We start from the raw sequence: 57,671 nt of genomic DNA, 5'->3' as shown, positions 1-57,671 counted from the left end.
CGCGCTGGCGGGCTTCAACCTCTATATGGGGCTGGTCTTTACCGCGCTTTCTGGCATAGGTCTGCTGGCCAACTTTATGAAGATCGCCATCTACGGCGTGCCGCTCGGCGGGGATGATTTTGGCAACCTGCTCGCGCTGCTGCGGATCCTGCTCGACCAGCACCCCATCCTGCCCATCTTCACCGTGTTGCTGGCACTGTTTCTCTGCTGGCGCTTTGCCCTGTCGCGCTGGGTGCTGCGCACAGCCGCTGCCACCGTCGCCTTCTTTGCCCTCTGCGTCTTTGCCACCCAGACCGGCAACAAGCTGCTGGGAGCCAACATTCGCTACGTGGATCGTGCGGTCAACTACCACAGGGACATCATCCGCTCCGGCCCCGGCCTCTATCTGTTCAATCTGGTGGACGAGATGCTGCAAAGCGGCAGCGTGTTTCGCTACCCCTTGCAGATCAACGAGCTGGCCCCGCAGCTGAGTTATCCGCCCCAGGGCATTGCGCCGCGCTGGGATCTGGTGATCGTGCTGCAATATGAGTCGCTCTGGCTCGACTGGAAGGGGCGGATCTGCGCCCCGGCTCCCACCCTCTCCCTGCCCGCCAGCGTGCAGCAGTGGCAAAAAACCATCCACTCCCCCACCACCGGCGGCATGACGGTGCTGGCGGAGTTCGAGATGAACACCGGCCTGCCGGTGGGCTTGCTCAAGCAGGGGGTGGTGCCCTACTACTACCTCTCGCAGCAGGTGCCGGGGCTGGCCCAGAGCGCAAGAAAGAGTGGCTACCAGACCCTGTTCGCCCACCCCTATGTGGAAAAATTCTGGGGCCGCGCCAAAGCGATCCCGGCGCTCGGCTATGAGGAGCGCTGGTTCGACACCCGCTTCACCACCCTCGAGCACAAGGGACTCTATATCTCCGATGATGCCCTCATCGACCACCTGCTCAAGCGCAGCGAACAGGATGACAAACCGCTGTTTGCCTATGCGGTCACCATGCAGGGGCACGGCCCCTTCGATGGCCCCCGCTATCAGGGGCAGGAGCGCAGCGGCGCCTGCCCGAACCAGAGCGAGAGCGACACCCAGCTGCTCAACACCTACTACACAGGGGTGGTGGATGCCATGGCCTCGCTGGAGCGGCTGCTCAAGACCCTCGACCAGTCGGGCAAGCGCTATCTGGTGGTGGCCTTTGGCGATCACCAGCCGTTTTTGATGTCCGCCGGCAAGGGGATTCACGGTGACAAGCCGGCCCGCGATGCCACCTACCAGATCCCCATGATGGCCTTTGCCCGCGCCGATGATCCCCTCAATCTGGCGACCCAGTTTGCGCCGGTGCGCCAGCTCTACCAGATGGGTCAGGCCACCCGCCAGCTGCTGGCGGGGGATATCACCCCCATCGAGGACAAGCCTCTGCTCCATCCGGTGCTGGGAGAAGAGAAAGGGTTCGACCCTTCAAGCCTGGTGCCGCAGATCCGCGCCAGCTTCCGGCCCGATGCCCTGCCCTGATCACGCCCCACAAAAACAGACAAGGCCGCTAAGCGGCCTTGTTTTTTGACATTCATTTCGCCCTCATTCTGCTCGCCACCAGGGCTCAAGTAGCGTGAGCTGCTGGCGGTCGAGATCAAGCGCCACCTCGATACCCAGCGGCAGCGTCAGCATGGGGTGGGTATGGGCGCAGTCAAACTCCGCCAGAATGGGGAAGTTCGGCTCCCCCACTACCTCCAGCAGGATATCGAGGGGGCGCTTGCCGCTACCCTGATCGTTGAACAACTCGTGCTTGCCGAGGATAAGCCCACCGATCCGATCAAAGACCCCGCACAGCTTGAGGTGGGCAAAGGAGCGCTCCAGCGTCTCGGCAGATTTCAGGCTGTCCTCCAGCAGCAGAATGTCGCCGCGTTCGATGGGCGGCATATAGGGGGAGCCCCAGATGCCCGCCATGGTGTTGAGGTTGCCGCCAATCAGCCGTCCCTCAACCCGACCTGAACCCACCGAGATCAGCCGATTGGGCTGGCAGCGCTTGGCCCGGGTCTGATTCTCCCAGTCCAACCGTTCATCGCTCCACTGCGCTGGCGTAGGCAGCGTGCAGGGGACGCCAGCTTCGTCGGCCAAGTCGGCCAACGTAATCTGTAAAAAACTGGCCAGCGTCTCATCCACCAGCGGCGGCGACTCGCCAAAGGAGGCCACCAGCGCCGGGCCATAAAAGGTAACCAGGCCAGTTTGGGCGTGGATGCCGAGCAGCAGGGCCGTCACATCGGAGTAGCCAACGATGATCTTGGGGTCGCGCCTCAGCGCCTCAAAATCGAGGTAGGGCAGCAGGGAGTTGGAGTTGTTGCCGCCAATCACCGACATGATGCAGCGCACTTCTGGGTCGCGAATAAGGGCGTTGAGCTCCTCAGCCCGCGCGGCGATGGAGCCGGAGCGCCAGTGATCCTGCTGGCCGGTGAGGCTGCCCGCCTTGAGCCTAAAGCCCTGCCCCTCAAGAAAGGCTTTTGCGCGGGCAAAACGGTTGGGTGCCCAGGCGGTCGCCGCGCTGGAGGGGGAGAAAAAAGCGATGGTATCGCCACGTTGGAGCAGCGGGGGAACCAATAACGTCATGACACACTCATCCTTGCCAATATCCAGCCATCACAGAGTCGTTGAGACTCCTACACAACTCCTTTGATCACAACGGGTTTATCAGTGTCGTTTAGAAATACAAAACACTTGATTCATTATTAACAGATATTCTAAACACCATCCCCTTCCTAGAATGACCTCATTGCGATGGCCAACCCCGGTTGGTTGTCAGAATGGTCGGCCTGACAGCCCGAACGTTCTCTTTCCCACTTTTTCTCTCTGACTTATCAATGAGGTGCCTGTCATGAACAAAAACGCATCCCCCAGCGCATTGGTTGTAGAAGGCGGCGCCATGCGCGGCATATTTGCCAGCGGCGTGCTGGATGCGTTTATCGAGCATGACTATCGCCCCTTTGACTTCGCCATCGGCGTCTCGGCGGGGGCCACCAACTTGCTGGCTTATCTCGCCAGCCAGCATGGCCGCAGCCACGAGATCCTGACCAAACTGGCGTGCAGCCAGCAGTTTATGGATCCCCTGCGCTTTGCCAAGGGGGGCAATCTGGTGGATATCCACTGGCTGTGGAACACCAGCTGCCGCAAGTATCCCCTCGACATTCACGCCTACCGGGAGACCGGCATCCCCTTCTATGCGGTGGTGACCAATACCCTGACCGGCAAGGCGGAGTACATCCGGGTCAAGCCGGAGAACATGAACGAGGTGCTGCCCGCCAGCTGCGCCATTCCCCTCGCCTCCCACGAATACCCGGAGGTGCACGGGGTACCGATGACAGATGGGGGGGTGGCCGACTCCATCCCGGTGATCGAGGCCTACCGCCGCGGTGCCCGTCACCTGACGGTGATCCTCTCCGAGCCCCTTGGCTATCGGCTCAAGCCGATGCCTTTCCCCTGGATGATCCGCACCCTGCTCAAGACCCGCCCCGCGCTGGCACAGGCGCTGGAGCAGCGGGATCGCAGCTACAACGAGGCGCTCGATTTTATCGCCAATCCGCCGGAGGACTGCCAGATCGAGGTGATCGCCCCGGCCGACTACTTCCCCGTTTCCCGTTTCACCCGCGATATCAACAAGCTGGAGATGGGATACGTGATGGGCAAGTGCGCAGGCTATCAGGCCGCCCTGCTCAATTGATAAGGGTTTTACAGGCATGACCCGACCTGCCGCGACGCACGCGCCGCCAACACAATAGCAATCGGGTCAGTTGAGCAACATGAGTCATAAAAACAGACCGTGGCGAGGCAAGCGCGGCCAGAACCGGTGCCAGACACTCTTAGCGGCTTGCGCCTCATCCCTATGCCAGGGCATCTCACCCTCATACAAGGTGTTTATTTATGTCGTTTCTTCTCACCCATCCCGCGCTGGCGCAGCTGTTCGAGCGGCTGCTGCCCAATTACCGGATCATGGCGCCCGCGGCCGAATATCGGGGCGGCCGCTTCTCCGACACCGACAACGTCACCTACCACAGCATCCGCCATCCGGCCGAGCTGGTGTGGCAGGAGAAGTCCCACTTCTCCCCGAAAGAGGTGGTGCTCCCCATAACCCAGACCCTGTTCCACTTCGACAATCTGGAGCTGCGCGAATCAAAGGTGGAGGCCAAGCCCACCCTGCTGTTCTTGCGCAGCTGTGATATCCACGCCCTGCGCAGGCTGGATCAGGTCTACCTGAAAAACGGCCAGAACAGCGACGTCTACTACGCCCGGCTGCGCAGCAAGCTCAAGCTGGTACTGCTGGAGTGCCGCGAGAGCTTCGAGAACTGCTTCTGCGTCTCCATGGGCAGCAACGAGACCCAGGACTACGCCGCCGCCATTCGTCTGAGCGATGAGGGTGCCCGTATCGAGGTGAAGGATCCCGAGCTGCTCGGCTACTTTGCCGAACTCGGTGAATCCGATGACTTCACCCCGGAATTTGTCCAGAGCAACCCGGTCAAGGTACGCACCCCGGACAGCGTCTGTGACGACCCCCAGCGGATCCGCCAGATCCTCACCGCCCATCCGGTCTGGGCCGAGTACGACAGCCGCTGCATCGGTTGCGGCCGCTGTACCACCTCCTGCCCGACCTGCAGCTGCTACAGCGTGCACGACCTCACCTATGCGGAGAACCCCCAGCAAGGTGAGCGCCGTCGCCAGTGGGCCAGCTGCATGGTGGATGGCTTCAGCGACATGGCCGGTGGCCACGGTTTTCGCGCCAAACATGGCGAGCGCCTGCGTTATCGCGCCCTGCACAAGGTCAACGACTACAAGGCCCGTCAGGGGGAGGAGCACATGTGCGTCGGCTGTGGCCGCTGCGACGATCGCTGCCCTCACTACATCTCCTTTAGCAACATCATCAACAAGATGACCGATGTGGTCGAACAGACCATCGCAGCCGACAACGCGCAGGGGGCGAACTGATATGTGCCAGTGCCAGCAAACCGCAACAGCAGAACCGCAGCAGGACGTGGTCGAAAACCGCCTGCTGCCCAAGGCCTACACCATTCTGGCCATCGAGCGCCACACCGAGCTGGAGTGGAACTTTCGAGTATCACGCGACTTTGATGTCCACTACGGCCAGTTTGTGGAGATCTCCCTGCCCACCGTCGGCGAGGCGCCCATCTCGGTCTCCGACTATGGCGATGGCTATGTGGATCTGTTGATCCGCAAGGTCGGCAAGGTGACCGATGCGCTGTTTGCCCTCGATGTGGGCGACAAGGTGTGGATGCGCGGCGTCCACGGCAACGGCTACCCGCTGGAGACCTACCGCAACCAGCACCTCATCGTGGTGGCGGGCGGTACCGGCGTCGCGCCGGTCAAGGGGCTGCTGCGCCGCTTCAGCAAACATCCGGAAGAGGTGAAGTCACTCGACATGATCCTCGGCTTCAAGAACGAGCAGGCGGTGCTCTATCGCCACGAGATGCCGCTCTGGGCCGAGCAGCAGAACCTCATCGTCACCCTGGACGAGGGCAAGGAGAGCGAGCAGTTTCGCATCGGCCGGGTCACCGACTACATCGACCAGCTGGATCTCGCTGACAAGGAGGATATCCAGGTGATCGTGGTCGGCCCCCCCATCATGATCCGCTTCGTGGTGCTCGCCTTCCTCGAACGGGGCATCCCCAAGGATCGCATCTGGGTCGACTACGAACGCCGCATGGCCTGCGCCGTGGGCAAGTGTGGCCACTGCCGGATGGGCGACACCTATATCTGCGTGGATGGACCGGTCTTTCGTTTTGACCAGGCCCAGCATCTGATCGACTGAGGGAGAACACCATGAGTCTCGATATCGACATCATCAAGGCCCGCGCCAAGAACGAATACCGCCTCTCCAAGGTGCGCGGCGAAGCGATGATCAGCGTACGCATTCCCGGCGGGCTCATGCCCGCCCACCTGCTGGCGGTGGCCCAGCAGATCGCCGAACAGTACGGCAACGGCCTGATCCACCTCACCACCCGCCAGAAGCTGGCGATGCCCGGCATCAAGTATCAGGACATGGACAAGGTCAACGCCGCCCTCGAACCCTTTATCAAGGAGATCGAGGTGGAGACCTGCGGCATCGAGGTAGAGGACACAACAGCCGGTTACCAGACCATCGGCGGGCGCAATATCGTCGCCTGTCAGGGCAACACCATCTGCCAGAAGGGCAATATCGACTGCACCGGGCTGGCCCAGCGGATGGAGAAGCACCTCTACCCCAACCCCTATCACCTCAAGATGGTGATCGCCGGCTGTCCCAACGACTGCGCCAAGGCCAACATGGCCGACTTCGGCATCCTCGGCATCGCCAAGATCCACTTCAATGCCGAGCGCTGCATCGGCTGCGGCGCCTGCGTCAAGGCATGCAGCCACCACGCGGTGGATTGCCTCGCCATCAAGCATGGCAAGGCGGTCAAAGAGGAGAGCAAGTGCATCGGCTGTGGCGAGTGCGTGCTGGCCTGCCCGACCCTGGCCTGGCAGCGGGATCCCAAGCAGCTCTACATGGTCAAGCTGGGGGGACGCACCAGCAAGAAGACTCCCCGTACCGGCAAGCTTTTCCTCAACTGGGTCACCGAAGAGGTGCTGCACGCGGTGATCAAGAACCTGTTCGAGTTCGAGGCCGAGATGCTGGATGGCAAACCCATCTATCTGCACATGGGTCACCTTATCGACCGGGCCGGTTATCACAAGTTCAAGGAGCGGGTGCTGCGCGGCGTCACCCTCAACCCGGAAGCCATGGTCGCTGACCGCATCTTCTGGGCCGAAGATCAGTACGTCGCCAACATGCACGTCAAAGCGGTGCAATAGGAAAAACCTCGTTTGGGGAAGCGTGATCAAGTGGCCGACACCGGTGGGGATCTGTCGTTGGCCCGGGCGTAGATCACCCTTCCCCTTTTTTATTCCCGTCGGGGGATCTTTCCCCCGACCATCCGGGGTGCGTCACGGCGCGCCCTGCTATCTCGCCCGGCGCGGCATTGCGAGCGGGCCAGCATCCGGAGCCTGTTATGGACTTTCTCCCTCTCTTCTGTCAGCTGCAAAACAAGCCGGTCCTGATCGTCGGCGGCGGTGAGGTGGCGGTGCGCAAGGCGCGCCTGCTGCTCGATGCCAAGGCGAAGATCACCATCAATGCCCCGCATCTGGAACCCCAGCTGATGAGCTGGGCCGAGCAGGGTCGCCTGACCGTCTGCGCCGCCAGCTTTCATCCCGAACTGCTCGATAGCAAGTGGTTGGTGATCGCCGCCACCAACCAGCAAGAGGTCAACCAGCAGGTCTTTCATGAGGCGAACCTGCGCCAGATCTTCTGCAATGTGGTGGACTCTCCTGCCCACTGCAGCGCCATCATGCCCGCCATCATTGACCGCTCGCCGCTGATGGTGGCCATCTCCAGCGCAGGCGCGGCGCCGGTTCTAAGCCGTCAGCTGCGGGAAAAATTCGAAGCCATGCTGCCGCAACACCTCGGCCAGCTCGCGGCGCTGGCGGGCAAGCTGCGCGAGCAGGTCAAACTCATTCCGGACAAGCTGGCCCGCCGCCGCTTCTGGGAGCGACTCTTTAGCCACGAGCGCCTCGCACGCCAACTGGCCCGCGGCCAGCAACAGGCCGCCGAGCAGAGCGTCGCTGAACTATTAAATGAGCCGCTACAGAGCAAGGGAAGCGTAACCCTGGTGGGCGCAGGCCCCGGCGATGCGGGGCTGCTCACCTTAAGCGGCTTGCAGCAGCTGCAACAGGCAGATGTAGTGGTCTATGACCGGCTGGTGTCGCAGGAGGTATTGGCGCTTGTTCGCCGTGATGCCGAGCGGATCTTTGTTGGCAAGGAGGCGGGCCGCCACTGTGTTCCCCAGCAGGCGATCAACCAGTTGTTGCTGAAACAAGCGCAGCTGGGCAAACAGGTGGTGCGGCTCAAGGGGGGCGATCCCTTTATCTTTGGCCGGGGTGGCGAGGAGCTGGAAACCCTGGCCGAGGCGGGCATCCCCTTCTCGGTGGTACCGGGCATCACGGCAGCCTCAGGCTGCGCCGCCTACAGCGGCATTCCCCTCACCCACCGTGATCACGCCCAACGGGTGCAGTTCATCACCGGTCACGACAAGGAGGGCAATATCGCCCAGGAGTGGTCGGCGCTGGCGGCCCCCCGCCAGACCCTGGTGTTCTACATGGGGCTGGCCCACGCCGCCCGCATTCAGGATGCGCTGCAAACCCACGGTATGCCCGGTCACACCCCGGTGGCGCTGGTGGAGCAAGGCACCCAGCTCAGTCAGCGGGTGGTTCGCGGCGAGCTGCAGCAGCTGGCCGAACTGGCCCGTCAGGTGAAGAGCCCGAGTCTCATCATCATCGGCTCGGTGGTCACTCTGGCCGACAAGCTGGACTGGTATGGGGAAGCCAACGCCATCCACGGCATCTAACCCCGCACGGCTATCACCCAATAGAGACAACAAAACAGAGAGCGGCCATGCCGCTCTCTGTTTTTTGCATCAATGACCCAGCCGTGGCACGGCGTGTCTGTTACTCGAGCCGGATGGGGCCGGTATTCTGAACATCGCTGTCATTCCAGTCGCTCTCATCGCGAATACGCGGATCCCCCTGCAAGGTGTAGAGGATGGTGCCCTGACGAAACTGCAGCGCACCATCGGCCCGTTTCGCCTTCACCTTGACCCCGTTAACCCACACCTGCTCCTTGCCATCCACCTGAATATTGGCCACCGTGGCACCTGTCTCGCGGTTTTTGGCTACCCACTTGCCCTGATAGGGCGAGTCCCCCTTGGCCATCGGCAGTGCGGCGGCCTTGCCCGCCGACCAGGCGTGCACGGTGCAAAAGCCGTGGGCCCGGCGATCATGCTTGATGACGTAATCCAGGGTGGGTTCGCTGGCGGGCAGATCGAAGGTGATCCCGATGACCACTTTGCCGCTCGTGGCCGAATAGGCTGCGGGCGCCAGCGTTTTCAGGGTCGCCTTCTTGCCATTGATAAAGACGTTGCCCCCTTGCGACTTGACCCGGATATCGGTGGGGCAAGTGGCGCTGAAGTTGGGCAGCGCCGCGAGGGCACTGCCGGCATGAGCGGTCATGGCCAACACGACAAGGGTCAGCAGAGCAGGTTTTTGATTCATAGTGATACGCCTTCAAGAGAAGAGAACCTCATCCGTGAGCGGTGTCGTTCCTGATGGCGGCACTCTAGCTTGACCCTCTCGGGCTACCCAGTGAAAAAAAATAAAACCGGTCAGTGGAATTATTAATAAATATAAATATTTAAAATCAATGACTTGAGTGATAACCCTGCCAGCCGCCACATATCAGCCAGCAATAAAAAAGCCGATAACCCGGTTATCGGCTCATTGCCCATGCAGAGGCGGGTGCCCGATCAGACCACCACGGCGGTGCCACTGATGCTGACCATCAGCATGCTGCCATTTTGCCCCACCACCTCGTAGTCGATATCGATGCCGACCACCGCATTGGCACCAAGGGCCGCTGCGCGCTCTTTCAGCTCATCGAAGGCGATCTCGCGGGCACGGGCCAGCTCTTTTTCATAGGCCCCGGAGCGGCCGCCGATGATGTCACGGATCCCGGCAAAGAGATCCTTGAAAATGTTGGCGCCGAGAATGGCTTCGCCAACCACGATGCCGCGGTATTCACGAATGGTTTTGCCTTCCAGCGTGGGGGTCGTCGAGAGGATCATCTTGAACTCCTGTGAGTAGCAGAAGGGCTCAGACTACCCCAACTGCCCGAAAATCCCAACCGGGGGGTGACCTGTACGACGCAGTCCTTAAAAATCACGACGGCCAGATAAAAAAACACCGCGCACGGGGCGCGGTGTTTGTTTCAAAGAGCCATTACACCGTTACGGGTTGTAAGAGACTACCGAGCCACTGAGGCCGGTCATCTGGGAGATCCGCCCCTGCATCCCTTGCAGTTTGGCCTTGGAGACATCCGGTCCGATAAAGACCCGGTTGAGCTGACCCTGCACCGGTGTGCGCGGCGAGGTGTGGGCAGAGTAGCCCGCCGCTCGCAGCTTGCTCACCAGCGCGTTGACGCTGTCGACGTTCTTGAAGGCGCCAAGCTGGAGGATCCAGCTACCCTGTGCCGGTGCCGCAGCAGGCGCGGGTGTGGTCGGCTGGGTCATCTTGCTTTCAATCAGATCGTCGAGGGACTTGATCTGACCCGCCTGCGGCTTGGCCGGTGCGGGCGCCTTGGCCACTTCAACCGGTTTGGCTGGCGTCGGCTTGGGTGCTGGCTTGGGCGGTTCGACCGGTTTTTTGGCCACAACTTCCGGCTTGGGCTGTGGCTTGGGTTGGGCATTCTGTTGCGGCTGAACCGGCGCCGGTGCGGCAGGGGTTGTCGCCGGTTGCGCACCGTTGCCCTGACCGGCGAGGGTCATGGAGTCAGCCACCTCTTCCACTTGCCACTGTTGGGCCGCAGAGGCCTGTTGCTGGCTGGCCAGATGATCGGCGGGCAGGCTGCTGGCTGCCGAGACCTGCAGCGCAGGCTTGGCAGGCTCCAGCTCGGGGCGTAGCGGGATCTTGGCAAAGGCCTCCTCCTTTTGTGCCAGCTTGTGACCATCCAGCAAGTCCGGCAGGAAAATAACAACCAGGGCCACCAGGATGACGGTGCCCACCAGACGGTTTTGAAACTTCGAGGCCAAGTTGAATCCTACCTTTACGTAACTCAATATGCGATTTGGCTCCCCGCCCGAAGGCCGGGGAGCCGGGGTGTGGCCTAGACGGCGACACCCGCCAGAATGTCGGCGACAGTGTAAAACGAACCAAACACAATGACCATATCGTCCGGACTCGATGCGGCCAACGCTGCCTGATAAGCGGCGCTGACATCATCAAACTCCCTGGCAGGGCCCTTGCCCTCTCCCAACGCCGCAGCCAGTTGCGCAGCGGTGGCGGCGCGCGGGCCGGTGAGGCTGGCCAGATACCACTCGCCGATCAGACCATCGAGTTCGGCAAGGGATCCCGCCATGTCCTTGTCTTTGAGCATGCCGACCACGGCACGGCGTACACCCGCGCAGGGCATCTTGCGCAATTGCGCTGCCAGATAGGCTGCCGAATGGGGGTTATGGGCCACATCGACGATCACCAGCGGCGCACTTTGCAGCTGCTGCATCCGGCCAGCCAGCCGGGCATTGGCCAGCCCGTCACGAATGGCGGACTCCGGCAGCGGCAAGCCGAGGGATTCCAGCGCCGCCAGCACGGTTACAGCGTTCATCAGCGGCAGCGCCGGTTTTGGCAGATCCCGCCACTGGTTGAGGCCGTGATAATCCCAACCGCTCTCGTGCTCATCGCCACGAAAATCGATACCGACCTGACGCAGGTTGGCGCCGAGGCGCAGCGCTTCGCTCGCGATAGTCGCGGGCGGATTAGGCTCGCCACTGATGGCGGGTTTACCGGCACGATAGACCCCAGCCTTCTCCACCGCCACAGCTTCGCGGGTATCCCCCAGCCAGTCGCAATGATCGAGGGCAATGGAGGTGATCATCGCCACATCGGACTCCACCACGTTGGTGGCGTCGAGCCGGCCACCCAGCCCCACTTCCAGCAGCAGCACATCGGGGGCGGCGCGGCAGAAGAGCCACAAGCCAGCCAGGGTGGCGAACTCGAAGAAGGTAAGGGCAATCTCGCCGCGGGCCGTTTCCACCTCGGCAAAGGCGGCGCAGTGATCGCTGTCGGCCAGCTCTTGCCCGTTGACACGCACCCGCTCGGTAAAGCGCAGCAGATGGGGCGAGGAGTAGACGCCGACCTTGTAGCCTGCGGCCATCAGAATGCTGGCCGCCATGGCGCAGCTGGAGCCCTTGCCGTTGGTGCCCGCCACCGTGATCACCTTGAACGGCAGCTGGGTAAGCCCCATACGCCGGGCAACGGCACCGACCCGATCCAGCCCCATGTCGATATTAACCGGATGGATCTGCTCCAAATAAGAAAGCCAGTCGACAAGCGACCGGCTTTGGGATTGTTGCATGTTTGAACTCATCTTCACTCTTCGATGACGTGAGTATTCAGCATTTTGGCGAGCAGGCTGGCCAGACGGTTACGCATTTCACGGCGATCGATGATGATATCGATGGCACCCTTTTCCAGCAGGAACTCGGAGCGCTGGAAGCCTTCCGGCAGTTTCTCGCGCACGGTCTGCTCGATAACGCGCGGGCCGGCAAAGCCGATCAGCGCCTTGGGCTCGCCCACGTTGATGTCACCCAGCATCGCCAGACTGGCAGAGACGCCACCCATGGTGGGGTCGGTCAGCACGGAGATATAGGGCAGGCCCGCCTTGGTGAGTCGGTCCAGCGCAGCACTGGTCTTGGCCATCTGCATCAGGGAGAAGAGGGCTTCCTGCATGCGAGCACCACCAGAGGCGGAGAAGCAGACCAGGCCACGGCCTTCCTTGATGCACTCCTCGACGGCGCGCACGAAGCGGGCACCGACCACGGAGGCCATGGAGCCACCCATGAAGGAGAATTCGAACGAACAGGCAACAACCGGTACCCCTTTGAGGGTCCCTTTCATCACCACCAGCGCATCTTTCTCCGCCGTCTCTTTCTGAGCGGCAGACAAACGATCCTTGTAGCGCTTGGAATCCTTGAATTTCAGTACATCCTGCGGCTCCAGCTCGGCACCGATCTCGGTACGACCCTGCTCATCGAGGAAGCTCTCGAGACGGGCGCGGGCGCTGATGCGCATATGATGATCACACTTGGGGCACACTTCGAGGTTGCGCTCCAACTCTGCCCGGTAGAGCACCTGTTCACAAGCACTGCACTTGGTCCACACCCCTTCCGGAATGTTGTGACGACGGGGCGCAGTGATCTTGCTCTTGGGAAGAATCTTCTCAAGCCAGCTCATGGAATTCCTTAATGCTTTTGTGCCTGACAAAACGCATCGAGCCTAGATTGTTCAATGACTTAATAGCTCGATGGCAACAAATGACGGGTCATTAAACCACAATTTTTCGGGCGCAGTTACTAAAAACTGGTCGTACCCGGTGCCGAGTCCGGCAGCCACAGCGGGCCGAGCGGCAACTGCGGCAGAGCAAACTCGGCCGGGTAATCCACATCGACCAGATAGAGGCCACCGGCCTTAGCGGTCGGCCCGGCCAGATTGCGATCCTTGGCAGCCAGCACCTCGGCAATCCACTCCACCGGTTTGAGCCCCTGCCCCACCAGCAGCAGGGAGCCTGTGATGTTGCGCACCATATGGTGCAGGAAGGCGTTGGCCTTGATGTCGAGCACGATGTAGGGGCCGGAGCGGCTGACACACAGATGGGTCACATTGCGCCACGGGGTGTTGGATTGGCAGGCGACGGCACGGAAGGTGCTGAAGTCGTGCTCCCCCAGCAGGCTCTGGCCCGCCTGGTGCATCAACTCCGCATCGATGGTCTCGTGGTAGTGGCTGACGCCACTACCGAGGATCGCCGGCCGGTAGTTGTGGTTGTAGATGACATAGCGGTAGCGACGGGCGGTGGCGCTGAAGCGGGCGTGGAAGCTCTCGTCCACCTGCTTGACCCAGCGCACGGCGATATCCGGCGGCAGGTTGGAATTGAGCCCCAGGGTCCAGGCCCCTTCGGCACGGTTCGCCTCGGTATCGAAGTGGATCACCTGACCGGTCGCATGGACACCGGCATCGGTGCGTCCGGCACACTGGATGGAGACAGGGTGGTTGGCGATCCGGCTCAGCGCCGTCTCCAGTTCAGCCTGCACGCTGATCACTTCACGCTGACGCTGCCAGCCGAAATACCGGCTGCCGTCATATTCAATACCTAGGGCAATTCGCATGGATAAACTTGTCTTGTTGTGAAAAAGCAGTGAAAGAAACGGGGCGGATTATACGCGCTCAGCCCGAAAAGTCCCACCACACGCCGCAATTGGCCTGGATGGTCAGCCTGCGCGGCCATGACCCCCCATCGCAAATCGCCAAAAGAAGAGGGCAGCCTGCTGGCTGCCCCCGTTTTGCTGATCCCGTGATGGGAGATGCTTTAGCCCAACCGCTTGAGCAACTTCTCGGCTTCGGCGCGCTGGTGATCGCTACCCTGTTCCGCTGCCTCTTGCAGCAGCTCGCGGGCGCTATCCTTGTCGTCAATCTCGAGGTAGGCACGGGCCAGATCCAGCTTGGCACCCACACCGCCGTCGTCGGCATCCACATCAAATCCGGTGGATTCCGGCAGCACCTCGGGGAAGCCATCGAGCCCCACATCCAGCGAGAAGCCCTGATACGGCTCCTGCTCCGGCGCGGTGGCATCCGCTTCGGCCAGCAGCTTGTCGATCTCGACGTAGCCGCTCTCCTGCGCTTGCTCACGGGGCTGCACATCGGCCGGATGAGACTCCACCTCGGCGAACGCGTCTTCGAAATCGGAGAGCGCCAGCTCGTTGGGGTCCCACTCCAGATCCAGCTCGGCTTCCTTCGCCTTGACAGGCTCAAGACCGAGCTCGGCCAGCATGGCATCCGCACTCTCGTCGGCGTCCTCTGCGGCACTGAGATCAATGGCGTTGTCATCTTTCCCTGTGGCGGGCTCGTCGAGGGCACTGTCGAAATCGCCGAGATCGAAGCTCGCCAGATCGTCATCAGCGGCGCCGACTTCGTCGATGGAGCTCAAATCTGGCTCGAGGTCGGCGGAGAGATCCGCATCCAGCTCGGCAAACAGGGCTGCCTGCAGCTCCTCTTCGCTCATGATCTCGTCAGCAGCCTTAGGCTTGGGGTTGAACTCACTGGCCAGATCCATGGCGGGCTCGTTGGCCAGCGCGATGGGCTCATCCAGCGAGAGATCGAGATCCGGCACCAGATCCGGGTCACGACTGGCTGGCTGGGCCGCCATCCGCTCGGGCTCAAAGCCCTGCAGCTCCATCTCGCCCTCGTCGCTGAACACCAGATCGACATCCGGCTTGGCAGCCGGCTCGTCAGGCTCCATCGGCATAAAGCCATCCGGGGTGTTGAGATCCGGCACCGGGCGCACCGGCTCGTTGTCGGTCACATCGACGCTCAGCAGATCATCAAACTCGCTCTGCTCCTGATCCATCATCATGGCGGTGGATTCGGAGAGACTCTTCTCCTGCTCTTCCAGTTCGCGGCGAGCACGGGCACGCAGCCACAGAGTCACCAGCGCCAATACCAGCAGCACCGGCAGCAGGATGATCATGGCGAGGTTGAGCGGTGAGGAGAGCAGATCCATCAACCAGTTTTTCTCAGGCTCAGGCTCGGCTGCCACTGGCGGGACCGGTTGGGCCTTGAGCTCGGCAATCTCTTTTTGCAGCGCGGTCTGATCCTGCAGCTGGGCCTTGAGGGTCTCCACCTCTTCGGTCAGGGATTGCAGACGCAGCTTGAGCCTGTGGTTCATCTCGGTCACCTGGCCGAGCTGGGCATTGGCATCTTCCAGTGCCAGCGCCATCTCGGTAGCCGGTTTGCCCACCGGTTTATCCAGATCGGAAGGCAGAGGCGCCGGTGTGGTGCCTTCTGCAGCGCTCGGAGCAGGTGCTACCGCCTCTTTCGGCGAAGGCTCGCTCACCTTGGCCACTTCTTTGGTTTCAGCCGCCGGTTGCGGTGCCACCACCGGGGCGGGAATGGGGGCGGCTTTCGCCACTGGCAGCGGCGCAGGCGCAGCCTTCACCGGCTCGGTCTTGGCGGCTTCAACCTTCGCGGGTTTGGCGGCAGCCGGCTTGGGGGTATGGGCCTGCTTGTCAGCCAGATATTTGGGGCTTAACCCCTTCCAGCTGGCGTTGTCGCTGCGGAACTTGGCGCGGGCCTGTGCATCAGTGATGACGCTCGCCTCGGCCGCGGTCGGCAGCAGAATGCGGGAACCCACCAGAATGTGGTTGATATTGCCATCGGCAAAACTGCGGGGGTTTTTCTCGTAAATCGCCACCATGGTCTGGTAGACGCTGACCCGATTGGAGGGGCGATATTTGCTCGCCAGGCTCCAGAGGGTATCGGTCGGACGAACAGGGCCATAGCTACCGGCATTGGCAGTGACCTGACGCACCACCGGCTGGGCGGTTGCACGCACCGGTTGCGCCACGGGTCTGGCGACCGGCTGCGCCAGCGGCTGGGAATTGACGGCGGGAGGTGCGGGTTCGTCAGGGCCTTTTAGCTCGACAAAAAAAGGCTCCCGCGCCGAGTCTTCAGCCTGGACGGTGCCCAGCAGACCCAATGCGAGTAGCGTTGCCAATGTTATGCGGGAATGTCCCATATTCGTTCCTTCGTATGACGGCCCTATCACATTGAAAAATCTGGATAGTTACCCCAAAACAGTCGGTTCAATATAAATCAGGCTCGCCTGGCAAGCCAGCAGTCCGACACATTTAGCACCCAACTTGACCCTGAGTGTAGGAAAAAACTTAATCAGTTGATATCGCAACAGAATCTTGAAGTGACGGAGTGCGGCATGGGTCACACCCCGGTTTGATCACAGGCCGGATGCGCAGCACTCCCTGCTGCGCATCTGTGGCATCTGACCAGCCTTACAGATAGTCGCGAACCAGCAGCTCGGCAATCTGTACACTGTTGGTTGCCGCGCCCTTACGAACGTTATCGGCCACGATCCACATATTGATACCACTTGGATGAGAAATATCCTGGCGCACCCGACCCACCAGCACCTCATCCTTGCCGGTTGCGTCACGCACCGGGGTCGGATAGTCCCCTTCGTCATCAAACAGGGTTACACCCGGCGCATTGCGCAGCAGGTCCTTGACCTGTTCGGCATCGAGCGGCTGGTGCAGTTCGACGTGTACCGCCTCGGCGTGGCCGTAGAAGACCGGCACCCGCACGCAGGTGGGGTTCACGGCAATGCTGGCATCCCCTAGGATCTTCTGGGTTTCCCATACCATCTTCATCTCTTCACGGGTGTAGCCGTTGTCAGTGAAGCTGTCGATCTGCGGGATCAGGTTAAAGGCGATCTGTTGCGGATAGAGGGTCGGTTCCACCGGACGACCGTTGAGCAGATGAGCAGTCTGGCCAGCCAGCTCGCTGACCCCCTCTTTGCCGGAGCCTGACACGGATTGATAGGTGGCCACGTTGATGCGGGCAATGCCCACTTCGTCGTGCAGTGGCTTCAGGGCCACCAGCATCTGGATGGTGGAGCAGTTGGGGTTGGCGATGATGTTGCGATTGCGAAAATCGGCCAGCGCATCCGGGTTCACTTCCGGGATCACCAGCGGGATATCTTCGTCGTAACGGAAGCAGGAGGTGTTGTCGATGACGATACAACCGTGCTCGGCAGCAATCGGCGCCCACTTGGCCGAGACCTCGGCTCCGGCGGAGAACAGTGCGATCTGCACCTGGCTCCAGTCAAACTCCTCCACATCGAGGATCTCGAGGTTCTTACCGCCAAAACGCACGGTATCACCGGCACTGCGGCTGGAAGCCAGCGGATAGAGGGTCGCTACCGGAAATTCGCGCTCTTCCAGGATCTCGATCATCGCCTGACCCACGGCGCCGCTGGCACCCAATACCGCTACATTAAACTGCTGGCTCATTCTGTTCTCCTCTGATAATGCTGCAATGGCGCCGGGTGGCGCCATGGTCGGCAGGCTCCCGCGCTGCGAGATGACGCTGCCAGATATGGCTGAGCCGGCGCAGTAGCATCTGCTCCACCTCAGTAAAAAAATGGGGGCGAAGTAGCCAGTACGGCTCACCCCTGCCGGTTGTCTTCCAACTCCTAGTCCCCGATTCAGGGGCGTGACAGCACAAATCCCAGCTCGCCCAGCGCCTGGTCGGCAAACGCCCCCTCGATCTGCAGGGAGGATAGTTCACGGCGCTCGGGGTAGTGTTTGCGCTGCTCATCAAAGCTGCCTGGCAAGCCGAGTCGGGTCCGGAAACGGGCATCATCGCGGCGCACGTCATAAACCAGATGCACCAGCTGCTTGATCAGCGCCTGATCCGGCGCGCGGCCCGGCACCACCGCCTGCACATCGGGGGCGGGCAACAGCCGACTCAAATCCTGACGAGGCTGGCGTCCCAGCTGCTGGCAGAGCGCCTGGTAGAGCATCCAGGTACCGCGGGCCTTCCCCTCCAGGCTGTAACCGGCGATATGGGGGGTGGCAATCTCGGTATGGGGCACCAGCGCAGCCAGTGGCTCGGGCTCGTTCTCCCACACATCCATCACCAGTCGCAACGGCTTATCGCTCAGCTGGCGTGCCAGCAGGGCCCGGTTATCCCACACCTCGCCACGGGAAGCATTGATCAGGATCTGCCCTGCCGGGCGCGCGGCAATCTGTTCGGCATCGAGCAGATGGTAGGTGGCATCCAGCCCTTCACGGGTGATAGGCACGTGGAAGCTGACGATATCGGCACCAAGAGCGGCCTGGTAATCGACAAAGCCCGCATCGGGGGTATTACGCGCCTTGGGTGGATCGCAGCGCAGTACCCGCATGCCGAGCGCTTGGGCCTTGGTCGCCACGCACTCGCCGGTATTGCCCGCGCCAATCACCGCCAACGTCATGGCCGAGAGGTCGAGTTCATAACGCTCCGCCAGCACCAGCAGGGCGGAGAGCACATAATCCCCCACCGAATACTTGTTGCAACCGGGGGCGCTGAAGAAGGGAATATTGCGGCTTGCCAGCAGCGCCTTGTCCACATGGTCTGTGCCTATGGTGGCGGTGCCGACAAACCCGAGTTTGGGGCTGGTCGCCAGCAAATCGCCGTTGACGCGGGTGACCGAACGCACCAGCAGCACATCGGCATCCAGCAGATCGCAGGCCTGCATCTGCCGTCCGGGCAAGGCGATCACCTCGCCAAATTCGGCAAACAGCTCCACGGCATGGGGCATATTCTCATCAACGACTATCTTCATCGGGCTCTCTTTGGTCACAACCGCCACGGGGGCGCCATTCTAGCGCAAAGCCGCCCGAGATTTCAGCCTGTGATGCAATCCGGCGCAAAAGGGGACCAGATTGCGCGGCAGGCGCTCCATCCGCCCGCTCAAACAGAGGATGTCGCCACAAATGTGTAAGCAGAAGTAACAAACGTGCTGCTCGGCTTTGTCCGGGCATATCACGGTGGCACAATGCCCCTCTTTTTTCGCGATCGCCCATACCCACCATGCCGCCACACGCTTCGTCGCTCCCAACGTCAACCGCCTCACTCACCCGCAGCCAGGTACTTGGCTTCACAGCCCTGTTAATCCTGCCCCTGCTGCTGCTCGCCACATTGCCCTGGCAGCCTTTTCTGACCGGCTCCCTGCAATCAGGCTGGTTATGGTGGTCATACGCCCTTACCCGCATGGTCGATATTCCCGGGATCGGGGTCAGTGGCGCCCTCTTGCTGCTGCTGACCCGCTACAAACTGAGACTGGAGTGGGCCTCCTTCATTGCGCTGGGGTGTGCACTGGCAGCCCTGCTCGCCAGCGACTGGGTGCTCAAAAGCCTGATCAAACACCTGACCGAAGAGCCCAGACCCTATCTGCTCTGGCTTGAGAGTCAGGCGCTGATCCCGGCCATCAAGCACTTCTACGCCAGTAGCATCGATGTGCGCAGTGAACAGGTTCACGCCGCCAGCCAGTTGCTGGCCCTGCCAGAGTGGCTCGGCCACCACTGGCAGGCCGAGGTGAACTATGCCTTCCCCTCCGGCCACAGCATCGCCGCCATCAGCCTGGCTCAATTTTTTGGTCTGATCTGGCTGGCCCGCGCTCCCACGGGCGTCTGGCTGCTGCCACTGTGGGCATTGGGAATTGGTCTGTCGCGCATGGTAATGGGGATGCACTGGCCGGTGGATGTGCTGGCCAGCGCCCTGCTGGGGTCGCTCACGGCGCTGATTGCCGCCCGCTGGTGGCTGCACAGATATTGAATCCTGCGCCATCTTGCCGCGGCCGACTGCGTGGGATGGGAGGACAAGCCAGCGCTTTTTTGCCATAATGCCGCCTCATTTTATCCCGACCGAGATCCCATGACCGACGCAGTTCATACCCTCAAGGGCCGTTTCCGTGGTTTTTACCCCGTCGTCATCGATGTTGAAACAGCCGGGTTCAACGCCAAGACCGATGCCCTGCTCGAAATCGCGGCCTACACCCTGAAAATGGATGAGCAGGGCTGGCTCGTTCCCGATCAGGTATTCCACTTTCATGTCGAACCCTTCGAAGGGGCCAACCTGGAAAAGGCTGCGCTGGAGTTCACCGGCATCGACCCCTACAACCCGTTGCGTGGCGCTGTCTCGGAAAAAGAGGCGCTGACCGAGATCTTCAAGGGGATCCGCAAGGGGATGAAGGAGCAGGATTGCGGCCGCGCCATCATAGTGGCCCACAACGCCACCTTTGATCACGGCTTCGTGATGGCAGCCGCCGAGCGCGCTGGCCTCAAGCGCAATCCGTTCCACCCGTTTGCCACCTTCGACACCGCAGCTCTCTCCGGATTGGCGCTGGGTCAGACCGTGCTGGCCAAAGCGTGCCAGAGCGCCCGCATCCCGTTTGACAATAAAGAGGCGCACTCTGCCCTCTATGACACCGAACGCACCACAGAGCTGTTCTGTCATATCGTTAACCGCTGGAAGAGCATGGGGGGTTGGCCGCCAGCGCATCCGGATGATGACACAACCGATGCTCCTGCCGACGATGAGGGGCAAGAATAAACGGACGAAGGCTGCCACTGGCAGCCTTCGCTTTTTGGGGAAGTGATTGATTGCACGGCGCATCGGAAATCGCTATCAACGTCACTATCCACCGCTGCGCACGGGATGCATGGAGACAAACAGGTCACAAACCCTCATGTTGAGCAACCTTGTGCCACATGCTGCTGCGATATGAGGGGTTTGACTGATTTTTTTCTCGACATTTGTCACATTTTTCGCAAACTAACTCCCCTTCACATGACAGACAGCAATAACAAACTATAAGGAAATCAAATGAATCCAGTTGTTATCGCAGTCGGGCTGATGCTGGTGCTCAGTCTGCTGCGGATCAATGTGGTGGTCTCGCTGGCGCTGGGGGCCATTGCTGGCGGCCTGGTCGGTGGGCTGTCGTTGACCGATACCCTCACCACCTTCAGCGGTGGCCTGGGCGGTGGCGCCGAGATTGCTCTCTCCTACGCCATGCTGGGCGCCTTTGCGGTTGCCATCTCCCGCTCCGGGATCACCGACCTGCTGGCCCGCAAGGTGATCAACCAGCTGGGCAAGGATGCCAGCTCGACCCGCATCATGTGGGTCAAAACCCTGCTGCTCTCTTCCGTGCTGGCCGTGGCGATCTCCTCCCAGAACCTGATCCCGGTTCACATCGCCTTTATTCCCATCCTGATCCCGCCGCTGCTGCATGTGATGGCGCAGATGCAGATCGACCGTCGTCAGGTGGCCTGTGTCATCACTTTTGGTCTGACCGCCACCTATATGGTGCTGCCGGTCGGCTTTGGTGGCATCTTCCTGAACAACATTCTGGCCAAGAACCTGATCGATAACGGCGTGCCCATCACCACCAGCCAGATCCCGCTGGCGATGGCCATTCCGGTCGCCGGTATGGTACTGGGCCTGCTGATTGCGGTATTCATCAGCTATCGCAAACCGCGCCAGTACGATCTGGCCAAGATCCTGGATGCCGAGCCCGAAGCGGTCGAGCTCAACCTTACCCACATCTGGGTGGCTCTGCTGGCCATTGGCGTGGCGCTGGGGCTGCAACTGATGACCAACAGCATCGTACTGGGTGCACTGGCCGGTTTTGTCATCTTCACCTGCGGCGGCGTCATCAAGTTTCGCGAAAGCCAGGATGCCTTCACTCAGGGGGTGCGGATGATGTCGCTGATCGGCTTCATCATGATCTCCGCCGCCGGTTTTGCCGCCGTGATGAAGGCAACTCACGGGGTCGACTCTCTGGTTCAGGTGGTCGCCTCCGGCATCGGTCAGCACAAGGGGATCGCCGCCTTCCTGATGCTGCTAGTGGGTCTGCTCATCACCATGGGGATCGGTTCTTCCTTCTCCACCGTGCCCATCATCGCCACCATCTATGTGCCGCTCTGTCTGCAGCTTGGCTTCTCACCAATGGCGATCATCGCACTGGTTGGTACCGCTGGCGCGCTGGGGGATGCGGGTTCACCAGCCTCCGACTCGACTCTGGGCCCCACCTCCGGCCTTAACGCCGACGGCCAGCACGACCATATCTGGGACAGCGTGGTGCCCACCTTTATTCACTACAACATCCCGCTGGTGATCTTCGGCTGGATTGCCGCCATGGTGCTCTGATAGCCCTTCAGGCTGCGACCTCTGTACATCACAATGCAAAACAAGAAGGCGACCAGATGGTCGCCTTCTTCATTGATGCCAACCAATTACCCCGCTCGATATGAATAATGACGGCCAGCCAGACAAAGCCTCTGAGCGGCCACCTAGTCGCCACCCCTTGCGATCGCCGGAGTCAGCGGACGCAATGCTGTCACTCCCCGTACAACCATCCGCCCAATTGCACACTTCACAACACCTGGCCTTGAGACCATAAGATTGTTCTTCTCTCTGCGAGCTCCTATGGATTGCACAATGATGTACTGCACTATCATTGCACTATCGGTTCGCTCAACGCCTGCCAATACAGAGAAACGGCTGCATGCCCTGATCTATGGCAGAACGGCGGATGATACCCAACCACGTCACAACCGCCTGTCGAGTAGGAAAGGTATTCTCTCTTTCCCCGACATCCAGTTATCAAATAGTGGCCATCATGCGCTCACCCATGTAACGGCTTATGCCGATCTGGCGTTCAGTAAGCACACAGGGTAAACCGCAGGCAGAAAAAAGGCCGCTCAATGAGCGGCCTTCTTCATAACGGGATCAGCAATCAGCTTTCGCGACGCTTGCCACCGAATTTGCGATCTTTGTTGAAGCCACCTTCACGGCGCTCCCCGCTCTTGTTGAACGGACGGTCACCCTGGGGACGGCGATCCTTGTTGAAAGGACGGTCGCCACGGAACGGACGATCACCACGGGGCGGACGGCTGCTGGTGTTGCCACCGGCCGGCACTTCGGTGTAGCGGGTGATTTGCAGCGGACGCTGGCAAACACGGGCTTTCTTGATCACTTCCAGTACATCTGCGGTCATGCCTTTCGGCAGATCGACGGTGGAGAAGTCATCAGCGATGTCGATGTTGCCGATGAAGCGGCTCTCGATGTTCGCTTCGTTGGCGATGGCGCCTACGATCTGGCCCGGCTTGACACCGTGATGGGCACCCACGTCTACGCGATAGCGCTCCATCTCCACGTCCGGGTTGTCTTTCAGCGGACGCGGCTCCAGGGACGGCATGCGACGGGCAGGACGATCGCCACGGTCACCGAAGTCACGACCACCACGGTCGTTGAAGTCACGGCGCTCGAAGCCACCACGATCGTTGCTGTTGTTGAACAGCGGATCCGGAATGGAGTCATCCAGCAGCAGCGGTTGGTCACCCTGTACCAGCTTGGCCAGTGCGGCAGCCAGCTCCAGCGGATCGGCAGAATCCTCTTCGATCAGCTCGTTTACCAAGTTGTGGTAGATCTCGAGCTCTTCACCCATCATGGTTTCGCGGATACGCTCCTTGAACTTGGCCAGACGATGCTGGTTGATGTCCTCGGTGCTCGGCATCTTCATCGGCTCGATGGCCTGACGAGTTGCGTGCTCGATGGCGCGCAGCATGCGACGCTCGCGGGGAGCGACGAACAGGATGGCTTCGCCTTTACGACCAGCACGACCGGTACGGCCGATACGGTGTACGTAAGATTCGGTGTCGTACGGAATGTCGTAGTTCACTACGTGAGTGATGCGCTCAACGTCCAGACCACGGGCAACCACGTCGGTGGCGATCAGGATATCCAGCTGGCCCTGACGCAGTTTGTCGACAGTACGCTCACGCAATTTCTGCGGGATGTCGCCATGCAGCGCTTCACAGGCGTGACCACGGGCGGCCAGCTTGCCCGCCAGCTCTTCGGCAGCGTTCTTGGTACGCACGAACACCAGCAGGGCTTCGTAGGATTCCACTTCCAGCAGACGGGTCATGGCGTCCAGCTTGTGCAGACCGGTTACCTGCCAGTAGCGCTGGCGAATAGTGGTCGCGGTAGCAGTCTTGGAGGCGATCTTGATCTCTTTGGGCTGCTTCAGGTGCTTCTGGGCCACGCGACGGATCTGCTCCGGCATGGTGGCAGAGAACAGGGCAACCTGACGAGTGCTCGGGCACTGCTCCATGATCCAGTCAACGTCGTCGATGAAGCCCATACGCAGCATTTCATCAGCTTCGTCCAGTACCAGTGCTTTCAGGCCGGAGAGGTCCAAATTCTTGCGACGGATCAGGTCCATCACGCGGCCCGGAGTACCGACGACAACCTGGGCACCGCGACGCAGGGCGCGGGTCTGGGTTTCGTAGGAGGCACCGCCGTAGATGGGCAGTACGTGGAAATCAGGCATGTGGTGTGCGTAGCGTTGGCACGCTTCAGCCACTTGCAGCGCCAGTTCACGGGTAGGCGCCAGCACCAGGATCTGGGTGTTGCGGTTACCAGCTTCCAGACGAGACAACAGAGGCAAGGCAAAAGCAGCGGTCTTCCCTGTACCGGTTTGCGCCTGCCCCAGCAGATCGTGTCCCGCCATCAGGTGGGGAATTGCTGCGGCCTGGATCGGTGACGGGCGCTCATAGCCCACGTCCTGCAGCGCTTTCAATACAGGCGCGGCCAGTCCAAGCTCACTAAAAAGGGGCAGTTGTTCGGTATCAGACATAGATTCTTCCAGATTAAGGCAGGCGGCTAACACCGCGGAATAGCAAAAAGGCGGCGATTATAGCGCCACTTTGTTCTGCTGTCTTGAAAAATGTGATAAGCCTCTCAAGACGTTGGCAATTATAGAGGGATCTGACGAGTATGGCTTGCTTATTTTGCACTCATAGTGCGTTATTGCAGATCACTCCTCGCTGGAGTCCTTGCCCCGCTTGTGTTTGAGCACCGCCATGGTCAGTCGGCTGGTGCACAATAAACGCTCACGTTCATCCCGAATTTCAATCTGCCACACCTGGGTTGTTGCTCCCAGATGGAGCGGCGCGCAACGCCCGGTCACCACCCCTTCCCGCTTGGCTCGCAGATGGTTGGCATTCACCTCCAACCCCATACAGTAGCTATCTGGCCCGACAGCCATATTGGCGGCAATCGATCCCAAGGTTTCCGCCAGCACCACGGATGCGCCGCCATGCAGCATGCCAAGGGGCTGGTGAGTGCGATGATCCACCGGCATGGTCGCTTCAAGCCAATCGGTGCCAAAAGCGGTGTAGACGATATCGAGATGGGCCATCAGGGTGTTGCGAGAGGTGGCGTTGAGCCCCTCCAGACTCATGGGTTTACGCCAGATGGGCGCAATATCGTGACTCATTACGAGCAGACTCCTTATTTAAGCGATGAATGCGTACCGATATGGGTGAAACGCCCTCCATCGGCAAAATGGTTCGGTTATGTGAGTTGTTGGTTACCAGGTGACGTGGTAACAACGCAGCCCCGACCCGGCGCTGCGTTTTACACAATCATGCCCTTAAGCGGGATGTCACCAGGGGTAGGTAACACCGGGCCACTCGGCCCAGGGCATCTCCCGACCCGGCAAGCGGGGCTCAGACCACTGCCACACGTTGGCGAGCCAGTCGCGCAGCAGCCCTTCCAACTCTTCATCACTGATGGAGGCCTCGGCCACCTTCCAGAAGAAGAGCTCCACCGCTACCTCCGGCAACACAGAGGGGTAGAGATAAACCCCACCCCAAAATTGCGGCTCCCGATCCGGACTCCAGAGGCCATAGGCGAACGAGCGCTTGGCCAGAAACTCCGACTGCTGCCACTCCAGATCTCCTTCGTGCTGGCTCAGGCTGAAGTTGGCTGAGGGCCAGAGATCGTGCGGGCGAAACAGCTGATGGAGCTGCTGGCGCTCGCGCAACATGGCGACAAACTCCACCACAGCCTGAGCGGGGGTAGCGGGTAACAGCAAGAAACGTGGATGCCGATAAGCCTTCGGCACCCGAAACCGCTTGGGAAACGTCAGCATCAGAGCAGCTCCAGCAGGGCTTGCAATGGATGTTTGAGCTTTTCCCCCTCCATCCGCTTGACCTGACTGCGGCACGAATAGCCGGTCGCCAGGCAGCGCGCTTTGGGCAGGCGGGCGAGCGGGTCGGCCCAGCTCAACCCATAGATGCCCTTGGAGTTCTCCACCTGTTTGACGTCGTGACCATAGGTGCCCGCCATACCGCAGCAACCCACAGAGACCGGCTGCAAGCTGGCCCCGAAACGGCCAAACAGGGTGCTCCAGTCACCGTGAGTGGAGGGCTTGGCGGTCTTCTCGGTGCAGTGGGCAAACAGATACCAGGGCTCGCCCCCCTCCCCGCTCTTGGTCTTGTCGGTTCGAGCAGGCAACTGATCTACCGGCAGCGAGAGCAGCCACTCCTGCGGCAACAACACCTGAAAATCGCCGCGAGCCGACCCCAGCACCTTGGCATACTCGTCGCGATAGCAGAGCACCATGGCCGGATCCACCCCCACCATGGGAATGCCAAGCGCCGCCACCTTGTTGAGGAACTGGGCGCTGTTGGCCGCGGTACGGGCAAAGGCGCGCAGGAACCCCTTGATATGCTGGGGTTTACCGTTGGGTTTAAAGGGCAGCAAGTAGGGCTGGAACCCGAGCTTGCTGGCGAGTTTCACCAGGTCGCGCACCACAGGGGCGTCGTAATAGCTGGTGAAGGGGTCCTGCACGATGAGCACAACCTGCTTGCGCTGCTCGGCACTCATCCGCTCCAGACCCGGCAGATCAAAATAGCGGGCGCGGTTGTCATGCAGGCTCTCGGCCAAGGTCGGCACCGAGAGCAGCGGCACATCGACCATGCCGATGCTCTTCTCGGTCGCCTTCTGGGCCCACTCTTTTTCGAGGAAAAAGTTGACCAGCTTCGGCGCCTTGGCAAGCAACGGCGCATAGCTCTCCACCGTGCCGACGAAGTAATCCTTGGGGGCGCGCAGGTAGCGGCCATGATAAAGCTGCATAAAGCGGGCGCGAAAATCGGGCACATCCACCTTGATCGGGCACTGGCTGGTGCACGCCTTGCAGGCCAGACAGCCAGCCATCGCCTCCATCACCTCGTGGGAGAAGTCATACTCGCCGCGCTGTTTGGCCCAGCTGTTGCGCACCTTGTCCACCAGCTGTTTGAAGCGCACACCACCGGATTGCAGCGCCACCTCTTCCGCTAGCGGATCGAAGCCCTGCTCCGCCAGCTGACGCAACCATTCACGCATCAGACCCGCCCGCCCCTTGGGGGAGTGGCGGCGATCACGGCTGATCTTGACCGAGGGGCACATGGGGGAGTCGGTCTCGAAGGTGAAGCAGAGACCGTTGCCGTTGCAATCCATGGCGCGGGTGTAGCTGGTACGCACCGCGAGCGGGATCTGGCGGTCATACTTGCCACGCTTGGGGCCATCCACCGACACCAGCTCGGCGCCGCTACCGTAGGGGATACAGATCTTGCCCGGGTTGATGCGGTTGGCCGGGTCGAACGCCCCCTTGACCCGCTGCAGCTCTTCCCACAGCTCGCCAAAGAAGGCGGGGCTGTATTCGGAGCGAAAGCCCTTGCCGTGCTCCCCCCACATCAGGCCGCCATATTTGGCGGTGAGCGCCACCACCTGATCGGAGATACGCCGCAGCAGCACCTCCTGCTCGGGATCGCACAAATCCAGCGCCGGGCGCACGTGCAGCACACCGGCATCAACGTGGCCAAACATGCCGTAGTCGAGGCCGTGGGCGTCCAGCAGGGCACGAAACTCCATGATGAAATCGGCCAGTGACTCTGGCGGCACGGCGGTATCTTCAGTGAAGGCCACCGGCTTCTTGCGTCCTTCGGCGTTGCCAAGCAGCCCCACCGACTTCTTGCGCATGGTGTAGATGGTTTCGATGCTCGGCAGGTGGTCACACACCTGATAGCCGATAATCCCGGCCTCGCCCTTGGCCAGCAGCTCGTCGATACGACGGCAGAGCTCCACCACCTTGGCCTTGTGTTCTGCCTCGTCGGTATCGGCAAACTCGACGATGTTGAGCCCCTGCAGATCCTTGCCGGGCACATCCTGAATAAGATCTTTCACCGAATGCCAGATGATGTCGGCACGGGCCAGCCCGAGCACCCGGGAGTCCACCGTCTCCACCGATAGGGCCTGCGCCTGCACCATAAATGGGGCGTTGCGCAGAGCCGAAGGAAAGCTGTCGTACTTGACGTTCACGAGCGTACGGTAGCGCGGGATGGGGGTGATATTGAGTTTGGCTTCGGTGATAAAGCCAAGCGATCCTTCAGATCCGCACAGCACCCGGCTCACATCCAGGGTATCTGTGTCGGGTTGATAGAGGTGCTTGAGATCGTAACCGGTCAGAAAGCGGTTGAGCTTGGGGAAGGTCGCCTCGATGTCGGCGCGGCGCTCCTTGCCGATGCGATAGAGGGTGCGATAGATCTCTCCTTCCCGACTCTCCAGCGCCAGCTTGTCGGCCAGTCGCTCACCGGTCAGCGGCTCGGTCGCCATGATGTCGCCATTCTCCAGCACCGCTTTGAGCCCCAGCACGTGATCCGAGGTTTTGCCGTAGACCAGCGACCCCTGCCCCGAGGCATCTGTGTTGATCATGCCCCCTAAGGTGGCGCGGTTGGAGGTGGAGAGATCCGGCGAGAAGAAGTAGCCATGGGGCTTGAGATAGGCGTTGAGCTGGTCTTTCACCACCCCGGCCTGGGCGCGCACCCACCCCTCTTCCAGATTAATTTCCATGATCTGGTTCATATAACGGGAGAGATCGACGATAATGCCGCCGCCCAATGACTGACCATTGGTGCCGGTACCGCCACCGCGAGGGAAAAAACTCAAGGAGGTGAACGCCGGCTCTGCGGCCAGCTTGAGCATCACTGCTATGTCATCCGCACTGCGCGGATAGAGAACCGCCTGAGGTACTACCTGATAGACGCTGTTATCCGTCGCCATCGCCAACCGGCTTGCATAAGACTTTTCGATATCACCACGAAATGCGCTGCGCTCTAGCAACTCAAGAAACTGCAGGGTTGCGGGTGACAAACTGTCCTGGTAATCGAGTCTCGGGATCATGAATCCTTGTTCCCATCCTTTGCTTGATGCCGGCACGCCGGCGACAACGACTGGCCAGCCGCCTGTCAATGGCAGTCAGGCCAGTCCGCTCACATGTGAGCGGGCAGTATATCAGCTAGAAAACCGCTTGCGCTTGGCAATATTCACCATTTGAAAGGAGGACTTTTATGGCTCACCACAGCCATGTTATCAGTACGCTGGTCACCACCGAAAAACAGGCGCTTACCCTGTCGCTGTTCGGTTGTATTACCTTTGCCATCTTCGGCATCGGCTACGGCCTCTTCGTCGGTTCCAACGCCATCATGCTCGATGGTATCTTCACCCTGTTCAGCATGGGCATGACAGGCCTCGGTCTTGTTACCGCCTATCTTGTTACCCGCCCTTCCGATGCGCGCTTCCAGTATGGCTATGCCCACTTCGAGCCCATCACCAACGTCATCAATGGCGCCATTATTCTGCTGCTCTGCCTTGGCGCCCTCTATAGCGGCATCACCACCCTGCTGGATGGCGGACGGGAGATCGATCTCGGCCACGCCCTTATCTATGCCGCCGTCTCCACCTTCTTCTGCGCCATCATCTATCGCATCGAAGCCCAGGTTGCCGAACAGGTAGACTCCGAGCTGGTGCGGGTCGACTCCAAGGAGTGGCTGGTGGATACCCTGCTCAGCGCCACCCTGCTTATCGGTTTCGTGGTCGCCATTGGCCTCGATGCCATCGGCTACGGCCAATACAATCGCTACATAGACCCGGTGCTGGTCTCGCTGCTGGCCCTCTGCGCCACCCTCATTCCCATCAAGGTGCTCGGTCGCAACCTGCGGGAAGTGTTGAAGATCGCCCCCAAGGGGGATGTGCCACGGCAAGTCGAGCAGGAGATCGAGGCGCTGCGCCAGCGCCACGGCATCGAGTGCTACAGCCATCTGGCCAAAAGCGGTCGTCGCTTCGATCTGGAATTGAACATTCTGGTGGCGCCGGGTCAGGAGTGGCCTGTCGAACGTCAGGATGCCCTGCGTCAGGAGCTCTGGTCTCGCCTTGGCGATACCCTTGGGGATGCCTGGCTGTCGGTCTGTTTCACCCGCGAAAAGCGCTGGTTGTAACGACCGCACGGGGGAGCGTGGCACCGCCGCCTCCCCCTGTCGCATCACAACCCCATCACGCCCCACTGACACTGCTCTTGCCAAATTGGCGCCAGCCGCTATCATCAGGGCTCATTTTTCACCCGAGGTTTTATTGCCCATCATGGACAATCCCCGAAGTTGCCCTTCGTCTCTCTCTGTCAAAGCCTATCTTTTTCTGCTTAATCAGCGCCTCTGAATAACACCTTTGCCTTGCTGTTACTGCGGCCATCGCGCGCCGTGATTACTCTCTGCTCTGTCTGTTTTTATTGAGGTCATACAATGGAATTGCTGCTGGATCCCCATATCTGGATTGGTCTGTTTACCCTGATCATTCTGGAAATCGTGCTGGGGATCGACAACCTGGTCTTTATCGCCATCCTGGTGAAAAAACTGCCCCCCGCCCAACGGGACAAGGCGCGCATCATCGGCCTGTCGCTGGCCCTGCTGATGCGACTTGGGCTCTTGAGTGTCATGTCATGGCTGGTCACCCTCACCACCCCGATTTTGCACCTGTGGGATCACCCCTTCTCCGGTCGGGACCTGATCCTGATGGGGGGCGGCCTGTTCCTGCTGTTCAAGGCCACCTCCGAGCTACATGAGCGGCTGGAAGCCAAACCCCAGGATGATGGCCCGGTCGGCGCCTACGCCAGCTTCGGCGTGGTGATCGCCCAAATTCTGGTGCTGGATGCGGTCTTCTCGCTCGACTCCATCATCACCGCCGTCGGCATGGTAGATCATCTGGGCGTCATGATGGCCGCCGTGACCATCGCCATGGTGGTGATGGTGCTCGCCTCCAAGCCGCTGACCCGCTTCGTCAACGCCCACCCGACCGTGGTGGTGCTCTGTCTGAGTTTCCTGCTGATGATCGGCTTCAGCCTGGTGGCGGAAGGGTTCGGTTTTCATATTCCGAAAGGCTACCTCTACGCAGCCATCGGCTTCTCGGTGCTGATCGAGTTTTTCAACCAGCTGGCCCAACGCAGCGCCATGCGTCACGAATCCAAACAGCCCCTGCGCGAGCGCACCACCGCCGCTATCTTCAAGCTGATGGGCAGCAAGGCCTATCAGGACAGACCGGATGACGATCTGGATGCCGCACCTGCCGAGCCGCTCAGCTTTGGCGAGGAGGAGCGCTATATGGTGACCGGGGTGCTGTCGCTGGCCGAGCGCTCCATTCGCACCATCATGACCCCGCGCTCGGAGATGGCCTGGATTGATATCAACGACTCCAGCGACGAGATCCGCGCCCTGCTGCAGCGCGAACCCCACAGCCTGTTCCCCATCTGTGACGGGGATCTGGACGAGGTGATCGGAGTGGTCAAGGCGCGCGATCTGCTGTTTGCCTTGAACGAAGGGCAATCCTTGAGCGAACTGGCCAAGCAGAACGATCCCATTATCGTGCCGCAGACCATCAACGTGATCCGTCTGCTGGCGGAGCTGCGCAAAGCCAAGGGGAGCCTTATTCTGGTCTCCGACGAGTTTGGCGTGATCCAGGGGCTGGTCACCACCCACGATCTGCTGGAGGCCATCGTCGGCGAGCTGCCGGACGAGGACGAAACCCCGGATATCGTGCGCGATGGCGAAGGGTGGCTGATCAACGGCAGCACCAACATCCACCATGTGGAGCAGGTGCTGGAGCACGAGGGGCTGGTGAGCGAGAGCGATGAATACGTGACCCTGGCGGGCATGCTGCTCTCCCACTTCGGCACCCTGCCCACCCCGGGCCAGCAGTTGCAACTGCAGCAACTCAACTTCGAGGTGATCGAGGTGAGCGAGCGTCGTATCGAGCGGGTGAAAGTGATGCCCGCCACGGCTTGAGCCTGCCACCAGCAGAATACAGAAGAGGGCCAGACGGCCCTCTTTTTTATGCTTCAACTTTATGCCTCAACGCCTCTTTCCCGACGGTTTGCACTGATTGCTGCATCAAGCACAATTCTCTTGTGCAATTACCCCTCTTTTTCACAACAAGATGGCGGCATAAAGTGGCCTCACTTCCACCATGAGGAACTCAAGATGAGCCACGATCACCTGTTCTGCCCGCTGCGCCTTGGCCAGCTGCACCTTGCCAACCGCATCGTCATGCCCCCCATGACCCGCTCCCGTGCCAATCAGCCCGGTGATGTGGCCAACGCCATGATGGCGAGCTACTACGCCCAGCGCGCCGAGGCGGGCCTGATCATCAGCGAAGGCACCCAAATCGACCCCATGGGCAAGGGCTATGCCTGGACGCCGGGGATCTACAGCGCAGAGCAGATCGCTGGCTGGAAACTGGTGACCGATGCCGTGCACGCCAAGGGGGGTACCATCTTCGCCCAGCTCTGGCACGTGGGCCGGGTCACCCATCCGGACAACATCGGCGGCGCCCAGCCCATCTCCGCTTCAGCCCTGCCCGCAGTGGGCGTCAAGGTGTTCGTCGATAACGGCAGCGATGCGCCGGGCTTTGTCGAGACCGTAACTCCGCGCGCCATGACCCAGGCCGATATCGATGCGGTGGTGGGCCAGTTCCGTCAGGCGGCCCGCAACGCCATCAGCGCCGGTTTTGACGGCATCGAGCTGCACGCCGCCAACGGATACCTCATCAACCAGTTCCTCGACTCCGAATCCAACGCCCGCACCGACAGTTACGGCGGATCGCTGGAAAACCGGCTGCGCTTTCTCAAAGAGGTGACCGAGGCGGTCTGCAGCGAAATCGGCGCCGACCGGATCGGGGTGCGTCTTGCACCACTCACCACCCTCAACGGCACAGTCGATGCCAATCCGCAGGAGACCTATCTGGCGGCCGCCCGCCTGCTGGGCCAGCTCAATGTCACCTACCTGCACATTGCCGAAGCGGACTGGGACGATGCCCCCCTGATGCCGGAGAACTTCAAGCAGGGTCTGCGGGATGCCTTCCCCAACACCCTGATCTACGCCGGTAAATATGATGGTGATCGCGCACGCGCCGCCCTCGAAGCGGGCTGGGCCGACATGATTGGTTTTGGCCGCCCCTTCGTCGCCAACCCGGATCTGCCGAACCGGCTGCGCCACGGCTATCCGCTGGCCCCCCACGATCCGGCCACCCTGTTCGGCGGCGGCGAGAAAGGGCTGACCGATTACCCCGTCTATCAGGCAGAGGACGCAGCAGCCAGCCGCTGATTGCCGATGGCCAAACGGCCACGTAACGCAGGCCCCACAGGTTGGGGCCTGCTGTATTGTTGCCCATTCGCGGCAGTGGCGGTTTCACTGTCTTGCTGTTGCAATGATCTCGTTGTTCTCTCCCCTCGCTTTTACAAGGAGTCATCATGAATCACACCCAAGCCTGGTGCTGGCATGCCCCCGGTGAACCGACCCAGCTTACCCTCGCCGATCTGCCCCTGGCACCGCTCGCCCCTGACGAGGTACTGGTAACCAACCGGGTTATCGCCTTCAATCCGGTGGACTGGAAGCTGATCGAATATGGCCACTCCAACTGGCAGGACGGTCAGGTGCCCGGCGTCGATGGCATGGGCACTATCGTGGCCCTCGGTGCCAACGTCAGCCATCTGCGCCCCGGTGCCCGGGTCGCCTATCACACCGACCTGCGCCACCACGGCAGCTTTGCCCGTCACACCCGGGTACCAGCCCGCGCCCTGATGCCAGTGCCCGATGCCCTGAGTGACGAGGCGGCCGCCGCCCTGCCCTGTCCCGGCCTCACCGCCTGGCAGGCGCTGGCCAAGTTGCCGCGCCTGCACGGGGAAGCGCTGCTCATCACCGGTGCTGGCAGCAGTGTCGGCCGTTTTGCGGTGCAGCTCGCCCTCCAGCAAGGAGCGCGGGTCTTTGCCAGCGCCAGCCCACGCCACCATCACTGGCTCAAACAGATCGGTGTGCAGGGTGTAGCCGATTATCGGGACTCCGACTGGCTGGCCACCTTGCAGACTGCCAACGGCAACGAGCCGTTCGAGGGGATCATCGATCTGGTCTCCAGCCAACAGGCCGAGAGCCTGCTGCCCGCCCTTGGTTACTACGGTCATATGGTGACTGTGCTCGGGCGCATCCCGCACAATCCGCTGCCCGCCTTTAGCCATTGCCACTCCTTGCACGAGATTGCGCTGGGTGCCCAGCACGCCTTTGGCTCGGGCAAACAGTGGAGCCGACTGGTGGCCGCCGGTGTCGCCATGATGGCGCAGATGGCGAGCGGCGAACTGACCCTGCCGCCGCTGGTGGTCGGCGACTTTGAGGCACTGCCTACCCTGCTCGAGCGCTTCAAGCGCGAAGGACAGGGCGAGAAGTTTCTGGTGCGAGTGGCTTAACGCTGACTTTCCCTGATAACCACACCGACCATTGAAACGAAAGAGGCCCGCCAGTAATGGCGGGCCTCTCTTTATATAGTGCATGTCATCTCGACTTCATTAGCGCCTGACTCAATGCAGGATCACCCCGTGAGTCTCGGCATAACTGCGGATCTCCCGGGTCAGCCGCGCCTTGTCGGCCAGAGAGAGCCAGCTCGCCTCCACCGCATTGAGCGAGAAGCGACATAGCTGACTCATGGTCGCGCCAAGGCCATCGGCCAGCGCCGCAAAGTTGGCATTCATATAGCCACCAAAGTAGGCAGGGTCGTCCGAGTTGATGGTGACACAGAGCCCCTGCTCCAGCAGCCGCAACACATTGTGCTGGGCCATATCGCCGAACACCTTGAGCCGGGTGTTGGAGAGGGGGCAGACGGTGAGCGGCAGCCGGGTATCCGCCAGATAACGGAGCAGTTCGGGATCATCGGCCGAGCGAACCCCGTGATCGATGCGGCATACCTGCAGCTCGTTGATCGCCTGCCAGATGTAGTCGGCAGGCCCCTCTTCACCCGCATGGGCCACCACCGGCAGCCCCAGCTCGCGGCATTTGGCAAAGACCCGGGCAAATTTAGTGGGCGGATTGCCCCTCTCCCCCGAGTCGAGGCCGATGCCGTGAATGCGTGACAAGAAGGGCATAGCCTCTTCCAACGTCGCGAACGCCTCCTCTTCGCTCAGGTGGCGCAAAAAGCTCATGATAAGGCGCCAGCTGATGCCAAACTCCTTCTCCCCGCGCTGCAGCGCCCGCTCGATGCCACTCAGCACAGTCGCAAAGGGGATACCGCGAGCGGTGTGGGTCTGCGGGTCGAAGAAGATCTCCACATGCACCACCTTGTCGGCGGCGCAACGCTCAAGATAGGCCCAGGTGAGGTCGAAGAAGTCCTGCTCGGTCACCAGCACGCTGGCGCCGCGATAGTAGAGGTCGAGAAAGGATTGCAGGCAGTCAAAGTCATAGGCGGCGCGCACGCTGGCCACATCGGGCCAGGGCAGTGGCACACCGTTGCGGCGGCCCAGCTCAAACATCAACTCGGGTTCGAGGCTGCCCTCGATATGCAGGTGCAGCTCCAGTTTCGGCAGTCCGGCGATAAATTGCGCGGCGGTGAGGTGTTCGGGTGTGACTGGCTTGGGAATCGGGGTGTCCATAGCGACGGCTCCATCAGCAAAGTGATCCGGCGTCAGCCCCTCCACCAGACTGACCCGACGGCAGCTTTATTGTGCACCGAAGTGGCGAGACAGGGGAGACTTGTCATCAAACAGACTTATAATGGCGTCACAAAAATCATAAATGATTGAACATCTTAACGATTGGCGGCTCGCCTGCGCCCTGACAAGGAGTTTTCATGAAGAAGAACGTCATCTGCGATATCGACGGTGTCATCCTGCACAACAACGATCTCATCCCCGGTGCCGACCGTTTCGTCCATCGCCTGCTGGAGCAGGGCAGCAAGCTTTTGTTCCTCACCAACTACCCGGCCCAGACCCAGAAAGATCTGCAAAACCGCTTCCGCTCCGCCGGGATCGAAGTGCCGGAAGAGTGCTTCTATACCTCCGCCATGGGTACCGCCGACTTCCTCAAGCGTCAGGATGGCAAGAAGGCGTATGTGATCGGCGAAGGGGCGCTGACCCACGAGCTCTACAAGGCCGGCTTTACCATCACCGATATCGACCCCGACTTCGTGGTGGTGGGCGAGACCCGCAACTACAACTGGACCATGATGCAACAGGGGGCCAAGTTCGTCGATCAGGGGGCCCGCTTTATCGCCACCAACCCCGATACCCACGGCCCCATGATGCACCCGGCCTGCGGCGCCCTGTGCGCCCCCATCGAGCGAATGACCGGCAAGAAGCCGTTCTATGTCGGCAAGCCGAGCGCCTGGATCATCCGTGCGGCGCTCAACCGGATGGAGGCCCACTCCGACGACACCATCATCATCGGCGACAACCTGCGCACCGACATTCTGGCGGGCTTTCAGGCGGGTCTCGAGACGGTGCTGGTGCTCTCCGGGGTGAGCAAGGTCGCCGATATCGACCGCATGCCGTTTCGGCCGAACCATATTTTCGACTCCGTGGTCGACATCGATATCGTCTAATCACCACCCAAGCGTTAAACAGGGCAGGTCTCTCCTGCCCTTGCAGGATCTGTTATGGAACCCATTCTGATCGCCGTGGCCTTTGGCTGCGGCATGGTAGTCAATCTGATTGGCCTGCCCCCCCTGCTCGGCTTTCTGGCCGCCGGTTTTATCCTCAACGGCATGGGATATGAAAATACTCCCGCCCTGAGCGAGGTGGCCGATCTCGGCGTCACCCTGCTGCTGTTCACCATCGGCCTCAAACTCAATATCAAGACCCTGATGCGGCGCGATGTGTGGGGCACCACCAGCCTGCACCTGCTGCTCTCCACCCTGCTCTTTACCGTAGTGCTGCTGGTCTGCAAGGGACTGGGGCTTGAACTTGCCCTCTCGCTGGACTGGAAACTGGCGCTGCTGCTGGGCTTTGCCCTCTCCTTCTCCAGCACCGTCTTTGCGGTCAAGGTGCTGGAAGATCGCAGCGACATGAATGCCCTCTACGCCCGCATCGCCATCGGGGTGCTGGTCATGCAAGACGTGTTCGCCGTAGCATTTCTGGCCTTTTCCAGCGGCAAGTGGCCCAGCATCTGGGCGCTCTGGGTGCTGGGACTGCCGCTGCTGCGCCCGCTGCTCTTCAAGCTCTTGGTGCGGGCCGGTCATGGCGAGCTGCAGGTACTGTTCGGAGTCTTTCTGGCACTGGTGGTCGGGGCTGCCGGTTTTGAAGTGGTTGGCCTCAAGCCGGATCTGGGAGCTCTTATCATCGGCATGCTGCTCGCCTCTCATCCGGCTGCGGCAGGGCTTGCCAAGGCGCTCTTTAACCTCAAAGACCTCTTTCTGGTCTGCTTCTTTCTCACCATCGGTCTCAACGGCCTGCCGACTCACGACACCATGCTGCTGGCACTGGCGCTGGTGCTGGCCCTGCCGCTCAAAAGTGTCCTCTACTATCTGGTCTACAGCGGCGCTCACCTGCGGGTACGTACCGCCCTGCTCTCGACCCTGGCGCTCACCAACTTCTCGGAGTTTGGCCTGATCGTCGCCGCCATCGCCGCCAAGGCGGGCTGGCTCTCCCACGAGTGGCTGGTGGCGGTCTCGCTGGCACTGGCGGCCAGCTTTATGATCTCCGCTCCCCTCAATGCCCAAAGCGAGCGCATTTATCACCGCATCGGCCACTGGCTGCGGGGATTGCAGGCGAGCAACCTCCATCCGGAAGACAGGCCCATAGAGCTGGGCGATGCCGAGGTGATCATCCTCGGTATGGGGCGGATCGGTCAGGGGGCCTACTTCGAGCTGGAGAACAAGTACGGCAACGTCATCCTCGGGGTGGAGAACGACAGCGAGAAGCTGCCCACCCTGCGCGCCCAGGGGATGAACGTCATCGAAGGGGATGCCACCGATACCGACTTCTGGGACAAGGTGCTGCTCTCCAATCAGGTCAATCTGGTGCTGCTGGCGATGCCCCACCACTCGGGGAATCTCTACGCCATCGAGAAGCTGCGCAGCCACGGCTTTGCCGGCAAGATAGCCGCCATCGTCCGCTTCGAGGATGATATCGCCTCCCTGCAGGAGCAGGGGGTGGACGCGGTGTTCAACGTCTACAACGAAGCGGGCAGCGGCTTTGCCCGCCATGTCATCCGCCGTTTGCAGCCGCGTTGAATCGTCGGCCAGCAGCCCTTGGCAAGGGCTCTTGGCAAGGAGGAACGCATCGTTTAAGTTATGCACAACCTCGTTTAATAAAACGAACGCGGGGCCGGGATGGCCCCGCTTTCCTATCTGCCGAAGCCAAGGAGGCACCATGAAGACCCTCAACGACTGGATCCTGCTCGATCGCCACGAGGCGATCCCCACCCCGCTGATGCCCGCCCCCGAGCGTATTAAAGCAGGTAACCCGGCGCAAACAGTCTGGAACCACTACTCCGACCCCAGCCAGCAGTTTCACATCGGCTTCTGGGCCTGCGAACCCGGCCGCTGGGCCATCCACTACACCGAGCACGAGTATTGCCAGCTGCTGGAGGGGGATGTGGTGATCCACGACAGTCAGGGCGGCCAGCTGGCCCTGAAACCCGGCGATCAATTCGTCATTCCCGCCGGTTTTGTCGGCGAGTGGGAGACCCTTACCCCCTGTCGCAAGGTCTACGTCATCTTCGAACCCGCCTCGGCTTGATGTTAACGTCACCCAGCCTCGTTGCAGCAGCCCTTATCCTGTTGATCCGCTTGACGCTTACGGCATGATTTTCTGCGGTTTTCCCGCTTGCAAAAGGTTTTTCCGCTAGGCATTGTGTCTGACGAGGAATGTAAATGGAATTTCGAGCCCAAACGTGGGGGGCTCATATAAAAATCAAGAGGATTACCGCCAATGTGTTCAATTTTCGGCATTCTGGATATCAAGTCCGACGCAGTTGCCCTGCGCAAGTCGGCGCTGGAGATGTCCAAGCGACTTCGTCACCGCGGGCCTGACTGGTCCGGCGTCTACAGCTCCGACAAAGCCATTCTGGTGCACGAGCGTCTGGCCATCGTCGACCCGGGCAATGGCGCCCAGCCGCTCTACAACCCCGAGCGCACCCATGTGCTGGCGGTCAACGGCGAGATCTACAACCACAAAGAGCTGGAGAAAACCCTCAAGGTCGACTTCCAGTTCCAGACCAAATCTGACTGTGAAGTGCTGCTCGCTCTCTACAAGGAGAAGGGCCCGGCGTTTCTCGACGATCTCAACGGCATCTTTGCCTTCATCCTTTATGACGCCGAACAGGATGCCTACCTGATTGGTCGCGACCACATGGGGATCATCCCCCTCTATACCGGCCGCGACGAGCACGGCAACTTCTATGTCGCCTCCGAGATGAAGGCGCTGGTGCCGGTCTGCAAGAGCGTCGAAACCTTCCCGCCGGGACACTACCTGTGGAGCAAGGATGGCGAGCTCAAACAGTGGTACAAGCGCGACTGGATGGAATACAGCGCGGTCGAGCACAACGTCAGCGACAAGGCCGAGCTGAAAGCCGCGCTGGAAGCGGCGGTCAAACGCCAGCTGATGTGCGACGTGCCCTATGGCGTGCTGCTCTCCGGCGGGCTCGATTCGTCCGTTATCTCCGCCATTACCAAGCTCTATGCGGCGCGCCGTATCGAGGACGATGGCAAGAGCGAAGCCTGGTGGCCGCAACTGCACTCCTTCGCTGTCGGCCTGGAAGGCTCACCTGATCTCGCCGCCGCCCGCAAGGTAGCTGATCACCTCGGCACCATCCACCACCAGATCCACTTCACCGTGCAGGAGGGTCTGGATGCCCTGCGCGACGTCATCTATCACCTCGAGACCTATGACGTCACCACCATCCGCGCCTCCACGCCGATGTATCTGATGGCCCGCTACATCAAGGCGATGGGGATCAAGATGGTGCTCTCCGGCGAAGGCTCCGACGAGCTGTTCGGTGGCTACCTCTACTTCCACAAGGCGCCCAACGCCCGCGAGTTCCACGAAGAGAACGTGCGCAAGCTCGCCTCTTTGCACCTCTATGACTGCCTGCGCGCCAACAAATCGATGGCTGCCTGGGGGGTGGAAGGTCGCGTGCCCTTCCTCGACAAGGAGTTCATGGACGTGGCGATGCGCCTGCAGCCCGCCGACAAGATGTGTGGCAAAGGCAAGATCGAGAAGCACATTCTGCGCGAAGCGTTCGAAGATCTGCTGCCCCACGAAGTGGCCTGGCGCCAGAAGGAGCAGTTCTCCGATGGCGTGGGCTATTCGTGGATCGACAGCCTGAAAGCCATGGTCGAGACCGAAGTGACGGATCAGATGTTCGAAGCGGCTGCATTCCGCTTCCCCATCAACACCCCTCTCACCAAGGAGGCCTACTTCTACCGAGCCATCTTCGACGAGCACTTCCCGCTGGAAGCCGCCGCCCGCACCGTGCCCTACGGCAAGTCGGTCGCCTGCTCCACCCCCACCGCGCTGGAGTGGGATGCCAAGTTCAAGGAGATGGCCGACCCGTCCGGCCGCGCCGTGATGGACGTGCACCAGCAGGGCTACTAAGCCTGCACGCCAAACCGAGCGGATAACGTCAGATAGCAAAAAGCCCTTCACCATGGTGAAGGGCTTTTTCATCTCCCCGCGGTCACGCACGCCAAATCACATCAGACCATCGCAGATAGTTGATTTTTCATAAATATTTAATTTTTTTACCGAGTGACCATGCATTGACAGGAAGCGCGTCGATTGACTATGCCTGAAGGGTGATCAACAGGATCACCACGATGACAACAAGGATCGGGAGGGGGCATGGACGCTAACACTCTATCAAGGATTGGCCTGCTGACAGCACTGCTCGTCAGTCCGGCTACGATGGCCAATGACAATATCGTGGTACTGCAGCTTGGCAAGGCCTTCAGCAATGAAAAGCTCGACATCAACATCGCCGACGCCAAGTTCCACCACATGTTCTGGCGCTGGGGAGACTCAGGCTGTCAATTTGGGCTGGGGGTACGTGCCGGAACGCTCAAGGTAGAAGATGAAGAGACCGCCAGAGTGGGGGGCGGCGCCCGTATCGAATGCCAATGGGGTAACTGGGTGACCTGGCTCCCCGGCGAGATGGTCTGGCTCGATCAGTACCAATTTGGCACTCACGGCCACGGCTACAAGGATTACGGCGGCCCCTTACAGTTCGCCCTGGGTATCGGCCTCGGTTACGCCATCACCAAAAATTGGCTGATCGGCTATCAGTATGAGCACATGTCCAACGCATATATGTATGACAAGAACCCGGGGCTGGACAGCCATACCCTCCATATCGAGTACCGGTTCTGATTACAGGCTTATGCCTTGGTCTGTAGACTACGCAACGGAATACAGGTGTGCATGGTCCATAACGACCAGACGATAACATCGTTCACCAACGGCGATGCTACCCAGAAGAAGAATATCGACGTGCAGCTAGAAGAAACGCAGGAGTGATAACTGGATCCGAGAATGGCCCCACAATGTGGGGCCATTCTCATTTCTGTCTGACAGCACACCGAAACATGGCCAGGGAAAGTCGCCGCATGAACTGCACCATCAGGCAGAGCTGCATCCTACAAGAAGATCCTGTTACTCCACATGACAGGAAGGGTGAACCACTTAAAAAAGCGCTGTCGCCACTTTGGCGCCATTTAGGCAAAAGAAAAGGCCACTATTTCTAGTGGCCTTCTGTAACTCTTTGATTTTAATGGTGCCGAGGCCGGAATCGAAGATGACGCACCAAAGCCTCTAAAATCAACGAATGCGCATTATAAAAAACTCATCGTATACCTATCCGTATACCAATAATATTTTAGTACCACCGCCCTGCTGCATATTCCGGCCGATCATGAACACCGATTCCGGTTCAACGTGAACACTTTACCTCTCATTTCCTGAGACAGTGTTCAACAGTCAAGGTGGCAGTTGCTTCGTAGACTACCGAGAAATCAAGCCCGGAAAATATCCACCTTCGTTTCTAAGCACTTGCGTAAACTCAAATCATGTGTGCCCACTTCAAACCAACCACTTGGTTTCTGGAAAAAATCCAGTCCTCGACCAATCTTGATGACCCACCCATTGTCGATACTGATCTCCCGATCGTGCATGTTCGGATTGAGTTTCACTTCCAGTTCCACATCGAGCTCCAAAAGGCTCTGCTTCAATTCGTCGAGTTTTTGTTGGATATCGACCAGCTGCGTATTGTCATCGTATCCGGTAACAAGGTTGATTTTCTTCACTGTCCCAGCTTTCAAAATACATTCACAAAAGCGAACGAAATTCTGGATCTGGTGCTGAAGCCGAACATAGGGTTCTTCAATGACGACAGCCTTAGCCCCTTGTAGATAAGGGCCAATGATCGACTCATAACTATGTCCCATATCCCCATACATGATTGTGAAATGGCGTTCGATCAATTCATCAGGCACAACGACAGAGGATATCGGTTCATCTTGGATTGCAGGTAACTCTTGTCTAACCTCTGTCGCCACGTTACGTTCATGTGCACTCTTGTCGTTGAGTTTCCGCCGCAAAGGCTGCTGTGTTGCTGAAGCATCTTTCGACTCAGGGCAATAGACAATCACCTCTTGCCCCTGCGCATTAAGGAATGAGAGATCGATGCGCGCAAACTCATCATCGGGTTTGCGTTTATTCATCTGTTCTTTCACGCGTCGACGGCACTCGACCGCATAGGAAACATATTCTTCGAATTCCTGATCGGTCGGAGAACCAGTCGGGTGCAGAATTTTCAGGAAGGCACAAACGGTTTTTTTGATGCCTTTTTCATCACGGCCTTCAACACTCTTGCCTAGACGGATCCGCTTGCTGGCCTCTTCATATCGATTGGTATGCTTGAACTGGTAGTGGAATGCTTCCGCCAGGTAGTCGGTAATGAACCCGTAGCAGTTGGTTAGAAACTCACTACTGTTCTTGGGCATTTCCCAACCAGGTATATAGGCTGCAAATCGATCCATGATGGCGAGGTCAAACTCTGCAGGTAATGGCTGGAAAAGATCATGTTCGGCCGAGTTAACTACTTGGCTGATAGAAAGGTCGAAGTTGCCAACAAAGCTAAGACTGGCATCAGCGATCACTTCTGCGCCGCGTGAAAAGCGTCCATTCGCCATGAAATCCTTCATGATCTGAATAGTGTCTGGATCTTTGACTTTGATGCCGCCAACCTCATCAAACGCTACCGTGTCCCAGAAACCTACCAACCCAACCTTACGACGTGCGTTGTTGTAGAACAGTGCCGACTTAGTCGCCTGTCCACCAGAAATAAGTGTGGCGTAGGGGGAAAATTCACTGAAGAAATACGACTTTCCAGTGCCTCGTGGCCCAAGCTCAATGTAGTTGTAATTGGGCTCAACGAGTGCCGCTAGGCGCGCAATAAAATGCATGCAAACACGCTTTGAGAGCTTTGTCGGCTCCAGGCCAACGGTACGCAGGATCACCGCGATCCATTCATCACGGGTGAACTTCATTCGACCTTCACAATATCGGTCAAAATCAAAGCGGCTGATCTGGATGGGACGTAAGTCCTCAATGTAAAACGCGTAGTCGTCTTCCTCGATGGCGTTATGTGCCAACGTTACTTCAGCCCAAATCCCCCCTTCCAGCAAACGGTCATTGTCTCGATAAAATTTATCACCGATAGCGATACGCTGTGAGTTGAAGTTTTCCAATGAAGCCCAATGGCGCTTTTCTTTCTCGACATACCGCACATGAACCTTGTCGATAAAGCGATGCTTGCCCTTGGTTGCAACCTTTGACTGCGCGGCATTGGCCTCGTCAGGTTTTACATAATTGTCTTGCAGGCTGGCTAGTACCGCCTCCATACCTGCATCCATTTCTGCTTGATCGTCACTCGCACAAAAGCGCGCAAGCAGGAACTCCAACACAAATGTCGGAACGTTAGTTCCCTTCTTGATTCGATGGAGTAGATCCTTGCGCAACACCTTGCCATCAAAGGTATCAGTTAGCTTTTGGTCAAGTTCATTCATCATTTTTACACCGCATAGTCCGTTTCTAGGTCAAGTTGGCAATACACTGCATAAGTTGTTGGATGCAAAGCCTTTACCTTGAATTTACCTTCGAAATCCATGTGCATCCTGAGTGTGACTTGAACCTTGTCACCGGGCGTCAAAGATAATGTTCCTGTGGCCGGGTTGACAACACCTCCCGCTTTAGCCTCGCCCACTACATCACCCTTTTTATTGTGGGCTTCCAACAAAATTTCAAAATTGTTTTCAATCGAAAACATATCTGTTGTTTCAATTGCAAGATCGATGACGGGCATACGAGTAGTAATTGCCTTGGCACCGTTTTTGTAGCTCATCGCTACTGAGGCTTTCTGAAGAGCAGGCTGATTGGATGCTTTTAACTGCATCGTTATCACCGGCACAACGCACTCTTGAAGCGAAATACCGCCGTGATAATAGAGCAAGCTACTACGGTAAGCCGCCAGTGAATATGGCGCTGCTAACTTGGCAAAATCGCCCCGTATACCCATCTTCTCAGCTGAGATAACCAAGTGGTTCCCATCGCCAGCACCGTCACCCAGTGCGCACCGGTCATGAATGCCAATCCAGTTGCCAGCGGGCTTGCTGCAAACATCGCCCGCACCTGCGTGGGTGTTCATGAAGAAGCCGTGATCGGTCGCAATCACTACCTCGTGAAAACCTCGCTCTTTCAACTTATGGATAGCGACCCGAATACGCTTCAGCGCATTGGTAATCTCAGCAGGCGCAGTGTCGGGGTGATTTTCAAAGTGGCTATCTATCTCAACCGCACGCAACACTAGCAAGTCGGTTTCAGGGGAAATATCGAAACGTCCGCGAACAAAGTCTTCTAGGCGCCCCTCTTCGAAACGTTGGCCGTACTTTTTATTAAGCACATCCATACGCTGAGCGACTGTGCCCACCGCCTGATCACCCAACATTGGTAGCAAACAATGTTCATCGTTCTTGATACGAAGTTGCTGCCCAGCACCTGGCAACAAACTCGCCATGCCGACAGGCGTGATACTCGGTAGCTGCGCCATGGCAGCTTGAATTTCAACTTGTCCGTCTTCCAACAATTGTCGCTCTAGCGCCACACCTAATTCGTAGCGCAGCGCATCGATCATGAAGTACGCCACCTTGTGGCCGTTCTTTTGCAACTTGGGCGCGACGATGCAGTCGAACACATCAGCATTCGATAGCTGTCCAGCTAGCGGCCAGCCGCTTTGCTGCACATGCCGGGTAAAGATCAGCTGCACCTTCTCGGCCAGTTTGCCATACTGCTTGCGCACTTGCTGTTTGACCGGCGTCATGATGCTTTGCGTATCTTGCCAGTCGAAATCACCCACAGCCTGCTCGAACTCGCGATGTAAGCGATCAACCTCACGCAGGTGGCTCACATAAAAGGCCACCAGCATATCAAGATTACGAGCGTTATCAGAAAGTTGCCGCTCCATGTCATCACAGGTTTGCAGCAACTCAGCAGCAGATCGAATCAAATCCCACTGGGCACGGCTCTCGCCTTTGCCTGTCCACACCGACTGCTGTCGGTGTTCTGAGATACTCATTACCAGGTCAATGTCATCGCGTAAAATACCGTTGATAGCACGGCTCAAAAATGTGCGCTCTTCAAACGGGAACGTATCTCGATTCCCCAAATCAGACCAACCATCAAAATAGCTGACCAGATTGAAATCCCTCTCAATTTCCTCTGCGCGTTCAATATAGGTAGTCTGGGTACGGCGATCATTACGCAGCCGCTCACACAAGTCTTCAATCAAAGGCTTGGCATGAACCTCGGCTCGCGGCACATCATTCAAGTTGGCAGGCAAGTTACCAGGCAGATCAAATACAAACTCGCTGAACAAGACAAAGCGCCACAACTCATTGGCCACAGAGTCCCATGTCTTGCCCCGAGTCTTCAATGTCAGCCCCATGCTATTGCGGAGTAAATCACGCGCCTCTGTCACCCAGCTATCACTGCCTTTCAATGCGGCCTGCTGCGCATCGTTTGGCACAAGCAGCGCAAACAGAATGTCCCGGGCGGACTCGACTGCCAGTAGCGCACGCAAGTTGGGCCAGCCCAAGCCGCCGCCAATCGCATCCACCACAGCAAAACTAGGTGAAGCATCCTGCTCGAAGATAGCCCGTATCGCCGTGGTGTGATCTGGCCTCGCCTTCAGGCAAAGGCTTTGAAAGCTGTCACCATCCCCTTCAGGGAAAATTGCTCCCGCTGCAGCGATGGGAGCGAATGGATCAGTTTGCCGTTCTTCATCGCTTTCGGGCGCTTTTGCTGGCACATAAACCAAGATCCCTGCGAGCTGCCGATCGATCACCTCACGCAGACCCTGCATGGCAGCAACCCGACTATCAATACTGCTCTTTGATGCATCTACAACCAGCAGCTTTTCGTCGGCTAAACCGTTACAGACGCTTTGGTAATAGCCTGCGGGGTCATATACAACGAGGCTCCCGGCTTTCTGCAACCGAGGCCGCAATATTTTGTCCTGGATAAATTCAGCAATACTCATGCGTTAGCTCCCGCTTTCTTTTTTCCGCGCGTTTTCTTGGGAGCCTTCTCTGGCTCGATGTACAAATCTTCCAGCCCATGGGCGATGGCAAGAGATTTGTCGGTTTTGCACTTCTCGCGCACGCGATCTGGCCAGTAGGTCATGGCCAGGTGCGCCCAGTCGTAGTTGCCTTTCTCCAGCTTGGCCCAGGTGTCTTTCAATACCTTTTGCCAGGCCTTGTGGCGGAATAAAGGCCAGAGCGGCGCGGCGGTGATTTGTACACCGTCATTGTGGTTAGGCTGGTAGGTTGGCGCGATCTTGAGCAAGGTGTCGCGCAGGTCGGTGAGCTCTTGCTCGAAGGTTTGCAGCGCCTCAAATTGCTTTTCCTCATCACGTGAACGACCGCTGCCCTTAATACGCAACTCTGCACATTCACGGCTGACTTGTGTCAGTTTGCCGTTGGGGCCATCGAGGAAATCATTCACCGCAGTGAACAACGTTTGGTTGTTCATGGATGGGTAATAGACCCACAGCGTGTAGCTACCGGAGGTGGTGGCCAACGGCCAATAGATAGGCGCTTTGCGGCGGCTCTTGGAATAGCGCTGCAGATGGAAGGCGAAGAAATCCTTTCGCAGCCAGCGACGCACATCATCCGGAACGGACACATCAACGCGACTCAGCACTTCTTCAACCAAGCGAGCAAGATCGTGCGGATGCCCTTGGTCGTCTACCAGAATGCCAGCATGCGCATGGAACGGTTCCGCGCCATCTGGCAGCATGCCGGGGCTTTTAGCTGGTAGCGGATCGAATGGTTCTGGCTCGGCGGGTGCTGCGCGCTCACCTGTGGCCAAGCGCCAGTCGAAGCGACCAAAGGCCACGCCGACGGCCCAGCTCAATAAGCCGGTCGTGTGGTCAATGGAGGCTGCGCTGTCTTCTTCGTCGCCTTCATCATCTGCGCTAGCCTCGGTATCGCCATCGTTGGTCACATCTTGGTTGCCTTGCACGGCTATACGGTCAGCTTCATTGAAGCCATAAAGATCAAAGGCTATATCATCGATCTCTGATTGAATATAAGTTAAATCTGCCTCGATCCTATTCAGATCAATATCACCAAGCCGCATATGTAATGCGGAGGGTAATACAAAAGCATGAGTGGTCTCATCGGTAGTGTCATGGGAGCGCTTTAGCGACCATGCTTTCCGAGAAAATGAGGCTAACCTTTGGCGTATGGTTGCATTTAAGGTAGGCACAGGTGTCCTCTGTATTACGCCAACCTCATAAGACCCAAAAGAAACCTGCAGCGAAACTAATAATGCAAAAGAACTGCTATTAACTATTGCCAGCAGCGCGAGTAATTCATCTGGTTCGTCAGTGTCTACAAATGCAGCCGGGCCTTTATCAGCGAAGATACAACCTGCAGGCAATGCGCGCATGCTCAAGCCGCCTTGAGTGCGTCGAGGCCAGGTAAGGCCGGGACGAAGGTAGTACTGTGGATTCTTTGCGACGAACTCGGCATTTCCGTGTAAGTATGGATAGCGTCGGCAAATACCGGCTTTTATTTCGGCCCCGTCATGTGCCCAGTTTGTTAGCAGGTACACATCGGCATAGAAACGTGAAAATGCTCCGCCCTTAGCGAATCCAAACCATCCTGAACTTTGCGATTCCCACCAAGCGCGGACAAATCGAAAGTCCTCTGCTGTTGCTAAACCTTGTCGGGCAGTTCTCTCAGCTGCTTCCAAAGAACTCTGTTCCGTAAATACATTACGAACTGCGTCACTCACCCAGTAGGCAAATGGCTTCCCCGGAACAGCATCGAACGATTCAGCAGATAGCTCAAAATGACTAGAATCTGAATGCCCTTTACGCACGCTCTGGCAGGCGGTAACCAATGCGTTCTCCTTGTTCTGCTCGGTCAATAAACGCAAGAAGTGAGTCATGATTGTTTCTCCAACACATAGGCCGCCGCTTCAACCATTGCATCGTCCATCACCCCCAATCCGAGATCAGCAACAACCTCTGGTTTTGAAACTCCAAGAACTATTTCCTCGCGCCATTTCCTATAGTCAGAAAGATAGAAACAAGCACGCGAAGTGATGGCTCCGATACGACCGCCAGCACGTAATAGTTGCAGTCCGCGCTCAACCATGATGGCTAACAAATCGTTCTTACTGCGGGGATAGGCTTTGGCGAGCTGGTCTTTAGTGTTAGCGGCAAGCGCACCAAAAGGCGGGTTCATCACTACCACATCGAACATTTCGCGACACAGATCGATGAGGCGCAATCCTTGTAGCGCATCTTGAGCAAATAGACGCCCTTGGTAGGTCGATTTCGCGGCCTGGGCAAATTCAGTTAGTTCAGCGCGCAGGCGCGCCTCAGCTTGTTGCCAGCTTTCCTGCTCCTGCGCGGCAAACAGGTCTGTGCCCTTGCCCACATAGACTTGGCTAATCAGATTCGGTAGCTCGCGCTCGACTTGGAGCAATACGCCCATCTCCGGCAAGCCCTTTAGTAGCTGCAGCGTCTTTTCGAACAGTTCGGCATCGCGTTGATCGAGGTTGGCGGCAAACTGTTGGCGCAATTCACGTTCAGCGGGTGGTGCAATGGCAGCTACCACATGGCCTTGACCAATACACGGGCGATCTTTGGCTTTCACGTTGGTATCATGCCAAGCACGCTGCGCCCGTAGCCACAGCGCCAAGGTGGCGATCTGCGCAGCACGCGGGTCGATGTCCACGCCGTAGATGTTGTATTCGATAATCAGACGTGGCACATCGCGCGCAAAAGCGGCTTCGTCCTCATAAGTCTGGCTCAGTGGCTTAAGTGCAGCTTGGGGATGGGTCGAGACATCGAGCGAACCTGGGCCATGTTGCTGTTCCCAGGCCCAGGCTTCACGGTAAATCTCAAGGAACAGATCGAAGGCATACAGGCCAAAATGCATAGAACCGCAGGCCGGGTCCAACAGCTTTAGGGTTCGCGGGTCCCGCAGTTTTATGGCGGCTTGCGGTTGCTCATCAGGCTTGACCAGCAAGTATTGGCAGCGGTCGCGCAGATCCTTTTGCCCGCCCGTGGCGTTAAACCAGAGACGCCCCAGCGTGTTATCGACCAAAAACTCCACCACATAGCGCGGCGTAAAGAACTGGTTGCGTACAGCAAGCTCGCGGCTATTGCGTGGAACCTGGCTGGCATCGCGCATGGCCTTGCGCTCTTCTTTGGAATTGAAATATTGGTAAATCCAACCGATGGTTTCGTCTGCCGCCCAGAGAGGTTCAATCTCAAAGTGGTTCAGTTCATCCAGCAGCGCACGCAGGGCGGTCTCACGCGGGAACAGCAAGCCATTGGCGGCGTAGCGGTCGAACAGTGCGGGCAGCTCTTGCGCCAGCTCGTCGAACACGCTGAACAGATAAACCTGATATGACTGACCGGTTTCACCCAGCGCCGTACCGGCAATGCGACTATAGAGCTGGTAGCCACGCGATTGGTAGCCTTTGCTGAGCGACTCGAAAAGTTGTCCACGCGCTTCCATCATCAGCAATGCCGCCAAACGATTGAGCACGGTAAACGCTTGCTCGCGCACCATACGGTCGAGCACCGCAATGCGGTGATCAGTGTCGTCGGCATCTGCGCCCAGGTAGTGCGCCAGGGTTTGGCGCAGCACTTCGGCCGTGTGACGCTGGCGGTCGTCCAGATGGGTAAGTCGTGCCATGGGTGTCACTTCACCGGTGTTGGGGTCTAGGCCATAGGTTTGCTGAAGCTGGATGCTGAATTCGTCAGATAGCAGGGCGCGGCAACTGTTAACCAGCTTTTGCAAACGCCCACGGGTAGATTGATCAAAAGCCATGCTTATGCGTCCCCCTCTTCCTGCAATTCGAGCTTGAGCGCAAACTCATGGGCATATCTCAGTTCACCACGCAGTTGTTGCAGTTTCGAGATCAGGGCATCTAGATCATTCAATGACGTAATCTTTGTCTTCGCTTTGAATTGACGCTGCACAATGGGTTTTGGCTCATGTGCCTCTTCCGGTTGTGTCGTTTCTGCTTCTAACTCTTCCCTGATGCGCTGTTGCCCCAAGCGCTCGATGCGATGCTTGAGCGATTGCACTTGGGATTGCAGTTCGTAGTCCTTGTTGAGCATGGTGGTGAGGCCCGCCAAGTCGGGGGCCACATCTACAATCAGCCGCTCAAGGTTGCCCAGCAGTTCGGTTTGCTCTTGCTGGGTGAGCTTGATCCATTCCGGCACGCGCTTAAGGTCAACCTCGGCCTCTTTAATACGTGTTTTGAGCAGGTCTTGCATCGCAATCACCGTATCGCGAATGCGGGCACGAATGGTGGTGAGACTGGTGCTGAAATCGGCCGCAAATCGATAGAAGTCAGCCTGCTGCAGGCGCTCCTCAATCAGGCTGAGCGCCTCAGCCAACTCTTCTTTCAGCTTGGCCAGCAAGGCCACGTTCGGCAGGCTGGCAATGGCCGTGCAGTGCTGGCGCAGATCGCGCAGCGTTTGCTCCAGGCCTTGCTCCAACTTGAGTTTGACTTCGGCCGCCCATTTGAGATTTTCGAACAGCTCGGACTGCTCATTGCCCAAGCGGCGTGGCGCATCCGACGCATCGGTAAGCAGGACGTCGTTAATCTCGTGTGTGAGATCTTGCAGGCGTTTTACTCCCGGCAGGCTCAGGGCACGCAGCTTCTCCGTGAGCGGGCCATATTGGTGCTGCAGTTGCGGAAAGAGCTTGGTGGTGACCTTGCTGATATCGTCTTCCAACGGCACGACGGTGTCGCCCGTGAGTTCGGTCAACCGGATTGCAGCGCGAGCGAGTACGTCGTTTGACGGACGGTCGCCGCCGCGCAGCGAAATGCCGATGCTCTTGAAGGTGTTGTTGGTCTTGATAGCGTCGATGGCTTGCTGGCCGTTGACGGTCACTTCGCGCCCCGCCACCTTGAGCTTGATCTCACCAGCCAGCAGCATGGCTGCCACCAGATAGCGCAGGGTGTCTGCTGACCAACCAAAGGGCGCATCTGCAAAGACGTCGGTCAGGCGTTTGCCGTCCACGGTGCCATTGCGATCGATGTAATCACGGATGCTGATCATGGCCAGGTGGTCGGTGCGAATGCTATGCCGCCCGCCTTGGGTTTGCACAAGGTTCAGCGGATCGAGCGCGCTGGTGATGCCCGACAAATTGCCGACTCGGAGGAATTTCTCGGCGAGTTCGGTTCCGGCGCGCACCGGTGCTTCTGCATAGCGATCGAATACTTGTTCGGCGACTTCGCTCAGGTGCTTACGCGCGGCATCCAGCAAGTCGGTTGCCAGCGTATCCACTGCAACAACCTGGCCTCGGAAGATGAACGAGCCTTGCAACAGACTGCGCTGGATCTGCGCCCTCAGTTTGGTGCTGAGGTGCTCGGCACGGTCGGCTTGGCCGTTGCAGTATTCGCGGATCTCTTGATCCGGATCGCTGCGGTAGCGGTTGGCGATTTCTCGGCAGCGGTGGATGTCGGCCGTCAGTTCATCCATTTCCGGCGTGGTGCGACCCACCAGATAGATGTTGAACTTGGACGAGTTGTGACGCGATTCGTCAGTGAGACGGGTACGTGCGTTATCTATTTCTTTGGGGTCGACCAGCTCTACAATGGTTTGGATCTGATTGCGCTCACCCGCCAACGATGCGGGCACGTTGCCAGCCGATTGCGCCTTGAGCCCGGTAGAGACGGCGTAGGAGCCGTGCAGTTGGGTGGCAGGCAATGGCGCGTAGACGCTGATCAATGCTTCGTTCACGATGCGGCGCAGCTCAACACCGCGAAGGGCAACTTGACTGCGTTCTTGCTCAATGTCGTTAAGCTTTTCGCTGAAGAAGCAAAGGTTGCCGTCTTGTTCGCCAAAGGGAACGATGGGGTCGTTGATTAGCTCTTCAACCGCTTTGGCCACCGCATCTGCTTGAGATGCCCCGGAGATGCTGGCGTGCATCAGGCTGGTGACGTTTTGCCGGGTGATAGGCAGGTTGCCCAAGATTTGCAGAACAGCGACGGTCTTGGCGATGTTTTGATGCAGCTCGGAATGCGAAAAGCGGATTTTGGTGGCTTTCTCGACCGATGCGTGCAAGGTGGCGAAAGCGCGTTTAATGTCTTTATCCAGTGCATCAAACAGCGTCACTGTAGTAACTAACCAGCCAACCTCTTGCTCTGCTACGGCTGGCTTGCTCTCTGTGCCGTCGATCAGAATGTCTTGTACCACCTTGATCGCCGAGCGCAAGCCAATGCCCCCCGTAGACTTAGCCAGTGCACCGAGCAAGTGCAGCAGGATGTCGAAGTGCGCAGGCAGGAACGGGTAGAGATCGACAAAGGCCTTGCGATCGAAGTCGACGCCATAGACACGTGCATCGACCAGCTTGGTGTTCTGACGCAGCTGTTGACCATACTGATCAAACAACCCGCCCAATTGGCTTTCAGCTACTGACGATTTGCCCAACAACCGCGTATAGCAAATTTCCTTGATGTCGTTGGATTCAAGGGCGATTTGGATCGGGAAGCGGTCGTTGAGTTTGAAAAGCTCGGGCGAATTGAGAGCGGCCTTTGCGTCATCCGCCGTGAGCGTTTGCTGCGCCGTACCGACGATCCAGACCTTGCCATCGCCGATGTTTTTCAGGTTCTTCGCCAGACCATCGAGGTTCAGGATCAGATTGGGCCGTGGGCCAACGTACTGACCCACTTCATCGATGATGAAGATGATGTATTCCTTGCCCGATGCCTCGCGGGCAATCTCCAGCATTTCACGCACACGGTCGTTTTCGAACACGACGATCTCACTGGATTCGGTGGTGAACGAGGTGGGCGTCTTGAAAAGCGTGGGGTACAGCTTATGCGCGATCTCAGGGATGAGGCTATCGACCACCAACTCGTCATTGCGGTAGTTGTTCCAGTCTTCACCGCCCGCAGCTTCTTTGAATGCGTCAAGGAATTCGTTGTAGCGACCTTCCTTCTTAAGCCTGCGTTCCAGCGCAGCAACTTTAAGATTGCGCGAGTAGCCCGCCCATTGCAGCACCTTGTAGAAAAGGACTGTTGACACCTCTTCCATGGTCGCACCGGCGACCTGTTCGCTGGCCAGGTCCAACATCAGCACTGCAGCCGGAAAGCGCTTGGCTACGTTTGACAGCAATGATTTGGTTTGCTGACGCTTCAGGCGATCTTGGAGATGCTGAATAAATGGAACACCATCAATAGTGATGCTGTCATCAAATGCCAACCCCAGATACTTGGTAAACGAGCTCTTACCGGAGCCATAGAAGCCTGACACCCAGACGCCGACTTCATTTTCGCCACCAATATCCATGGCGGCTTCCATTTTGAGCAGGAGATTCTCGAACTGCTGGTCGATGCTGTCGGTGACCACATATTCGGAGATTTCCGATTTCAGGCGCGCCTCTTGTGACACGCCATAGGTAATGACCTTTTCAATGCTGCGATTGATGTTCTTGCTGGGGTCGAAGAGTTTTTTGATCGTCATGTTTTACCTCAATGATTAGCCGCCGACGTGGACAGAGCGGTAGTTGCCATCGTCGGGGTAGAACCCCAGAAATTTGAGTCGGGTCTTGCCGGTGCGCACACCAGGGTAGAAGAACACGGTGGGAACATGGAACTTGCCTTGCAGCTTGCCTTCGATGACACCGATGCGCGTGTAGGGATGCAGCGCCTCAAGGTCGGTGACTAGCAAAATGGCCTTAGGCTTGCCCTCAAGCGTGGCCAGCTTGGCTTCGATGCGTGCCTGTAATGCGCCGTTGCTGATGGCATTGGCGAGCGACGCATTGGTCTTGCTCCATGCCAATGGTGCCTTCTGATCGGCCGCAAGCCAGATCTTGCGAAGTGGAGCCTTCTCTATAATGTCAGCAACATGTTCAGCGATCGAAAAGGTCTCTACTTCCCAACCTTCATTGCGCAGCCTATGCACCCACGCGGGAGTTTCACGCTTTACATTGAGGATCTGATTGGGCGGGAAAACCAAGTAGAAAATGGGCTCAAAGCTGGCATGGCCAAACTCGCGCCCTTGCTTGATTCGCTCCATCAACTCATTGAAATCAGCTTTGAGCGATGACATCGATCAGTTCCTCCATGCTTTTATAGGTCCACCCGATATGCACGACATCGGAGGCGGCCTGGAATATGAGCAGGCCTTGTAATGACAGACGCTTGAATTGATCACGGACGTCGGCACGCTCCAGCCCAAATAGATTCCAGTCGGCGCTTGAAACAATTTGGTTGTCGCCAAGACCACTGAACTTCAAGTCGTAGGCCAAATAGGCTGCGACCTTTGGCAAGATGCGATATGCAGCAATCGAGCGCTGGTTGCGGCCTGTGGTGGTGAGCAATCCATAGTCGGCGCAGCAGCCCATCAAATACGAGGCATTGCGCTTTACCGTGATGTCCGACCATGGCGCTTTGGTTTTGCCTTCCCGGACATTGTGTGTAATGAATTCATGCGCATCTTCCAGTTGAAGATCATTTCGGCCAGCTGCGTATCTGGGCCAATAAACCTCTCGCACAAAGTCAGCTAATAGAAGATTGGCGCGTGCAGTGTAGAGGAAGAACAATTGATTCAGCTCGGAGGATGTGAAGCGACCCACCAAGGTTTTGAGGCGTAAAGCAACATATGGGTCACGCAGGTAACGTGGTGCAAAGCACTCTACGATGATATTGCGTAGTCGCCGCGCAGTGACCAAAGGAAAGCGGCCGGATGTCAGTGCAGCCTCATGTAACTGTGATGCATTCATTCCAGGTTGATAAACCTGAAGCAGCTGCCTAGTTTCGTCTAAAAGTCCCAACCCCGCGGATAGCTGGGTAGTGTAAAGCTGCTGATTCACTCAGCCTCCCGAATGTAGGGGAACGTCTGGATTCCGGAGGTGAAGGCGGCACAATAAAAGCCCGCAGCACGTTGTAATTCGGCACTGATGTCTTGACTCATCAGCCCCAGTGACACGGGGCCTGGCGATGCGGATTCTGTTTTTTTTGCCAATTCAGTCAAGCGTGTCAGCGCAAACTCACGACTTACCAATCTAGCTTGCACTGCTTGAACGAAAGTGATGTCGTTCAGAGCGTCAGCAGAAGCTTGCTCTAACCCGAGCGGCAAACGAAATAGGTGATAGATACGGCCAACACCAATGACCTCGTCGTGAACCTTAGCTGCCGCCGCAGTTGACCCCTGGTATTGGGCAAGAAACAGAGAACGGTTAAATATTGGAGCCAAAAAAGCAGCAGCTGTAGCACCAAAGAATTGGCTGCCCCACCAATTAGCTTGGTCGTGCTCCCCTAGGTAGCCAACCAGAACCCGTAGTTCTGCGATTGTTTTTGCGATGGTATTCATCAAAGATCCTATATCGATTTTCAACGGTGCCGCTAGGCTGAACTGCTATAAGCAGCAGTTGTATCGCCCAGACTGGGCTCTTTGCACAAATGAACTCAAGAGAAACCCGCGCATTCTAGCGTTCAAGAATATTTTGTTCCTGAAACGTTAAAGTGGATCACCTGACAAATCAAAGAGATGACGATGTTAACATAAAGAGTTTCTGTCAATCAGTAACGAAATGAACAGCAAGCCGCGTTCAAAATTGACCAAGGTTAAGTTTCTGTCAATTAGTAACGAAATGAACAGCGAGCTGTGTTCAAAATTGACCAAGGTTAACAGGTTAATTTTCGCAGTCCTGTAGGATCTCACGACGCAACCAATTCGGCTCGCGCGCCCGGCCAGCTCCCGCCCGGTATTGCAAGAGGTGGTAGCGTTACCTTGTGCGGTTGTTAGGCCTGCGCTCTGCACCCACTGCGCCCATCTGCAGATCCATACAACCCCACCCTAGCCCTGATCCAGCGCATCGAAGCATTTGAGGAACATGCTGTTCGTTATCATCCAGTTCAGATCAGCATCTCGACTATGTTGGGTGGATTAACAAACGTGACTGTCGATTTCACCTGCATGCTCCCGTGGTTAACGCCAGAGTCTTCTCGCCGCCCCCCATCGCCATACTTCTTGGGAGCTAGCTTTGAGGCCAGCCATTTACGAGCATCGATCTGCAGGCGGGCACGAGCAATCACATCATGGTTAACTTTCACGTTCCCGTTGGCGTCGAGGAGGGTGTCATTGCTGCCGTCATCGGCAATCTGGAGGATCTCGTCGGCCAGTTTGTCGGCCAGATCCTCGCGCGCACACGTGTACTGGTCCCTAAATTCTATGTAGCGTTCATCAGCCAACCAGCGCATCACCATGGATTTGGACGGCATCCCCGGACGAGCCAACACTGCTCGTAGACTCACCCCATCAGCAATGGCGCTACATATGGCCTCCCCCAACTCGTTCGTGTATGCGCTCCGACGGCCTCTTGTTACCGGCTTGGGATTCGACGTATTGGTTTCCACCGTGGAAACCTGAGGAGTGACAACTGGGATCATAACTTGAGTTGTAGAATCCACGTGTTCTGCGCCACTTATAGGAGCCGTAGGCATAGCTGAAGATGAGGCAGCGTTAACAGGTGTTGTGACTCTTGACCATTTGTGCGTCTTGGCCCGCTTGTTAATGGCGGTATGTGAAATGCCGTGCTCTATCGCTATCTGGCGAACACTCTGGCGGCCAGCACAGTACGCAAATTCGATACTGTGCCAGTCTGGGGAATCTGTTGAATGCATAGGGGAATAGATCATAGGCGACCAGTATTTCCGAGGAGGCAAGTAGGTATCCAGCCCTACAGGGGGAGCCCCGTCAGTGCAAACGCAGCTGTGTGTGGCAAGAAGTTGTCTGTGATAGTCACTTGGTCACTGTTTTGATAAACATCCCGCCATCATTGGGCTAGCAGCTAGTGACCATGATTTGTCATGGTCTCTGGGAGTCACTCACATCAGTCTTTTGGGCACTGCTTTCACTGATCCACTCATTGCGTCATCTCCCATCTGCCATCCATCAAGAAGCATCAGGGCAGTGACCCAGTGACAAACAGTGACCATGAATCAATGTTGGTCACTGCATCCCAACCCGTGCAGGACAAGACATTCACACAGTAAAGTGACTCAGTGACTATGAAATGGGGTATGCCCCTCCCCTCAAGTTAGAAAAAGGCCCCGCAAGGAGCCTAATGCCGATCAGTTAAGGATCCATTGACCGATCCTTCTGTTGTGTGAAAATCCGAAACCTGTTGATTGGTTTCGGATTTTTTATGCGTATCGCTCAAGCTCTCGACTTCC

42 protein-coding genes (1 of these 42 running past the window's edge) are annotated in these 57,671 nt (G+C 58.4%); 18 read left to right on the top strand and 24 right to left on the bottom strand.

From position 1 onward, the window contains the following. Positions 1-1,489, top strand: the 3' portion of a protein-coding gene (locus ACB035_RS02200; protein ID WP_371166575.1) for an LTA synthase family protein. The gene continues 767 nt to the left of window position 1, outside the view; the window shows 1,489 of its 2,256 coding nt (coding positions 768-2,256); the start codon falls outside the window, past its left edge; its stop codon occupies positions 1,487-1,489. Positions 1,490-1,552: 63 nt separating this feature from the next. Here ACB035_RS02200 and ACB035_RS02195 read toward each other — a convergent pair whose 3' ends face one another. Further along, entirely contained in the window at positions 1,553-2,578 is a 1,026-nt protein-coding gene (locus tag ACB035_RS02195) for a S66 peptidase family protein (protein WP_371166574.1), read from the bottom strand. 265 nt (positions 2,579-2,843) lie between these two features. Between ACB035_RS02195 and ACB035_RS02190 the strand changes: the two genes are divergently transcribed. The 5 genes from ACB035_RS02190 (at position 2,844) to cysG (ending at position 8,397) form a co-directional block, all read left to right on the top strand. Continuing rightward, positions 2,844-3,686 carry a patatin family protein gene (locus ACB035_RS02190; protein WP_005333746.1) on the top strand — a complete coding sequence of 281 codons (843 nt, stop codon included), beginning with the start codon at positions 2,844-2,846 and terminating at the stop codon, positions 3,684-3,686. Between the two features lie 200 nt (positions 3,687-3,886). Then, positions 3,887-4,945: an anaerobic sulfite reductase subunit AsrA gene (gene asrA / locus ACB035_RS02185; RefSeq protein ID WP_371166573.1), complete on the top strand. Its 1,059-nt coding sequence runs from the start codon at positions 3,887-3,889 to the stop codon at positions 4,943-4,945. Position 4,946: 1 nt separating this feature from the next. Beyond that, a complete protein-coding gene (gene asrB, locus ACB035_RS02180; RefSeq protein WP_021229668.1) occupies positions 4,947-5,786 on the top strand; it encodes an anaerobic sulfite reductase subunit AsrB in 840 nt (279 codons plus the stop codon). Positions 5,787-5,797: 11 nt separating this feature from the next. Next, positions 5,798-6,808, top strand: a complete 1,011-nt coding sequence (gene asrC, locus ACB035_RS02175; RefSeq protein WP_371166572.1) for a sulfite reductase subunit C — start codon at positions 5,798-5,800, stop codon at positions 6,806-6,808. 197 nt (positions 6,809-7,005) lie between these two features. Further along, on the top strand, positions 7,006-8,397 hold the full coding sequence (cysG, locus tag ACB035_RS02170; RefSeq protein WP_371166571.1) for a siroheme synthase CysG: 1,392 nt from the start codon (positions 7,006-7,008) through the stop codon (positions 8,395-8,397). Positions 8,398-8,497: 100 nt separating this feature from the next. Here the strand turns inward: cysG and ACB035_RS02165 are convergent, their stop codons facing one another. The 9 genes from ACB035_RS02165 to ACB035_RS02125 all read right to left on the bottom strand — a co-directional run bounded on the left by ACB035_RS02165 (position 8,498) and on the right by ACB035_RS02125 (position 18,770). Next, entirely contained in the window at positions 8,498-9,100 is a 603-nt protein-coding gene (locus tag ACB035_RS02165; RefSeq protein WP_371166570.1) for a hypothetical protein, read from the bottom strand. Between the two features lie 251 nt (positions 9,101-9,351). Next, positions 9,352-9,669: a heavy metal-binding domain-containing protein gene (locus ACB035_RS02160; protein ID WP_005333757.1), complete on the bottom strand. Its 318-nt coding sequence runs from the start codon at positions 9,667-9,669 to the stop codon at positions 9,352-9,354. A 162-nt stretch (positions 9,670-9,831) separates the two neighbouring features. Next, complete coding sequence (dedD, locus tag ACB035_RS02155; protein ID WP_371166569.1) at positions 9,832-10,632, bottom strand: cell division protein DedD; 801 nt, start codon at positions 10,630-10,632, stop codon at positions 9,832-9,834. Positions 10,633-10,706: 74 nt separating this feature from the next. Then, positions 10,707-11,966 carry a bifunctional tetrahydrofolate synthase/dihydrofolate synthase gene (gene folC, locus ACB035_RS02150; RefSeq protein WP_371166568.1) on the bottom strand — a complete coding sequence of 420 codons (1,260 nt, stop codon included), beginning with the start codon at positions 11,964-11,966 and terminating at the stop codon, positions 10,707-10,709. Between the two features lie 2 nt (positions 11,967-11,968). Beyond that, a complete protein-coding gene (accD, locus tag ACB035_RS02145; RefSeq protein WP_005333765.1) occupies positions 11,969-12,832 on the bottom strand; it encodes an acetyl-CoA carboxylase, carboxyltransferase subunit beta in 864 nt (287 codons plus the stop codon). A gap of 119 nt (positions 12,833-12,951) precedes the next feature. Continuing rightward, the gene (truA, locus tag ACB035_RS02140) at positions 12,952-13,761 is read right to left on the bottom strand and encodes a tRNA pseudouridine(38-40) synthase TruA (RefSeq protein ID WP_040066446.1); all 810 of its coding nucleotides are present in this window, start codon (positions 13,759-13,761) and stop codon (positions 12,952-12,954) included. A gap of 200 nt (positions 13,762-13,961) precedes the next feature. Beyond that, positions 13,962-16,166 (bottom strand): FimV/HubP family polar landmark protein, encoded by a 2,205-nt coding sequence (locus ACB035_RS02135; protein ID WP_371166567.1) that lies wholly within the window; start codon positions 16,164-16,166, stop codon positions 13,962-13,964. A gap of 271 nt (positions 16,167-16,437) precedes the next feature. After that, positions 16,438-17,454, bottom strand: coding sequence for an aspartate-semialdehyde dehydrogenase (locus tag ACB035_RS02130; protein WP_005344937.1), 1,017 nt, complete (start codon positions 17,452-17,454; stop codon positions 16,438-16,440). Between the two features lie 194 nt (positions 17,455-17,648). Then, positions 17,649-18,770 carry a 4-phosphoerythronate dehydrogenase gene (locus tag ACB035_RS02125; RefSeq protein WP_371166566.1) on the bottom strand — a complete coding sequence of 374 codons (1,122 nt, stop codon included), beginning with the start codon at positions 18,768-18,770 and terminating at the stop codon, positions 17,649-17,651. A gap of 248 nt (positions 18,771-19,018) precedes the next feature. Between ACB035_RS02125 and ACB035_RS02120 the strand changes: the two genes are divergently transcribed. The 3 genes from ACB035_RS02120 (at position 19,019) to ACB035_RS02110 (ending at position 22,135) form a co-directional block, all read left to right on the top strand. Next, positions 19,019-19,762 (top strand): phosphatase PAP2 family protein, encoded by a 744-nt coding sequence (locus ACB035_RS02120; protein ID WP_371166565.1) that lies wholly within the window; start codon positions 19,019-19,021, stop codon positions 19,760-19,762. A gap of 99 nt (positions 19,763-19,861) precedes the next feature. Next, positions 19,862-20,539, top strand: coding sequence for a ribonuclease T (rnt, locus tag ACB035_RS02115; RefSeq protein ID WP_005333780.1), 678 nt, complete (start codon positions 19,862-19,864; stop codon positions 20,537-20,539). Positions 20,540-20,812: 273 nt separating this feature from the next. Beyond that, on the top strand, positions 20,813-22,135 hold the full coding sequence (locus ACB035_RS02110) for a Na+/H+ antiporter family protein (RefSeq protein ID WP_005361308.1): 1,323 nt from the start codon (positions 20,813-20,815) through the stop codon (positions 22,133-22,135). A gap of 589 nt (positions 22,136-22,724) precedes the next feature. Here the strand turns inward: ACB035_RS02110 and ACB035_RS02105 are convergent. The 4 genes from ACB035_RS02105 to ACB035_RS02090 form a co-directional block, all read right to left on the bottom strand. Then, complete coding sequence (locus ACB035_RS02105) at positions 22,725-24,626, bottom strand: DEAD/DEAH box helicase (RefSeq protein WP_047438936.1); 1,902 nt, start codon at positions 24,624-24,626, stop codon at positions 22,725-22,727. A gap of 180 nt (positions 24,627-24,806) precedes the next feature. After that, positions 24,807-25,268 carry a hotdog fold thioesterase gene (locus ACB035_RS02100; RefSeq protein WP_371166564.1) on the bottom strand — a complete coding sequence of 154 codons (462 nt, stop codon included), beginning with the start codon at positions 25,266-25,268 and terminating at the stop codon, positions 24,807-24,809. A gap of 168 nt (positions 25,269-25,436) precedes the next feature. After that, on the bottom strand, positions 25,437-25,925 hold the full coding sequence (locus ACB035_RS02095) for a hypothetical protein (RefSeq protein WP_371166563.1): 489 nt from the start codon (positions 25,923-25,925) through the stop codon (positions 25,437-25,439). Then, on the bottom strand, positions 25,925-28,996 hold the full coding sequence (locus ACB035_RS02090) for an FAD-binding and (Fe-S)-binding domain-containing protein (protein ID WP_371166562.1): 3,072 nt from the start codon (positions 28,994-28,996) through the stop codon (positions 25,925-25,927). The genes ACB035_RS02095 and ACB035_RS02090 overlap by 1 nt, the downstream gene beginning before the upstream one ends. A 167-nt stretch (positions 28,997-29,163) precedes the next feature. Between ACB035_RS02090 and ACB035_RS02085 the strand changes: the two genes are divergently transcribed. The 4 genes from ACB035_RS02085 to ACB035_RS02070 all read left to right on the top strand — a co-directional run bounded on the left by ACB035_RS02085 (position 29,164) and on the right by ACB035_RS02070 (position 34,376). Then, positions 29,164-30,090, top strand: coding sequence for a cation diffusion facilitator family transporter (locus tag ACB035_RS02085; RefSeq protein ID WP_005352774.1), 927 nt, complete (start codon positions 29,164-29,166; stop codon positions 30,088-30,090). A gap of 300 nt (positions 30,091-30,390) precedes the next feature. Continuing rightward, a complete protein-coding gene (locus tag ACB035_RS02080; protein WP_371166561.1) occupies positions 30,391-31,926 on the top strand; it encodes a TerC family protein in 1,536 nt (511 codons plus the stop codon). Positions 31,927-32,121: 195 nt separating this feature from the next. Then, positions 32,122-33,243: an alkene reductase gene (locus tag ACB035_RS02075; RefSeq protein WP_371166560.1), complete on the top strand. Its 1,122-nt coding sequence runs from the start codon at positions 32,122-32,124 to the stop codon at positions 33,241-33,243. 146 nt (positions 33,244-33,389) lie between these two features. After that, positions 33,390-34,376, top strand: a complete 987-nt coding sequence (locus ACB035_RS02070) for a zinc-binding dehydrogenase (protein WP_371166559.1) — start codon at positions 33,390-33,392, stop codon at positions 34,374-34,376. Between the two features lie 111 nt (positions 34,377-34,487). Here the strand turns inward: ACB035_RS02070 and ACB035_RS02065 are convergent, their stop codons facing one another. Continuing rightward, complete coding sequence (locus tag ACB035_RS02065) at positions 34,488-35,552, bottom strand: adenosine deaminase (protein ID WP_371166558.1); 1,065 nt, start codon at positions 35,550-35,552, stop codon at positions 34,488-34,490. A gap of 197 nt (positions 35,553-35,749) precedes the next feature. Here ACB035_RS02065 and ACB035_RS02060 point away from each other — a divergent pair, with 197 nt between their 5' ends. The 5 genes from ACB035_RS02060 to ACB035_RS02040 all read left to right on the top strand — a co-directional run bounded on the left by ACB035_RS02060 (position 35,750) and on the right by ACB035_RS02040 (position 41,264). After that, the gene (locus ACB035_RS02060) at positions 35,750-36,499 is read left to right on the top strand and encodes an HAD-IIA family hydrolase (protein ID WP_005337281.1); all 750 of its coding nucleotides are present in this window, start codon (positions 35,750-35,752) and stop codon (positions 36,497-36,499) included. 54 nt (positions 36,500-36,553) lie between these two features. After that, complete coding sequence (locus ACB035_RS02055; protein WP_371166557.1) at positions 36,554-38,128, top strand: cation:proton antiporter; 1,575 nt, start codon at positions 36,554-36,556, stop codon at positions 38,126-38,128. A gap of 139 nt (positions 38,129-38,267) precedes the next feature. Continuing rightward, entirely contained in the window at positions 38,268-38,636 is a 369-nt protein-coding gene (locus ACB035_RS02050; protein WP_371166556.1) for a cupin domain-containing protein, read from the top strand. A 192-nt stretch (positions 38,637-38,828) separates the two neighbouring features. Further along, positions 38,829-40,493, top strand: coding sequence for an asparagine synthase B (gene asnB / locus ACB035_RS02045; RefSeq protein WP_203116611.1), 1,665 nt, complete (start codon positions 38,829-38,831; stop codon positions 40,491-40,493). Between the two features lie 246 nt (positions 40,494-40,739). Further along, positions 40,740-41,264, top strand: coding sequence for an acyloxyacyl hydrolase (locus ACB035_RS02040; protein WP_371166555.1), 525 nt, complete (start codon positions 40,740-40,742; stop codon positions 41,262-41,264). 641 nt (positions 41,265-41,905) lie between these two features. Here the strand turns inward: ACB035_RS02040 and brxL are convergent. The 9 genes from brxL to ACB035_RS01995 form a co-directional block, all read right to left on the bottom strand. Further along, entirely contained in the window at positions 41,906-43,963 is a 2,058-nt protein-coding gene (brxL, locus tag ACB035_RS02035) for a BREX system Lon protease-like protein BrxL (RefSeq protein ID WP_371166554.1), read from the bottom strand. A gap of 2 nt (positions 43,964-43,965) precedes the next feature. Further along, positions 43,966-46,488 (bottom strand): PglZ domain-containing protein, encoded by a 2,523-nt coding sequence (locus tag ACB035_RS02030; RefSeq protein WP_371166553.1) that lies wholly within the window; start codon positions 46,486-46,488, stop codon positions 43,966-43,968. Further along, positions 46,485-48,404, bottom strand: coding sequence for a hypothetical protein (locus tag ACB035_RS02025; RefSeq protein WP_371166552.1), 1,920 nt, complete (start codon positions 48,402-48,404; stop codon positions 46,485-46,487). Before ACB035_RS02025 ends, ACB035_RS02030 begins: the two co-directional genes overlap by 4 nt. Continuing rightward, positions 48,401-50,302 carry an Eco57I restriction-modification methylase domain-containing protein gene (locus tag ACB035_RS02020; protein WP_371166551.1) on the bottom strand — a complete coding sequence of 634 codons (1,902 nt, stop codon included), beginning with the start codon at positions 50,300-50,302 and terminating at the stop codon, positions 48,401-48,403. Before ACB035_RS02020 ends, ACB035_RS02025 begins: the two co-directional genes overlap by 4 nt. Positions 50,303-50,304: 2 nt before the next feature. Next, positions 50,305-53,955: a BREX system P-loop protein BrxC gene (gene brxC / locus ACB035_RS02015; protein WP_371166550.1), complete on the bottom strand. Its 3,651-nt coding sequence runs from the start codon at positions 53,953-53,955 to the stop codon at positions 50,305-50,307. Between the two features lie 15 nt (positions 53,956-53,970). Next, entirely contained in the window at positions 53,971-54,543 is a 573-nt protein-coding gene (locus ACB035_RS02010) for a BREX protein BrxB domain-containing protein (protein WP_100653504.1), read from the bottom strand. Beyond that, on the bottom strand, positions 54,524-55,306 hold the full coding sequence (locus ACB035_RS02005) for a BrxA family protein (protein WP_371166549.1): 783 nt from the start codon (positions 55,304-55,306) through the stop codon (positions 54,524-54,526). The genes ACB035_RS02010 and ACB035_RS02005 overlap by 20 nt, the downstream gene beginning before the upstream one ends. Continuing rightward, positions 55,303-55,806, bottom strand: a complete 504-nt coding sequence (locus ACB035_RS02000; RefSeq protein ID WP_100653502.1) for a BrxE family protein — start codon at positions 55,804-55,806, stop codon at positions 55,303-55,305. Before ACB035_RS02000 ends, ACB035_RS02005 begins: the two co-directional genes overlap by 4 nt. Before the next feature lie 545 nt (positions 55,807-56,351). Next, the gene (locus ACB035_RS01995; RefSeq protein ID WP_371166548.1) at positions 56,352-56,852 is read right to left on the bottom strand and encodes a terminase; all 501 of its coding nucleotides are present in this window, start codon (positions 56,850-56,852) and stop codon (positions 56,352-56,354) included. Positions 56,853-57,671 lie beyond the last annotated feature (819 nt).

The sequence above is a fragment of the Aeromonas sp. S12(2024) genome, from assembly GCF_041402305.1.
Taxonomy (GTDB): Bacteria; Pseudomonadota; Gammaproteobacteria; order Enterobacterales; family Aeromonadaceae; genus Aeromonas; species Aeromonas veronii.
Note: the sequence above shows the minus strand (reverse complement) of the source record. Positions and strands in the feature narration are given on the sequence as shown.

Bases quoted from the DNA above. Each gene is read 5' to 3' on its own strand.
- ACB035_RS02075 (WP_371166560.1), top strand. From the start codon at position 32,122: ATGAGCCACGATCACCTGTTCTGCCCGCTGCGCCTTGGCCAGCTGCAC.
- ACB035_RS02040 (WP_371166555.1), top strand. From the start codon at position 40,740: ATGGACGCTAACACTCTATCAAGGATTGGCCTGCTGACAGCACTGCTC.
- ACB035_RS02020 (WP_371166551.1), bottom strand. From the start codon at position 50,302: ATGGCTTTTGATCAATCTACCCGTGGGCGTTTGCAAAAGCTGGTTAAC.
- truA (WP_040066446.1), bottom strand. From the start codon at position 13,761: ATGCGAATTGCCCTAGGTATTGAATATGACGGCAGCCGGTATTTCGGC.
- ACB035_RS02130 (WP_005344937.1), bottom strand. From the start codon at position 17,454: ATGAGCCAGCAGTTTAATGTAGCGGTATTGGGTGCCAGCGGCGCCGTG.
- folC (WP_371166568.1), bottom strand. From the start codon at position 11,966: ATGAGTTCAAACATGCAACAATCCCAAAGCCGGTCGCTTGTCGACTGG.
- ACB035_RS02025 (WP_371166552.1), bottom strand. From the start codon at position 48,404: ATGACTCACTTCTTGCGTTTATTGACCGAGCAGAACAAGGAGAACGCA.
- ACB035_RS02065 (WP_371166558.1), bottom strand. From the start codon at position 35,552: ATGGACACCCCGATTCCCAAGCCAGTCACACCCGAACACCTCACCGCC.
- ACB035_RS02070 (WP_371166559.1), top strand. From the start codon at position 33,390: ATGAATCACACCCAAGCCTGGTGCTGGCATGCCCCCGGTGAACCGACC.
- ACB035_RS02000 (WP_100653502.1), bottom strand. From the start codon at position 55,806: ATGAATACCATCGCAAAAACAATCGCAGAACTACGGGTTCTGGTTGGC.
- brxL (WP_371166554.1), bottom strand. From the start codon at position 43,963: ATGATGAATGAACTTGACCAAAAGCTAACTGATACCTTTGATGGCAAG.
- ACB035_RS02010 (WP_100653504.1), bottom strand. From the start codon at position 54,543: ATGTCATCGCTCAAAGCTGATTTCAATGAGTTGATGGAGCGAATCAAG.
- ACB035_RS02160 (WP_005333757.1), bottom strand. From the start codon at position 9,669: ATGATCCTCTCGACGACCCCCACGCTGGAAGGCAAAACCATTCGTGAA.
- ACB035_RS02050 (WP_371166556.1), top strand. From the start codon at position 38,268: ATGAAGACCCTCAACGACTGGATCCTGCTCGATCGCCACGAGGCGATC.
- ACB035_RS02055 (WP_371166557.1), top strand. From the start codon at position 36,554: ATGGAACCCATTCTGATCGCCGTGGCCTTTGGCTGCGGCATGGTAGTC.
- ACB035_RS02120 (WP_371166565.1), top strand. From the start codon at position 19,019: ATGCCGCCACACGCTTCGTCGCTCCCAACGTCAACCGCCTCACTCACC.
- ACB035_RS02085 (WP_005352774.1), top strand. From the start codon at position 29,164: ATGGCTCACCACAGCCATGTTATCAGTACGCTGGTCACCACCGAAAAA.
- ACB035_RS02090 (WP_371166562.1), bottom strand. From the start codon at position 28,996: ATGATCCCGAGACTCGATTACCAGGACAGTTTGTCACCCGCAACCCTG.
- ACB035_RS02165 (WP_371166570.1), bottom strand. From the start codon at position 9,100: ATGAATCAAAAACCTGCTCTGCTGACCCTTGTCGTGTTGGCCATGACC.
- ACB035_RS02125 (WP_371166566.1), bottom strand. From the start codon at position 18,770: ATGAAGATAGTCGTTGATGAGAATATGCCCCATGCCGTGGAGCTGTTT.
- ACB035_RS02190 (WP_005333746.1), top strand. From the start codon at position 2,844: ATGAACAAAAACGCATCCCCCAGCGCATTGGTTGTAGAAGGCGGCGCC.
- ACB035_RS02195 (WP_371166574.1), bottom strand. From the start codon at position 2,578: ATGACGTTATTGGTTCCCCCGCTGCTCCAACGTGGCGATACCATCGCT.
- ACB035_RS02030 (WP_371166553.1), bottom strand. From the start codon at position 46,488: ATGAGTATTGCTGAATTTATCCAGGACAAAATATTGCGGCCTCGGTTG.
- asnB (WP_203116611.1), top strand. From the start codon at position 38,829: ATGTGTTCAATTTTCGGCATTCTGGATATCAAGTCCGACGCAGTTGCC.
- asrC (WP_371166572.1), top strand. From the start codon at position 5,798: ATGAGTCTCGATATCGACATCATCAAGGCCCGCGCCAAGAACGAATAC.
- ACB035_RS02080 (WP_371166561.1), top strand. From the start codon at position 30,391: ATGGAATTGCTGCTGGATCCCCATATCTGGATTGGTCTGTTTACCCTG.
- ACB035_RS02100 (WP_371166564.1), bottom strand. From the start codon at position 25,268: ATGAGTCACGATATTGCGCCCATCTGGCGTAAACCCATGAGTCTGGAG.
- asrB (WP_021229668.1), top strand. From the start codon at position 4,947: ATGTGCCAGTGCCAGCAAACCGCAACAGCAGAACCGCAGCAGGACGTG.
- ACB035_RS02095 (WP_371166563.1), bottom strand. From the start codon at position 25,925: ATGCTGACGTTTCCCAAGCGGTTTCGGGTGCCGAAGGCTTATCGGCAT.
- ACB035_RS02110 (WP_005361308.1), top strand. From the start codon at position 20,813: ATGAATCCAGTTGTTATCGCAGTCGGGCTGATGCTGGTGCTCAGTCTG.
- asrA (WP_371166573.1), top strand. From the start codon at position 3,887: ATGTCGTTTCTTCTCACCCATCCCGCGCTGGCGCAGCTGTTCGAGCGG.
- ACB035_RS02060 (WP_005337281.1), top strand. From the start codon at position 35,750: ATGAAGAAGAACGTCATCTGCGATATCGACGGTGTCATCCTGCACAAC.
- ACB035_RS02105 (WP_047438936.1), bottom strand. From the start codon at position 24,626: ATGTCTGATACCGAACAACTGCCCCTTTTTAGTGAGCTTGGACTGGCC.
- rnt (WP_005333780.1), top strand. From the start codon at position 19,862: ATGACCGACGCAGTTCATACCCTCAAGGGCCGTTTCCGTGGTTTTTAC.
- ACB035_RS02135 (WP_371166567.1), bottom strand. From the start codon at position 16,166: ATGGGACATTCCCGCATAACATTGGCAACGCTACTCGCATTGGGTCTG.
- cysG (WP_371166571.1), top strand. From the start codon at position 7,006: ATGGACTTTCTCCCTCTCTTCTGTCAGCTGCAAAACAAGCCGGTCCTG.
- accD (WP_005333765.1), bottom strand. From the start codon at position 12,832: ATGAGCTGGCTTGAGAAGATTCTTCCCAAGAGCAAGATCACTGCGCCC.
- brxC (WP_371166550.1), bottom strand. From the start codon at position 53,955: ATGACGATCAAAAAACTCTTCGACCCCAGCAAGAACATCAATCGCAGC.